Source organism: Kitasatospora sp. NPDC088351 (assembly GCF_040685575.1).
GTDB lineage: Bacteria > Actinomycetota > Actinomycetes > Streptomycetales > Streptomycetaceae > Kitasatospora.
The window spans coordinates 57,672-109,944 of the sequence record NZ_JBFBIL010000021.1; the positions used below are offsets into that span (position 1 = coordinate 57,672).

A 52,273-nucleotide genomic window follows, 5' to 3' on the forward strand; every position below is an offset into this window, starting at 1 on the left:
GAGCGACTGTTCGTCACAGACCGCGTGGTCCAGCGCGAGCGCCAGCAGTTCCTCGTCGTCGTCCGGCCCGGCCGCGAGCAGCAGGCGCAGCGCCGGCCCGTCGGCCGGCCAGTCGAGCAGGGCGCGGCGCAGCGCCTCCCGCGCCGTGTCGCCGGGCCCGACCGTCACCCGGGCCACCTCGACGGACGGTTCGCCGAGCCGCAGCACGGGCGTGCCGCGGACGGTCGCGAAGCCGCCGCGAAGCGCCGGGTGGCGGGACGCCAGCCGGGTGGCGGCACGGCGCAGCCGGGGCAGGTCCACGGCGCCGCGCGGATAGCCGAAGAACAGCGGCACGACGTCCGGGCGGCCCTGCGGGTCGAGCCGGCGGGAGATCAGGAAGCGGCGCTGGGCTCCGGTGAGCGGAAGCAGGCCGGCCGGCCCGCCGGAGGCGGCGACGGACCGGTACCGGGCGAGGTAGGCGGCGGTGATGCTGGGCTGCACGGAAGGGTGCCCGCTTTCGGTTCGAGGCGTGTCGGGGCGTGTAAAGGCGTGTCGGGGCGGCCACCGGGCCGTCCGGCGGCACGCGGCCGGTCGGAGTCGGCGGGCGGGCGGCTCAGCGGATGTGGCCGGTGAACGTGGTCAGTGGGCAGGTCCCGCCCCGTCGGCGCCGGTCGCCGGCCCGGCCACGGTCTCGGCCACCGGCCCGGTCTCGGGCCCGGCCGCCCCGGAATCCGCCGGCCCCGCCCCGTCCGCCCCACCGGTCGGCAGCTCCCGCAGGCCGCGCAGCGGCGACAGCAGCAGCGGCACCGGGACGGCCAGGAACCCGACGGCGCAGACCCAGAGGGCCGTCCGCGGCCCGGCCGCGGCGGCGACGGCGCCCCCGGCCAGGGCGCCCAGCGGCAGGGTGCCCCAGACCAGGAAGCGCATGGTGGCGTTCATCCGGCCGAGCAGCTCGGGCGGGCAGACGCTCTGGCGGAAGCTCACCTGGGCGACGTTGTAGACCACCGCGCCGAACAGCACCACCCCCGAGCCCAGCCCGAACAGCACCGCCCCCGCTCCCCCGCCGGACAGCGGCCAGAGCATCGCGAACGGCGCCGTGGCAACCGCCGAGAGCCAGATCAGCCGGGCCTGGCCGACCCGCCCGGCCAGCCACCCCGCGCACAGCGCGCCGGCCAGGCCGCCGACGGCCGAGACCGAGAGCAGCGCGCCGATGGCGGCGGGCGAGAGCTCCAGCACCCTGACCCAGAAGACGGTCTGAACGGCCATCAGCACGGCGCCGAAGAGGTTGGAGACGGCGGTGGCGGTGGCGATCGCCCGCAGCAGCGGGTGCCGCAGCACGAACCGGACGCCTTCGGCGACCTCCGCGCGCAGCGACCGCCCGGGCACCGGCCGGGGCGCGGGTTCCTCGGTCCGGATACCGGACAGCAGCACCGCCGAGGCCAGGTAGCCGACCGCGTCCGCGGCGATCGCGAGCGGCGCGCCGAGCAGCTGGACCAGCCCGCCGCCCAGTCCTGGGCCGGCCACCTGGGCGGAGGAGCGGACGGTCTCGATCGCCCCGTTGCCGCCGACCAGGTGCTCGCGCGGGAGCAGCGCGGGCAGGAAGGACTGGTGGGCCACGTCGAAGAAGACCGTGGCCACCCCGGTGACCAGGGCCACCAGGTAGAGCTGGGTCATCGTCAGCACGCCGAGCGCGGCGGCCGCCGGGATCGACCCGACGGCGAGGCAGCGCACCACGTCCGCGCGGATCAGTACGGGCCGTTTGCGCGTCCGGTCGAGCCAGGCGCCCGCGGGCAGGCCGACCAGCAGGAAGGCGGCGGTCTCGGCGGCGGTCAGCAGACCGACCTGGAACGGTGTGGCGTCCAGCTCCAGGACCGCCGCCAGCGGGAGCGCGACCAGGGTCACCTGGCTGCCCACCTGGGCGGCGGCGGCGCCGGAGAGCAGGAGGCGGAAGTCGCGGTGGCCCAGCAGGCGGTCCCGTGCCGGACGACGAGGAATGTCGTTCATCAGTACGACTCTCGGTGACGGATCCGATACGGAGCAACCGGCGGGAATGTTTCCGGACGCCTCCCGGAACGGCCGGATCGCGCCACCGTCCCCAGCTGCCCCAGGGGTCGCCTCCGCCCCAGCCGCCCCACCGGGGCCGTCCGCGCCGCCGGGACCAGCAAGGTCATGACTTGGCAAAGGAAACGGCCCGACGCCCAACAGCGGGTCCGATATTCGGACATGTGTGTTCACGCCACCGGACACACTCCCGCAACTTGGCCGGATCCGGTGAATCCCTGACGGAGCATCATCCTCCGCTGGCGCTGCCGTGATACCGGCGCACGCCCGCGCGAGCGCCCCCGGCCGCATCCCGAACGTGCGGCTGTCTGGCCGTCAACTGCCTCCCCGACCTACCATGTTGGTGGTCGGAGGAGGTGGCGCCGGTGGCACGCGGAGACGGGGAGCCCGGATGGCGACTGGAGGCCGCGGTCGCCTGGGCGCTCAGGAACTCGGACGGTGTGATCGCCTTCTGCGGCGCCCTGGTCGTCGGACTCCTCGACATGCTCGGGGGCGCCATCGACGACAACGTCGTCTCCGGGGCCACCCTGCTGGTGCTGGCGGCGGTGGTCTACGGATCGCTGGCCGAGCGCAAGCGGCGGATCACCGACATCCGGGAGGCGACGGCCGGCGCCAGGCAGGCGCTGGACAGCCTGGCCTCGGTGCGCGAGCTGGCCGGCGTGGACCTCGAACGGGCCCTGGAGCTGGCGCGACAGGACACCGACCGCTGGGTGTTCAAGGGCGGCACCGGCACCTACCTGCGGGCCGTCACCCTGCCCGAGTGCGTGCGCGAGGCGCAGCGCAGGCGCCGTTCCCTCACCGTCAAGATCGACATCGTGCACCCCGGAGACGAGCGGGCCTGCGCCTCCTACGCGCGGTTCCGGCAGACCTTCGGCCACCGGCCGGAGGTCCTGCCCGCCGACGGCTGGAGCGTGGAGCGCACCCGCAAGGAGTCGTACGCCACGGTGTTCGCCGCGTGCTGGTACCGGCAGCGGCTCGACACCCTGGAGATCGACGTCCACCTCTCCGCCGTCGTCCCGACGCTGCGCTTCGACCTCTCCGCCTCGTGCCTGATCATCACCCAGGACGATCCGCGCCGGGTCAGCCTGTACGTGGAGCGCGGCCGTCCCCTGTACGACTACTACCTCACCGAGCTGCACCACTACCGGGAGCAGGCCGTCAAGCTCGACCTGCGGGACACCGAGCCGCTCAGCGACGACCCGACCGTCGACGAGGCCCGGCGCCTCTTCGAGCAGCTCCGGCTCCCGCTCCCCGCGGCCTTCGCCGACCGGGACGTCAGCGACATCATCGACCGGGCGCTGCGCGCGGAGAACCCCTACCGCAGGTAGGGCTTGTCTGACAATTCCCGCCGCGCCGCGAACTGTCGGACAAGCCCCAGCCCTCGAAGGCAGGAGACGATGGAGGACCTCTTCACCACGCTCGACCGGGCCACCGGCCGCGACCGGGCGGCCCCCGGACTGGAGGGGCTGGTCCGCGGGATCCTGGCGGACGTCGCCTCGGGGGCGCTGGCCCTGCGCGCGGTGGCCCACCCGCTCGGGTTCTACTGCCTGCCGGTCCTGCGCGAGGGGGCGCACGGGGTGTGCGTGCACGTCTTCGGCCGCGCCCCGCAGGACCCGCGCCGGGCCGCCGACCCCCAGCAGATCCACTGCCACAGCTGGGAGTTGACGAGCAGCGTGCTCTACGGCCGGGTCGGCAACCTGCGGATCGGGGTGTTCGACGAGCCGCGGCGGCCGACGCACCGCGCGTTCGAGGTGCACAGCGCGGCGGGGACGGACGAGATCCGGCCCACCCCCCGGCTGGTGCGCTGGGAGCCCGGCGAGGAGCGGACCAGCGCGCGCGGCGAGACGTACACGCTGCCGGCGGGTGACTTCCACGCGACCCTGTTGCCGGGCGGCGCACCGGCCGCCACCCTGCTCCTGGGGCGGTCCGTGCCCGGGCCGGTGGACATCGTCCTGGGGCCGGTCGACGGCCCCGCCCACCGGGTGGTGCGCCGGCTCTGCAGCGTCGCCCAGACGGTTCGAATCGCCGGCGAGACAGCCAGGAGGATCAGTGAACACGCTCCGGCCGAATGACCCCGCACCCGATCTCTCGTTCGAGTGCCGGATCGCGGTGAAGGCCGCCGAGGAGGCCGGCACGCTGCTGCGGCGCCGCTTCCGGCGGGACTTCGGCGTCCGGCCGAAGGGCGCGGACGGCGATGTGGTCACCGAACTCGACCTGCTGGCCGAGGCCCTGGTCACCCGGCGGCTCGCCGAGTCCTTCCCCGACGACCTGATCGTCGCCGAGGAGGGCGGCCGGACCGACGGACGGAAGGAAGGCCCGCCCTCCGGCCGGACCTGGCTGGTGGACCCGCTCGACGGGAGCAACAACGTGGTGATCGGTCTGCCCGCCTATGTGGTGGGCATCGCGCTCTGCGTCGACGACCTGCCCGTCCTCGGCGTCGTCCACGACCCGGTGGCCGGTCGGACCTGGCGGGCGGTGCGCGGCGGCGGCGCGTTCGGCCCGGGCGGGCCGCTGCGGCCGGCGGCCGGTCCGGTCGCCGCGCCCAGACCGCTGCTCGGCTGGACCCAGGGGCACGGGGTGCCGGCCGGCGATCCGGTGGTCCGGTCGCTGAAGGCGGAGCTGGAGACGGGCTCGCGGCGGCTGCTCCAGCTCTGGGCACCGCTCCTCACCTGGTCGATGCTGGCCCGCGGGGACATCGACGGTTTCGTCGGCTACCGGGCGGAGGAGATCGACCTGCCCGCCGGATACCTGCTCGCGGCGGAGGCCGGCCTGGTGGTCCTGGGGCTGGACGGCACCGGATTCAGCCCCCGGATCGGGCAGCCGGAGACCGCGCGCAGCTTCGTCGCGGGGCGGCCCGAGGTGATCCCGTACCTGCTGGACCTGGTGGCCCGCACGGCCGCCCCGGACCAGAACCGACCGGACCAGGGCTGACCGGAGCAGGGCCGACCGGAGCCGCCGGGCCGCGAGGTCAGTTGGCGACGGCGAGAGCGCCGGTCGCCAGCAGCACCGCGCCGGCCGCCAGCACGGCGCCGGTCCCGGCCACGCTCCGCAGCGGCACCCGCAGGCCGTGCGCGCGGCACCGCTCGTACCAGAGCAGGGTCGCGAGGGAGGCCCACGGCGCCACCAGCGGACCGACGTTGGTCCCGATCAGCAGCGCCAGCAGCTGCTGGTGGTTGCCGGCCGGGACGGCGGCCTCCCCGGCCAGGTACACCGGCAGGTTGTTGAGCAGGTTGGCCAGGCCCGCGCCGACCGCCGAGGCCCGGAACATCCCGACCACCCCGCCGTCCGTCCCGATCGCCCCGGCCAGCACCCGGTGCAGCCCGTGCGCGTCCACCGTCTGCACCACCAGGAACATCCCCGGCACCATCACCAGCAGCCGCCACGGCACCAGGGAGGTCCGCAGCGCCGCCGGCCGCCGCACCGCGAAGGCCAGCACCGCGACGGCCGCGGCCACCCCCGAGGCCGCCCAGAGCGGGAGGTCGGCCAGCAGGGTCGACAGCAGGAAGCCCGCGCAGGCCAGCCCGCAGATCCCGAACAGCACCCGGTCCGCCGGCCGGTGGGCCGGCGGCGGCAGGTAGTCGGCCGCGCCCCGGCGGCCGCGCCGCCAGTAGAACAGCCAGAGACAGACCATGGTGACCAGGACGGAGGCCAGTTGCGGCGCCCACATCACCCGGGCCAGCCCGGACGGCGACAGCGCGACCCGCTCGGCCGCCAGCAGGTTGGTCAGGTTCGACACCGGCAGCAGCAGGCTCGCGGTGTTGGCCAGCCAGACCGTGGTCATCGCCAGGGGCAGCGGCGCGATCCCCACCCGGGAGGCCAGGGCCAGCATCACCGGGGTCAGCAGGACGGCCGTGGTGTCCAGGTTGAGGGTGACGGTGGTGACGGCGGCGAAGGCCACACAGAGCAGGAACAGCAGCGGGTAGCTGCCCCGGCCGGCCCGCGCCACGCCCGCCGCCACGACGTCGAACACCTCGGCGGCACTGGTGAGTTCGGCGAGCACGATGACCGTGCCGAGAAAGGCCAGCAGCGGCGCGATCCGGGAGAGCGCCGACCCGGCCGCCGCGGTCGGGAGCAGGCCGGTGGCGAGGCAGAGCAACCCGCAGGCGAGCAGCCCCGCGGCCACCCAGTCCAGCGGATGAAGGCGTCTGACGGCAACGGGGTAGGCGAACACGGGGGTCAGGGTCGCACACGAGCGGACATTGGTCGAGAGCGCCGAACCTGGTGTAAGGGCGGCCGATTGGTCATAGTCTGTGCCCATGGCGGCTCTTGACGCGATCCCGGGTGAACCCGGACCGATGGACTTCTTCATCAGCTACTCGCCGGCCGACGAACGCTGGGCGGCCTGGATCGCCTGGACGCTGGAGGAGGCCGGCTACCGGGCCTTCCTCCAGGCGTGGGACTTCGTCCCCGGGACCAACTTCGTCGACTTCATGGACCGGGGCGTCACCGAGTCCGCCGCCGTCATCGCCCTGCTCTCGCGCAACTACGAACGCTCGCGCTACGGCCGGATGGAGTGGCAGGCCGCCCTGCGCGCCGACCCCGACGCGCCGGAGCGCAGGCTGCTGACCGTCCGGATCGAGGACATCCCGGTGGACGGTCTGCTCGCCACCCTCACCTACATCGACCTGGTGGGCGTCACCGAACCCGCGCGCGCCCGGCAGCTGCTGCTCACCAGGGTCACCCAGGCGCTGGACGGCCGGGCCCGCCCGGAGCTGCGGCCGGGTTACCCGGGCGGCGGCGCCCCCGGCGGCCCGTCACCCGCCGCGCTGCCGCCGCTCAGACCGGTCGGCGGTACCGGCTGGGCCGGCCGGCGCAGGCCCTCCGTCCAGCCCGAGTACCCGGTCGCGGCCGCCGGCGCGGGCGGGCGCGAGGCGGTCACCTTCCTCCATGTGGCCGGTCCCTCGTTCGGCCGCGGCCACGACCCGGTGGACCTCCAGGCCGCCATCTGGGGCGACCTGGTGGAGCTCGCCGACGCCGGCGCCCCGGCCCCCGAACTGGTCGTCGTCACCGGCGATCTGACCGCCTCCGGCAGCCCCCGCGAGTGCGAGCAGGCGCTCGCCTTCCTGACCGGCCTGCGCGCCCTGCTCGGCCTGGAACCCCACCGGGTGGCGATCGTGCCCGGCGGCCAGGACGTCAGCCAGGCGGCCTCGCGCGCCTACTTCAGCACCTGCGAGGCCGACGAACTGCGGCCCACCCCGCCCTACTGGCCCAAGTGGCGCCACTACGCCCGGCTGTTCCAGGAGTTCTACCAGGGCCTGGACGTCGTCTTCGACAGCGCCCAGCCGTGGACGCTCTTCCCCGTCCCCGAACTCGGCACGGTGATCGCGGGCCTGAACTCCTCGATGGCCTACAGCCACCGGGCCGACGACCGGTACGGCTGGCTCGGCCCCGAGCAGGCGGCCTGGTTCGCGCAGGCGCTGCGCCCGTACGAGGCGGAGGGCTGGCTGCGGATCGGCGCGGTGCGCCACCCGGTCCTCACCCGGCCCGCGGCCGCCCGCCCGGGCCGCGGCGGACAGGACCTCGAACCGCTCAGGGACCTCGACCGCTTCACCCGGCTGACCGCGCCCCGGCTGCATCTGCTGCTGCACGGCCCGGCCGCCGGACGGACGGCGCTCCAGAGCCTGCCCACCTCCGTCGGCGAGGTGCGCGTGGCCGGCGCCGCCGCCCCCGGCACGCACCAGTTGCTCCGGCTCACCCGCGACGGCCTCACCCACTGGGCGGCCCCGGACGCCGGACCCCAGCGGCTGACCGCCGACTGGCACCGGGCCCACCGTGCCTTCCCGCAGCCGCCCGACCCGGCCGGGGCCACCGCCCCGCCGCAGCCGCCGGACGATGCCGGACCACCCACCGAGGCGGAACCCGAGCCCCGGCGGCTGGCCTCCGCGCTCGACGCCCTGCTGGCCCGGGTCGCCGAGGTCTGCCGGACCCGCCACGAGGGCGCCCAGCTGCGCACCGTCCCCGGCTCGCCGCCCCAACTGCTCGTCACCTGGACGGAGTCGGGGTTCGTCCGGCAGCAGCGGGTCGCCGTCTGCGCGCACACCCCCACGGTCGAGGACGTCGACCGCTTCGTCGACGAGGTGCACGCCGCCGGCACCGACCCGGACGCCGAACTCGTCCACGACGGCCCGCCGCCCGCGCGCGAGCTGCGCGACCGGGCCCGGCGCCGCGGCGTCCGGCTGCGCAGCTTCACCGAGTTCCAGGGCCTGCTCGACCTGCGGGGCTACGTGGCCGCCCAGACCGAGCGGCTGCGCGCCGACGGCCAGTACCCGCCCGGCCTCTATCTGCCGCAGCGCTACCGCGAGGCCGAGCGCCCCGGCGGCGAGGAACGCGACGGCCTGGTCGACGAGATGCTGCGGCTGCTCGACTCCGACCACGGCCGGTTCCTGCTCCTGCTGGGCGACTTCGGGCACGGCAAGACCTTCGCCCTGCACGAGCTGGCCCGCCGCATCCCGGCCGAACTCCCCCATCTGACACCACTGTTCATCAACCTCAGCACCCTGGACCGGGCACACTCCTTCGACGGTCTGGTGGCGGCCCACCTGACCGCCCACGGCATCGACACCATCGATCTGCGGGCCTTCCGCTACATGCTCAGGCAGGGCCGGATCGTCCTGCTGTTCGACGGCTTCGACGAGTTGCTGAACCGCGTCAGCTACGAACGGGCCGCCGACCACCTCCAGGTGCTCCTGGACGCCGCCGTGGACAGCGCCAAGATCGTGGTCAGCAGCCGCACCCAGCACTTCAGCTCCCAGGAGCAGGTGCTCACCGCGCTCGGCGAGCGGGTCGGCCTGCTCCCGCAGCGTCGGCTGCTCGCCGTCCAGGACTTCACCACCGGTCAGATCCGCAGCTATCTGGCCAACCGCTACGGCGACGGGACCGCCGCCGACCGCCGGCTTCGGCTGCTCCAGGCCATTCCCGACCTGCTCGCCCTCTGCCGCAACCCCCGGTTGCTGAGCTTCGTCGCCGACCTCGACCACGACCGGCTGCGGGCCGTCGCGGGAGCCGGTCGGGCGCTCAGCGCCGCCGGCCTCTACCAGGAGGTCTTCACCGCCTGGCTGCGGTTCGAGGAGCAGCGCGGCCACGGCGGCCCGGGCGCCGCGCCCGGACTCGACCTCGACCAGCTGTGGGAGGCGGTCACCGCGCTCGCGCTGCGCCTGTGGGAGAGCGGCCGCAACGCCATGCCGTACGACGAACTGCTCGACGTCTCAAGCGTGCTGACCGGCCTGGCGGAGAGCAGGCTGCCCGCCCCGCAGGCCGCGCACGCGGTCGGCTCGGGCTCCCTGCTGGTCCGGACCGACGACGGCGTGTTCCAGTTCATCCACGGCTCGGTGGTGGAGTGGCTGGTGGCCCGCGCGGCGGCGGCCGGCCTCGGGCGGGGCGAACCCGACCTGCTCGCCCGGCGGCCGCTCAGCCGGCTGGCGGTGGAGTTCCTCTGCGACCTCGCCGACCACCGGGTCTGCCAGCAGTGGGCGCAGGACGTCCTGGACGGCACCGCCCCCGCCGACGAGACCGCGCGGCTCAACGCCGTGAAGGTGCTGGCCCGGCTCAGGGTGCCCGCCCACACCGACCTGCGCGGGGCCGGCCTGGCCGGCGAGGACCTCTCCCACCGGGACCTCTCCGGCGTCGACCTCGGCCGGGCCGACCTCACCGACGCCCGGCTGATCGGCGCCAACCTCGCCGGGGCCTCGCTGCGCGGCGCCCGGCTGTCCGGCGCCCGGCTGGACGCGGCCGACCTCACCGGCGCCGACCTGCGCGACGCCGACCTGCGCGGCGCCCGGCTGATCCGCACCGACCTGCGCGGTGCCCGCCTCCAGGGCAGCCACTGGCAGCGGGCCGCCCTGATCTCCGCCGTCACCGACCCGGCGGTGCTGGCCGCCCCCGAGCTGCGCGCGGCGGCGATCGCGCCCGGGCTGCCGGTCGAGGCCGGCTTCCGGCCGTCGGAGGTCGGCGTCCCCTACGGCTTCGACGTCCGCACCACCCGGCTGCCCGAGCCGGTCGCCTTCAGCGCCGACGGCCAGCTGCTCGCCGTGGGCAGCGACGACGGCAGCGTGCTGGTCTGCGACGCCGTCACGGGCGTCGCCCTGCGCACGCTCAAGGACCACATCGGCCGGGTCTACGCGGTGAAGTTCGCCGGGCCGGTGCTCGCCACCGGCAGCGCCGACGGCACCGTACGGCTCTGGGACCCGGTGTCCGGGGAGTGCCGGCACCGCCTCGACGTCCACCCCGGCGGGGTCTGGCCGGTCTCGCTCGGGCCGGCGGGCGCGCTGCTCGCCACCGGCGACGCCGAGGGCACCGTCACCCTCTGGTCCACGGAGACCGGCCGGCCGCTGCACCGGCTGCCCGGCCACGCCGCGCCGGTCTACACGGCGGTGTTCAGCCCGGACGGCTCCCTGCTGGTCACCGGCGACCGGGCCGGCGGCGTCCGGCTCTGGGACACCGGCCGCGGGCAGCGCGTCGCCGAGCTGGCCGGCCATCAGAGCACCGTGTTCCGCGCCCAATTCAGCCCGGACGGCACCCTGCTGGCCACCGGCGACGCGGGCGCCGACGGCGGCCCGGGCGGGACGGTCCGGATCTGGGACGTCGCCGGCCGGCGGCTGCGGCACGCCCTCAGCGGCCACGGCGGCCGGGTCTACACGCTGGCCTTCCACCCCGACGGCACCCTGCTCGCCAGCGGTGACACCACCGGGCGGATCAGCCTCTGGAACCCCCTCGACGGCACCCCGGCCGGCCGGCTGGAGGGCTGCACCGGCGCGGTGTACCAGGTCGCCTTCGCGCCCGACGGCACCCGGCTCGCGGCCGGCGACAGCGACGGCGTGGTCCGGGTCTGGCGGGTCGGCCCCGCGACCGCCGGCGGACACGAGGTGACGGCCCTGCGCCGCCAGCCCCCCGAGCACCGGGGCTCGGTGTGGGCCTGCCGGTTCCGGCCCGCCGGCGATCCGGCCGCCCCGGGCGGCGGCGAGGCCGACGCGCTGCTGGTGACCGGCGGCAACGACGGCGCGGTCCGCCTCTGGGACCCTTCCTCCGGCCGCGGCCGGCACCTGCTGCGCGGCCACGGCCGGCGGATCGGCTCGCTGTCGTTCAGCGGCGACGGCACCATGCTGGCGGCCGGCGGCAACGACGGCGTGGTCCGGATGTGGGAGCCCGCCACCGGCCGCCGGACCAGGGAGCTCTCCGGCCGGAGCAGCCGGCTGGTCTCCGCGCGGTTCAGCCCGGCCGGACCGGTCCTCGCCACCGCCAGCAACGACGGCGACCTGTATCTGTGGAACGCCCTGACCGGCGAGTACCTGCGGGAGATGGACGTCGAGACGGAACACGTCTGGGCGGAGGCGTTCAGCGCCGACGGCGTCTTCGTGGCCACCGCGAACGACGACGACACGGTCCGCATCTGGTACCGCAGCACCGGCGCGCACCTCACCACCCTGCGGGAGCACCGCGGCCGGGTGCGCTCGATCGCGTTCAGCTCGGACGGGCGCCGGCTGGCCACCGGCTGCGACGACAGCGGGGTCCGGATCTGGGACATCGCGGCCGGCCGGGTCGAGTCCCAGCTCACCGCGCACGGCGACCGGGTGTACACGGTGGCGTACGCCCCCGACGACTCCTGGCTGGCCAGCGTCTCCTGGGACGGCCGGGCCGTGGTCTGGGCCGACGGCGCCGCCCGGCACGTGCTGCACGGCCACGCCGGCCGGCTCTGGACCGCCGCCGTCCACCCCCGGCGGCCGCTGCTCGCCACCGCCGGGGACGACCGCGTCGTCCGGCTCTGGGATCCGCTCACCGGGCAGGGCCTCGGCGAGCTGCGCGGCCATACCGGCCGGATCCTGGCGGTGACGTTCAGCCCGGACGGCTCGCTGCTGGCCAGCGGCGGCGAGGACGGCACCGTACGCCTGTGGAACGTGCCGGACGCCGGCCCGCCCACCGCGCGGGCCATCCTGCTCGGGGCCCCGGCCGGCTGGGCGGCCCTTCTGCCGTCCGGCGCCTACAAGTACGAGGGCGACGTCGTCGGCGAGTTCTGGCACGCCGTCGGGATGTGCCGCTTCGAGCCGGGTGAACTCGACACCCACCTCCCGGGCGTCCGCCGGCTGCCGCCGGAGGCGGAGCTGTGACACCGGGCACCGGGCTCCGCGGCTGAGACCTGTCTGGCAAGCCCTGGTAGAGCCAGGACTTCGCGTGCCCGGCGGGGAGCGCCGGGCACGCGCTGCCGTCCGGGGGCCGAGGCGCGGCCTCCCCCGGCCCGTCCGGCCGTCCGCCGGGGTGATCCAACTGCCGGTGTTGTGCCGAGAGTTCTGCCGCTGCTGAGCGGCCCCGCCACCTATCGTTGACGACCAGTGGGGCGTCGGCGGGCCGTGCCGTCCTGATGGCCCGAGGCCGTCGGACCCTGCGTGCGCGGGTGCTCCGGGCGGACTCGTGCGCCCTGTCGCGCTTGGCGAGAAAGGGGTTTCGGTGATGACGGATCCGCTGGACGGCGCACCAGCGCACCAGGGTGGAGAGCTTCCTCCGGGCGAGGCCGACGTCCCGTCCGCGTTCCCCTTCGGCGGTTCGTGCTCCCGGCGGAACTGCGGGACGCTGCGGCGGTCGAGCCGGCTGACCGCCGACCTTGCGGCGGCGCTCGGCGACCGGGCGGACGAGGCCGTCCTCGCGGCGCTGCTGATCCTCGCCCGGAAGTACAGCGACGGCACCGCGTTCCGGATCGGCGTCCGGCGGGCCTCCTGGCCGGCCCAGGAGCCCACCGCGTCGCTGGTCGGCTCGATGCCGTCCGCCCTGACGGCGGCCCGGCACCGCCGGACGGTGGTGGCCGGGCTCGCCGGGCTCACCGCCGCCCCGCGCCCGGCGGACGCCGTACCGCCGAAGCTGCTCTGCGTCCTGGACGGGCCCGCCGACGGCAGGTACGGAGCCGACCTGGTGGTCTCCGGCGAGATCACCGCCGACGGGATCACGCTGCACGCCGACTGCCACGACCACGTCCACGACGCGGCCTTCGCCGACCGGCTGCTCGGTCATCTGGCCCACCTGCTGCGGCAGACCGCCGACCGGCCGGACACGCCCATCGGCGACCTGCGGCTGCTGACCGGGGCCGAACGCGAGCAGCTCGCCGGGTTCAACGACACGCGCCGCCACTATCCGCGGGACGCCCCGGTCTTCCCGCTCTTCGCCGCCCAGGCGGCCGCCCACCCCGACCGGATCGCGGTCAGCCACGCGGACGAATCCCTGACGTACCGTCAACTGGAGGGGCGAGCAGCGGAGCTGTCCGCCCGGCTGCACCGCCGGGGCGTCGGCCGGCACAGCCGGGTCGCGTTCCTGCTGGAGAGGTCCCCCCGGCTGGTGGTGGCGGCGCTGGCCATCCTCCGGCTCGGCGCCGCGTACGTGCCCCTCGACCCGGACGTTCCGGCCGCCCGCCGGGACTTCCTGCTCGCGGACAGCGGCGCCGCCCTGCTGCTGACCGAGGACGCGGCGGTGACGGCGGACATCGCCGTCCTCGACCTCTCACAGCCCCATGACGCACCGCGCGAAACCCCGCCGCCCGCCGTGGCCGCCTCGCCGTCGGACGCCGCCTACGTGATGTACACCTCGGGCACCACGGGCCGGCCGAAGGGCGTGCTCGTCAACCAGCGCGCGGTCGTCCGGCTGGTCCTCGGCACCGACTACGTGGACCTCTCGCCCGAGACCAGGATCCTGCAGACCGGCGCGATCGCCTTCGACGCCACCACGTTCGAGTTCTGGGGCGCGCTGCTCAACGGCGGCACCCTCGTACTGGTGCCGGACGGCACCGTCCTGAGCGCGGCCGGCCTCGGCGCCGCGATCTCACGGTACCGGGTCAACACCATGTTCCTGACCTCCTCACTGTTCAACCAGATCGTCGAGCAGGACCCTTCGGTACTCGCCGGCTGCCAGGTGCTGGTCGGCGGCGAGGCGGTGTCCGCGCGGCACGTCGCCGAGGCAATGGACGCCTGTCCGGACAGCGTCTTCGTCAACGCCTACGGCCCGACGGAGAACACCACCTTCTCCGTCGCCCATCGCATCACCCGCCGCTACACCGGACGGGTTCCGATCGGCCGCCCGATCGCCAACTCCACGGCCTGGGTGCTGAACCGCGACGGCCATCCGCAACCGATCGGCGTACCGGGCGAGTTGTGCGTGGGCGGCGACGGGCTGACCGACGGATACCTCAACCGACCCGATCTGAACGCCGGTTCGTTCTTCCTGAGCGGCTCCGGGCCGACGGCCGAACGGCTCTACCGCACCGGCGACCGCGCCCGCTGGACCGCCGAGGGGCTGCTGGACTGCCTCGGCCGCGCGGACACCCAGGTCAAGATCCGGGGCTTCCGGGTCGAGCTGGCGGAGGTGGAGAGCCGGCTGGCCCGACTGCCCTCGGTACGGGAGTCCGTCGTACTGCTGTGCCGGCGCCCGGGCGGGCTGTCCGTCCTCTGCGCCTACGTCACCGCCGACGCGGCACTGAACGGCGCAGACCTCCGCACGGCGCTGCTGGAGCTGCTTCCGGACTACATGGTCCCGTCCTCGTTCCGGCAGCTCGACACGATGCCGCGCACCCGGAACGGGAAGGTCGACCGGGCCGCGCTGGCGGCACTCGAACCGGTCGGCCCCACGGCGTCCGACCGGCCGCGACGGGCGCCGCGAACGCCGCTGGAGACGACCGTGGCCGCGGTCTTCGCGGAGGTGCTGGGCCTGCCCTCGGTCTCGGTCGACGACGACTTCTTCGACCTGGGCGGGCACTCGCTGCGCGTGATGCGGCTGTGGAACCGGATCCGGGCGGTCACCGGCACGGCCGTCGAACTGAAGCAGATCCTCGACGCCCCGACGGTGGCCGGCGTGGTGGCCGCCCTGGAACGGGGGCCGGCCTCGGCCGTCACCCGCCCGAAGCTGGTCCGCCGGTCGTGACGGCTCACGGGACGGCTCACGGGACAACTCATGGGACGACCCGGGTGGCACCGGTCCCGACCGCGGTCGTGGTGCGTCCGGTTGCCAAGGATGGTGAGGAGTGAACGTGTTCCCGTTGTCGTTCGCCCAACAGGGTCTCTGGTTCCTGGACCGGCTGGAGGGCCCGGGCTCGACGTACAACGTGCCGGTGATCGTACGGCTGGCCGGCCCACTGGACGCTCCGGCCCTGGAGGCGGCGCTGAACGATGTCGTCGGGCGGCACGAGAGCCTGCGGACGGTGTTCGGCGAGCGCGACGGAGAGCCCTACCAGCGGGTGCTGCCCGCGGCGGCCACCGGCCCGCTCCTGACCGTGCTGGACCGCACCCGGAACCACCTCGACGAGGCCCTCGACGAGGTGATCCGGCGGCCGTTCGACCTCGGCGCCGATCTGCCGCTGCGGGCCTGGCTGATCCGCCTGGCCGCCGACGAGCACGTGCTGGTGCTGGTCGCGCACCACGTGGTCTGCGACGGCTGGTCGCTGACCCCGCTGCTGCGCGACCTGAGCGCCGCCTACACCACCCGGCGCAGCGGTCTCGAACCGGCCTGGGAGCCGCTGCCGGTCCAGTACTCCGACTACACCCTGTGGCAGCGCGAGCTGCTGGGCGGCGAGGACGACCCCGGGAGCCTGGTCAGCGAGCAACTGCGGTACTGGCGCGAGGCCCTGGCGGGACTGCCCGAGGAGCTGGCCCTCCCCTACGACCGGGCGCGTCCGGTGGCGGACGGCCAAACCTGCACCGACCGGACCGGCGACGGCCGGGGCGGCACCGTCGATCTCCTCGTCGAACCGCGGCTGCACGCCCGACTGCTCACGGTGGCGCGGCAGCACGGGTGCACGCTGTTCATGCTGCTCCAGGCCGCCGTCGCGACGGTGCTGACCCGGTGCGGGGCCGGTCCGGACATCCCGCTCGGCACCCCGGTGACCGGCCGCGCCGACGAGGCGCTGGACGACCTGGTCGGACTCTTCGTCAACACCCTGGTACTGCGCACCGACACCTCCGGCAACCCCACCTTCGGGGAGCTGCTGCGCCGCGTCCGCCGTACGAACCTGGAGACCTACGCCCACCAGGACGTGCCGTTCGACCGGGTCGTCGAGGCGGTCAATCCCCGGCGGTCGCCGTCCCGGCACCCGCTGTTCCAGGTGATGATCGCGCTGGCCGAGGGACGTCCGGGCGACGGACTGAACCTGCCCGGCCTGCGGGCCTCCCTCCTGCGCCGGACGACGGACACCGCCAAGTTCGACCTCTCCGTCGACTTCGAGGACCGGCGCGACGGCCACGGCGAGCCGGTGGGGCTGCGCACCGCCCTCGAGTACGCCACCGGGCTCTTCGACGAGGCCACCGTCCGGAGCATCGGCGACCGGCTGGTCCGGCTGCTCGGGGCGGTCGCCGGGGATCCGGCGCTGCGCATCCGTGAGCTGCCGGTGCTGTCGGCGGCCGAGCGGCACCAGCAGCTGGTGCGGTGGAACGGTCCCGACCGGGCGGAGGCCGCGGTGGATCTCGGCCGGCAGGTCCGCCGGTGGGCGGCGGAGCGGCCGGACGCCGTCGCCGTCTCCGACGACGGCGTCCGCTACACCTACCGGGATCTCGCCGAGGCCGCCGACCGGGTCGGCCGCGCGCTGTCCGCGGCGGGCGGCGGACCGGACGTGCTCACCGCGGTCCTCTCCGACCGCAGCGCCTGGTTCGTCGCCACCGCGCTCGGTGTGCTCCGGTCCGGGGGCGGATACCTGGCCCTGGACGGCACGCTGCCGGCGGACCGGGCCCGCCGGATGCTGGCCGACAGCTCCACCCGCTTCCTGGTGGCCGCGCCGGAACTGCGCGAGCGGGCGGCGTCGATCACCACCGGCGGGCCCGCCGGCCTGACCCTGCTCCCGCTCGACCCGGCCCCGGGCCAGGCAGGCCACGGGGCGCCCGACCAGGCGCGGGCCTGGGAGCCGCCGGAGCCCGGCGCCCGCCCCGACCGGCTCGCGTACGCCGTCTTCACCTCCGGCTCGACCGGCCGGCCCAAGGGCGTCCTGATTCCGCACCGCGGCCTGTCGAACCACCTGCTCGCGGTGGCCGAGCTGTACGGCCTGGACGAGCGCGACACGATGGCCTTCAACGCGCCCCTGACCTTCGACGTCTCGGTGTGGCAGGCCCTGACCATGTCGCTCGTCGGCGGCCGGGTGCACGTCCTCGGCGAGGACACCACCCGCGATCCGCTGGCGCTCGCCCGGTGCGTCGCCGAACAGGGCATCACCGTCCTGCAGATCGTGCCGCAGGTGCTCCGCGCGGTCCTGGACATGTGGGACCTCGACGACGCCTCGGTGCACCTGCTCAAGGGGCTCCGGTGGATGCTGGTGCACGGCGAGGAGCTCCCGCCCGACCTCGTCGACCGGTGGTTCGCGAGGCACCCCCGAATACCGCTCGCCAACGTGTACGGCCCGGCCGAGTGCTCGGACGACGTGTCGGTCTCGGTCATCACCGCGGGCGACGGGTTCCGGCGCGGCCGGGCCGCGATCGGCCGGCTGCTGCGCAACACGCGGGCGTACGTGCTGGACGAGTTCCTGCAGCTGCTGCCGGCCGGCGCGGTGGGCGAGCTGTACGTCGGGGGCGCCGGCCTGGCGCGCGGATACGCGGGCCGGCCGGACCTGACCGCCCAGCGGTTCGTGGCGAATCCGTTCGGCGCCGCCGGTGAACGGATGTACCGCACGGGCGATCTGGTGCGCTGGAACGCCGGCGGCGAGCTGGAGTTCCTCGGCCGGGTCGACCACCAGGTGAAGATCCGCGGCTTCCGGATCGAGCCGGGCGAGGTCCAGGCGGTCGTCGAGCAGGATCCGCAGGTGCGTCAGGCCTTCGTGGTCGCCCGGGAGGACCATCCGGGCGACAAACGGCTGGTCGCCTATGTGGTGCCGGCGGGGGCCCCGGCGCTGGACGAGGCCGGGGTGCGGCGGCGGGTGGCCCGGGTGCTGCCGGAGTACATGGTCCCGTCGTTCTTCGTGGCGCTGGACGAGCTGCCGGTGACGGCCAACGGCAAGCTGGACCGCCGGGCGCTGCCGGCCCCCGACCTGTCGTCGGCCGTCGCGGGCCTGCCCCCGCGCACCCCGCGTGAGCAGGTCCTGTGCGGGCTGTTCGCCGAGGTGCTGGGCCTGCCCCGGGTCGGTGTCGAGGACGGCTTCTTCGACCTGGGCGGGCACTCGATGCTCGCGATGCGGCTGCTGAGCCGGATCCGGGCGGAGCTGGGCCTGGAGGTCGGCGTCCGCGCGCTGATCGCGGCGCCCACCGTCGCCGGGCTCCTGGACGCCGCCCGGCAGCAGGGCGCGCCCGACGACTACGACGTACTGCTGCCCTTGCGCACCGGCACCAGCACCGGCACCGGCCCGCGCCCGCTGTTCTGCGTGCACCCCGCGACCGGGCTCGCCTGGAGCTATGCCGCGCTGGCGGAGCGACTGCCCGCGGAGGTCGCCGTGTACGGCCTCCAGGCCCCCGGGCTGGCGGCGGGTACGGAGCTCCCGAAGGACCTGGACGAGATGCTCGACCGGATGCTCGCGGAGATCCGCCGGGTCCAGCCCGCCGGACCGTACCGCCTGCTCGGCTGGTCGCTCGGGGGCACCATCGCCCACGCGCTGGCCGGCCGGCTGCAGGCCGACGGGGCCGGGACCGAGCTGCTCTGCCTCGTCGACGCGTACCCGAACGAGGTGTGGCCGTACCCGTCGTTCGCGACGCCCGAGCAGTGGGACGAGTTCAGCCTGCTGGCCACCCTGGCGCCCGGGGCGGTCGGCCGGGAGGAGGTGGAGCGCGACATCCGCGCGGCGCTGACGGAGCTGCGCCGCGCCGCGCGGGAGCGGCTCGGCCTCGACCCCGCCACCATGGCCAGGCTGGTCGCCGTGGGCGTCAACAGCAGCCGCCTGGTCGCGCGGCACCGGCCCCGCCGCGTCCGCGGCCGGACCGTCTTCTTCACCGCGGCGCTGGAACGCGGCGCGGCCCGCCCGTCTCCGCTGACCTGGTCGCCCTACCTCGACGGGTTCGAGAACCACGACCTCCCGTGCCAGCACGAAGAGGCGATGGACGCCGAACACCGAGGACGCATCGCCGAGATCATCACCGCCGAGCTGCTCCGCCGCTGACGGCCGAGCCCCACCGACAGACCGGAAGGCGAAGACCTCCATGACTGACCTGCTGGGCCCGGTGCACCGGGAATCCGCCGAATCCTCCCTCCGCCGGCGGTTCGAGGGCCGGCTCGTCGGACCGGACGACCCGGCGTACGACGAGGTCCGTGCGGTGTGGAACGGCATGCACGAGCGCCGGCCGAGCCTCGTCGCCCGCTGCTCGAACGCCGCGGACGTCGGTGCCGCACTGCGGTACGCCGCCGCGACCGGCCGCGCGGTGACCGTGCGCGGCGGCGGTCACAACGTCGCCGGCACCGCGGTCGCCGACGACGCCGTCATGATCGACCTGTCGCTCATGCGCGGGGTCGACGTCGACCCGGGGGCCCGGATCGCCCGGGCGCAGGGCGGCTGCCTGCTGCGCGACCTCGACGCCGCCACGCTGGCCCACGGCCTGGCCTGTCCGGCGGGCGTGGTCTCGCACACCGGGCTGGGCGGTCTGGCCCTGGGCGGAGGGTACGGCTGGCTGGGCCGCAAGTGGGGCCTGACCTGCGATCATCTGCTGGCCGCCGAGGTGGTGCTCGCCGACGGCACGGTCGTCGAGGCCACCGAGGAGGAGCATCCCGAACTGCTCTGGGGCCTGCGCGGCGGCGGCGGGAACCTCGGCATCGTCACCCGCTTCACCCTTCGCCTGCGGCCGGTCGGCCCGGTGTCCTACCGGACGGGTGTCTTCCCGCTGAGCGAGGCGGCGGCGGCGCTCGCCGACTACCGGGAGTTCGCCGAGGCGCAGGGCCCCGATCTGCATGCCGTCGGGGCCCTCAAGCACGCCGGCCGGCAGGACTGGATCCCGGCCGAACTGCGGGGCGCGCCCGCGCTGTTCCTCACCGCCGCCTGGTTCGGCGCCGAGGAGCTCGGTCCGGCGCGCACCGCGCCGCTGTTCGCGCGGGCCGCGCCCGGCGCCACCGCGTCCCGGGTGATGTCGTACGCGCAGCTGCAGGCGCTGGGCGACCACGGTGAACCGCACGGCAACCGCTACTTCACCAAGTCCTGCTACCTCACCGGCCTGTCCGCCGGTCCGGTCGGCCAACTGATCGAATCCGCGAGGGAGATGCCCTCACCCCGGTCCTCCGTCGACTTCGAGTACCTGCGCGGGGCGATCTGCGACGTGCCGGACGCGGACTCCGCCTTCCCGCGCCGGGACGCGCCCTACATCTGCACGGTGTCGGCCCAGTGGACCGATCCGGCCGAGGACGCGGCGAACGCGGCGTGGAGCCGGCGCGGCGTCGAACGGCTCGCCGACTGGCAGTTCGGCGGCGCCTACGTCAACTACCTGCAGGACGAGAAGCCCGGCAAGGTCGCCGAGGTCTACGGCGCGGCCCGCTACGAGCGGCTGGCGGCCGTCAAGCGCCGTTACGACCCGGACAACGTCCTGGCCGGCAACCAGAACATCCCTCCCGCGGCACACCCGCACGCCTAGAGAGAGGACCACCATGTCGCAGCTCGTCTCCGCCCAGCCGACCGTCACCGCTCCGGCCACCTTCGCACGCAACGAGCCGGGCGCCTTCCTGGCCGCCCTGCGCTCCCCCTGGTACGCGCTCATCGCCGACCTGCAGGACACGGTACTGACGACGACGGTCGCGTACGCGAAGTCACGCGGCCTCAAGGCGCTCTACCTGCCGCTGACCACGCGGACCATCACCTGCCCGTCGGGGCTGGGCAGCGACACCAGTCCGGTCCCCGTGACGGTCAACGGGGTCGACACGTATCTACCCGACTCCCTGCAGTTCCTCTTGGAGTACGGAAGCCAGATCGCCACCGAGGGCGGGTACACCATCATGCCCTCGTTCCGGAACGAGATACCGGACAAGACCCATCTCGGCCAGTTCACGCACAGCGAGGCGGAGTTCCCGGGCGGGCTCGACGATCTGATCGACTACGTCGAGGGCTACGTCAAGGCCCTGGCCGGCGCCGTCCTGGACCAGCACGGCGGCCGGCTCGCCGGGGCGCGCGGCGACATCTCGCACCTGGAACGCATGGTGACGGCCGGTCACTTCGCGCGGCTCACCTTCGACGAGGCCGCCCGGCTGCTGGCCGACGAGCCCGGCTGCGTCGAAGACGAGGGCGAAGGGCGCAGCCTCACCCGCAAGGGCGAGCACCAACTGATGTCCAGGGTCGGCGAGTTCCTGTGGGTGACGCACTTCGACCACCTGACCGTCCCGTTCTACCAGGCCTTCGGGGACAGCGAGGGCAGGACGGCCCGCAACGCCGACCTGCTCTTCGGCATAGGAGAGGTCGTCGGCTCGGGCGAACGGCACACCGGGGGCGAGGAGGTGCGCAAGGCGCTGGCCATGCACAACGTTCCGGAACACGACTACGCCTGGTACGTGGACATGAAGGAGCAGATGCCGCTGCGGACGTCCGGCTTCGGCATGGGCGTCGAGCGGTTCCTCATGTGGGTCCTGAACCACGACGACATCCGCGACATCCCGCTGGTCTCCCGGGTCAACGAGCCCGGCGCGTGGCCCGACGCCGTCATCCGGCCGTAGCCGGCGCCCCTCTCCCCGACCACCGCCCGCTCCGCCCCGTTCCGCCCCGCGCCGCGCCTCCGCGCGGCCACCCCACCGGCGGTGCGGCACGACAACGAAATCAGGTGTGCCATGGCCCCAGAGCCCCTCTCCCTCCTGTGCCTGCCGCATGCCGGTGCGGGCGCCGGCTTCTTCTGGAAGTGGCGGCAGCAGGCGCCGCCCGGTCTGCGGCTGGTGCCGCTGCAACTGCCCGGTCGCGAGGAGCGGACCGACGAGGAGCCGCACCGCGAAGTGGCCGACGCGGTGCGCGCCCTGCTGCCCGAGGCGACCGCCGCCGTCGCGGGCAGCCCTCGGATCGCCCTGTTCGGGCACAGCCTGGGCGCCGTCCTCGCCTACGAGCTGGGGCGGGCGCTGGAGGAGCGGACCGAACTGCCGGTCGCCCACGTCTTCGTGAGCGGATCTCCCGCGCCGGACCGGGGGCGCGCCCGGCAGGCGGCCGCGCTGGACGACGACGAGTTCCTCGCGCGGGTGGAGGAGCTGGCCGGCTACCGCCATCCGGCCTTCGAGTCCGCCGAGTTCCGGGAGCTGCTGCTGCCGACGCTGCGCGCGGACGTGGCGATGCACGAGGCGTACCGGCCGCCGTCCGACGCTCCGATCCAGGCTCCGATCACCTGCCTGCGCGGCGACGGCGACGCGCTGGTCCCGGAGCGGGACGCGCTGCGGTGGGACGCGGCCACCCACGGTCCCTTCAGCTACGCCGAGTTGCCGGGCGGACACATGTACCTCGCCGACTCCGCCGCCCCGGTCGTCGGCCTGATCGCGGAAACCCTCGGCTGCGACCGGCGGCGGCCCGCCGGAGCCGGGCCCGGGACGGGGGCCGGTGACACATGCGGCTAGCGGGCAAGACCGTCGTGATCACCGGTGCCGGGCGCGGACTGGGCCGGATGTGCGCGGTGCGCTTCGCCGGGCAGGGGGCGGACCTCGTGCTGGTGGACACCGGCGGGGACATCCCGGGCGTGCCCTACCCCCTGGCCACCGAGGACCAGTTGGAGCGCACCGCCCAGCTCTGCCGGCAGGCGGGCGTCGGCACGCTGAGCGTGCTCGCCGACGTGCGCGACACCGCCGCCGTCACGGCGGCCGTCGATGCCGCCCTGCGCCGCTTCGGCCGGATCGACGTCCTGGTCAACAACGCCGGCATCGCCGCGCCCTCCGGCAAGCCCGTCCACGCCATCGCGGACGACGAGTGGCAGCTGATGCTGGACGTCGACCTCTCCGGCGCGTGGCGGATGATCCGGGCGGTCGCCCCCGGCATGGTGCGGCAGCGCGGCGGCAGCATCGTCAACATCGCGTCCACCGCCGGTCTGGTGGGGTACCGGCACTTCGCGGCCTATGTCGCCGCGAAGCACGCGCTGGTCGGCCTCACCAAGGCCGCCGCGCTGGACCTGGCCCCGATGCGGGTCCGGGTCAACGCCGTCTGCCCCGGATCGGTGCGGGACGCGACGCACGTCGAGGGCCGGATGCTGTCCGAGATCGCCCGCTGCCTCGACGTCGGTCCCGACGAGTACGAGCAGGCCTTCGTCACGGCGCAGCCCATGAACGCGCTCGTGGAGCCGGAGGACGTGGCGGACGCCGCCCTCTGGCTGGCCGGTGACGAGTCCCGGCAGGTGACGGGCACCACCGTCGCCGTGGACGGCGGATTCTCCGCGCGATGAGCGAGACCTGGACACGGCCGATTCGGATGGAGACATGACTGATCAGCCTGGACCCCGGAGCGGGGTCGACACCGTCCTCGGCGACGACGCCGGACACGGCATCGTGCTGCGGCTCACCGACGCCGGGCGGATCGGCGCGGCGCAGGCCGCCGTCGACCGGGCGAACACGCCGGCCGCGGCGCGGGACGCGGGCAGCTTCTGGGTCCAGTGGGCCGGGGCCGGATCCGCGTCCCCGCTCGCCGCCCGGCTGCGGCAGCGGGAGGCGGACCGTCCGCTGAACCCCGACGACCCCGGGCTCCGGGTGGTGCTGATCCGCTACCCCGACGGCGCCGCCGACCTCGTCGTGGTGGCCCGCCGCGGTGTGCTCGACCACGCGGGCCTGCGGATCCTCGCGTACGCGCTGACGACGGCGGGCTGCGACGCGGTGGCGCTCGCGGGCAGGTTGCGGCGGTCGTCCGCGCCCGGCGCGACCGGCTGGTCGCCCGCGCCCGCACCGCCGTGGGGTCTGGCCGACGACCCGCCCGGAGGGCCGGAGCAGGCCCTGCCGACGGGTGTGTTCGCCCCGGAGGTGGTGGTGGCCGCGACCGCCGTGGCGCTCTCCCGGTACGAGCGCGGCTCCACGGTGCGCCTCGCGGTGGTGTCCACCGAGCCGGCCGGGCTGAAGCCCGGCGCCAGGGTGATCCGGCTGACCCTCGGTGACGACCTGCCGCTGACCGGGCTGCTCGACCAGGTCCGGGCGGCGCTGGACGGCCCGGGCGAGCCGGCGGTGGGCGAGTTCCCGCCGGTCTGCCTCGTCCTGACCGGTTCGGACCCGGACGAGCGGTACGTCCCCCTCCCGCCGGACGCCGCGCCCCTCGTCCAGATCTGGCAGAGCCGTGCGGATCTGCTGTCCCTGTCGGGGCAGACCCACGACGCCCGGATCCATCCGGCCGTCGCGGACGCCTTCGCCCGGCACACGGCACGGCTGGCCGCGCAGGTGACCGCGGCATCGGCCGCCCGGCCGGCCGGCGGTCCGCCCGGGCGGACCGTCGGTGATCTCGCCCTGCTGGACGCTGCCGACACGGCCCTCGCACTGGATCTCGGCCGCGGCCCGCGCCGCACCCCGCCCCCCGGTGCCGCCGTCCACCAGGTGGTCGAACGGCTCGCCCGGGAACAACCCGACGCGGTCGCGGTCGGCGACGGCACCCGGAGCCTCACCTACCGGGAGCTCGACGAACTGGCGACCGCGTGGGCGCGCGTCCTCGTGGACCGCGGCGCGGGCCCCGGGCGGTTCGTCGGCGTGTGCCTGAAGCGCACCGTCGATCTGGTGACGGCGCTGCTCGCCGTCCTCAAGTCCGGTGCGGCCTATGTGCCGTTGGATCCGCAGTCCCCCGACGAACGCCTCCGCCACATCGCCGGGGACGCGGAACTCGCGCTGGTCGTCACCACTCTGTCGGGCTTTCCGGCCGGCGACGGCACCCCGGTGCTCGGGCCCGGGGCGCTCACCGCGGCGGCCCCGGCCTCCTCGGGCACCGAGCTGCCCGAGGTCGGGTCCGGCGACCAGGCCTACGCCGTCTACACCTCGGGGACGACCGGACGGCCGAAGGGGGTGGTGGTCGCCCACGGCAGCGTCCTGGCGCTGCTGGACGCGACCGCCGAGGACCTCTCCCTCGGCCCCGACGACGTGTGGACCTTCTTCCACTCCGCCGCCTTCGACTTCTCCGTGTGGGAGATCTGGGGCTGCCTGCTCACCGGGGGGCGCCTGGTCGTCGTGCCGTACCTGGTGTCCCGGTCCCCGGAGGAGTTCCACGCCCTGCTGCTGCGCGAGGGCGTCACGGTGCTGAGCCAGACGCCGTCGGCGTTCGCCGGGCTGCTCGACGCGGACGCGCGGGCCGCCGGTCCCGCCCCCCGGCTGATCGTGTTCGGCGGGGAGGCGTTCGACCCCCGCCTGGTGCGCGGCTGGTTCGGCCGGCACCCCGACAGCCGGTGCCGCCTGGTCAACATGTACGGGATCACCGAGACGACGGTGCACGTCACCGCCCGGACCGTACGGTCCTGGGACCTGCACACCCGGACCCAGCGCGTCGGCCGGCCGATCGCCGGCTGGTCGGTGTCGGTCCGGGACGACCGGGGGCGGCCGCTGCCTCCGGGCGCCGTCGGCGAGATCTTCGTCGGTGGCGCGGGGCTCGCGCTGCGCTACCTCAACCGGCCGGAGCTGACCGGGGAACGGTTCCCCCTGGACCGTTTCAGCGGCGAGCGGGTCTACCGCAGTGGCGACCTGGGGCGGCTCCGGCTCGACGGCTCGCTGGACTGTGTGGGCCGGCTCGACGAGCAGGTCAAGATCCGCGGCTTCCGGATCGAGCTGGGCGAGGTCCGCTCGGTCCTGCTCGACGACGCCGGGGTGGTGGACGCCGCGGTGCTCGTCGAGGGGCAGGACGACGGGCCGGCGCACCTGCGCCTGGTGGGTCACCTGGTGCTCGCGGCGGGTGCGACGACGGCCGAGGTACGCCGGCGGATCACCACGATCCTCCCGGACTACATGGTGCCGGCCGAGCTGCTCGCTCTTCCGTCACTGCCGCTGACCCTGAACGGCAAGCTGGACCGGTCCGCCCTGCCGCGCGCCCGCGGCCCGCTGCCGGGGTGCTCCGGCGGGCGCCCGCCGGAGCGCCCCGGCCCCGCGGACCCGGCCGCGGCGATGCTGGCCGTCTGGCGCACGGTGATCGGCTCCGACCTCGGCCCGGACGACCACTTCTTCGAGGTCGGCGGCAACTCGCTGCTCGCCGTGCGGCTGCTCACGGCGGTGCGGGACGCGGGCTTCGGCTCGGTGAGCCTGCGGGAGTTGTACGCGCACCCCAGTCCGGCGGCCCTCGCCGCCGGTCTGAGCGCCCCGGCCACCCCGTCGGCCGCGTCCGGCCCCGCCGCCCGCGGGTGAGAACCGGTTCCGGCCCCGCCGCGCGTGCGGCGGGGCCGGACGGTTCCTCGGCAGGTCCCGTCAGCGGTGCCCGGACCGGGGGCCGGGCTCCCAGAGCCTGGCGAGGTAGTCGATACCGGCCTTCACGCTCTCGTTCCGGGTCTCGAAGGCGATGATGCCCTTCCAGTCCCGCGCCCGGATGGTGTCCGTGATCGCCCGCATCGACAGGGTGCCCTCGTCGAGGGCGAGATGCGCGTCCTGGTCCCCGCTGTTGTTGCTCAGCGACAGGGCCGCTATCGACGACGCGAACTGCTCGAACGCCGGCACCGCGAGCGACTGGTTGACGTTCGCATGGCCGACATCCAGGATGAATCTGATCCCGGGAATCGCGGCGAGGGCCGCGGCGAAATCGGACTCCCTGGTGAAGACGTACGAGAACGGACGGTATTTCGGGTAGTAGGAGAGGTTCTCCAGCCAGACCGTGACGCCGCGTTCGCCCGCTTCCCGGACGACCACGGAAAGCAGGGAGAGGAACCGCTCCAGTGCGGCATCGCGCTGTGCCTTCGTCGGCCGGGGCTCGACGAAGGCGCCCCCGTGCACGATCAGCGCGGTGGCCTCCAGGCGCGCCGCCAGGTCGATCTCGCGTCGCAGGTACTGCAGGCTCGCCGCCTGGATCTCCGGGATCTCCGAGGCCAGCGGTGCCCGGAAGTTTCCGTGCAGGAGGGGCGCGAGCCCGTGCTCCGCGGCGGCCGCCACCAGGTTCCGGGCACGGCTCTCGGACCAGTTGTGCGGCATGTCCGACAGCAGACTCGCATCGATGTACCAGTGGCTGCACCCCTCCTCGTGTGCCGCCGTCAGTCCGTCCTCGGCGGCCAGGTAGCGCTGGACGGCGACGCCGGCGACAAAGGGCAGGGACCGCGTTTCATGCGAGCTTTTCACATTGCACCCACCTCGGGAGAATCTGGCTTTTCTTGCGGGGCCACCCATTTCACATGCCCGGCCACCAACAAATGCGGCAGGAATGGGGAAAAACCGTGCCAGCAGTCTAAGCACGCCGATCGCCGGGGAGGCGGCACAACCAGCGGCAGATGAGGGGAAGTTCACCGCACCGCACCGCCCCGCCCCGCCACCGCCGGGCCACCGGGCCGGCCCCAACGGGCCGCCCGCCACCGACCGGTAGCCACCCGGACGATCAACTCCCAAGCCACCAAAGGAAAATACGTCGCTCACTCCCGCCACGACGGGCTACGGTGTAGCCTCCGACCACCAGGTGATCTCCGGTCTTCGCACACGGACGACACACGGCGGGGGGCCGCCGAACCACTCAAACGGGGGAGGGGTATTGGTTCCGCACGACGACGGGTTCATCGAGCACGGCCACAGCCCGGCCGGCCCGACGGCAGACCGCGGCCTGCGCCTGCGCCTGCGCAGAGCGACGGCGGTCCGAAGAACGAGAGCGGCCCGGGCCTGCGCCCCGCGCGCGTGAGCGACCGCCGCGAACCCCCACCGGGCCGGCCCCAACACCCCCTCCCGGCCCCGGGATCCCGCTCGGCGCAGACCTCCCGCTCCCCCGTACCGACACGGCGCGGTGCCTCCCCGACCGGGAGCCCGCGCTCCGCCCGGGGCACACCGGCCCCAGCGGCCTCCCCACCTCCTGCACCCGGCGTTGGCACGTCAGGCGCCACCCGGCCGTCATCCACGACCATGACGGCCGGCCGACCAGAGAAGGACCCCCTGATGGAGCGATCGCGATCCGGCGTCGGTGGTGAGGACTTCGGACAACAGCTCCGGAAGTACCGTCAACGCTCCCGGCTCACCCAGACCGCGCTGTCCAACCTCTCCGCCGTCAGCGTGCGCGCCCTGCGCAATCTGGAGCAGAGTCAGGTGGCACTGCCACGCCCGGACACCGTGCGTCTGCTGGCGGACGCTCTGCGGCTGACCGCCCAGGAGCGCGTCTCGTTCGAGCTGGCGGCCGGCTGCGAAGCGGGCGAAGCGCTGTTCGAGGCGCTCGTCATGCCGGCCATCGCCAACGCGCGGCCGCTCCACGGGCGGGAGTGGGAGGTGAACACGATCGTCCGGCGGGTGCTGAGCGAGCACGAGCGCATCACCGCCGTGACCGGCTTCGGCGGCGTCGGCAAGACGCACCTGGCCGTGGCCGCGGCCCAGGCCCTCCACGCGCAGGCGGCCATGCCCACCGTCTGGGTGCCCCTGCGGCAGACGCCCGGCGGCCTCTCCGCGGGGGCGGCGACCCACCGCCGGGCCGGCAGTCCGCACCGGGCCCGGTCCCTCCGGGTGGAAGGGATGCTGACACGCGACGGCGAGAACCTCGACCAGCTCGTCCGGCTGGTCGAGGACCGGTCCGTCCTGCTGGTCCTCGACGGGAACGACGTGGGCCAGGTCCCGCGCGACACCCTGCGGACGCTGATGTGCGAATGTCCGAGACTGCAGATCCTGGAGACCGCGCGGACCCCGCAGGGATCGCCCGAGGAGTACCAGCTCGCACTGCGCCCGCTCACCCTCGCGGCGGCCACCGCACGCCCGGAGGAGATCACCACCGCGCCGGCCATGGCGCTGCTGCTCGAACTGATCACCGATCTCCAGCCCGGCTTCGACCCCGACACCACCACCCTGCGGATGCTCACCGAGATCTGCCACCGGCTGGACGGCCTGCCGAGAGCCCTGGAGGCGGCCGCCTCCTGGTTCACGATCGTCTCGGCGGACGAACTCCTCGGCATGGCCCGCAACGAGCCGCTGCTGCTCGCCACGCATCCCGGGGACCGCGCCGACGCGGTGGCGATGGTGCGGGACGCCGTGCTGGCGCAGCCGCTGCCCTACCGCAACCTCCTCACCCGCCTCTCGAACCGGCCCTGCCCGTGGACGGTCGAGACGGTGGTCGCGTACCTCGGCATGCCACGGGCACAGGCCGCACGCGCGGTCTACGCTCTGCTGCAGTGCGGGCTCATCACCAGAGTGACGTCACCCGTCGAACAGCGGGTGGGCTTCACCGTGCTCAACGCCGTCCGGGCCTATCTGCGGAGCATGCACGAAACCGCCGGCCAGGCCACGGCGGGGCAGCGCAGATGGCCCCGGTCCAAGGACTGCTCGACGGCGAAAGCCCTGCCGCGGCTCCCGGACCGGCAGTTGAGCGGCAGTTCACCCGCGCCCGTCGAGGACCGACCCAGACAGCTGGCACTGTAGACCGCGAGCCCGGACAGGTGCCACCCGAACAAGGCAGGACGAATCAGTGACCCAGCCGGCAACACCGCAGGCCGTCATGGCAAGGCCGAAGGACTCGCTCTGGCGGAACAAGAACTTCATGCTGCTGTGGTTCGGGCAGGGAGCGGGAACACTCGGTCCACGGATCGCGATCATCGCCCTGCCTCTCCTGGCGCTCGACGTCCTGCATGCCAGCACCTTCCAGGTCTCCCTGCTGACGTCGCTGAGCTGGCTTCCCTTCGCGCTGTTCTCGTTGCCGGCCGGCGTGATCGCGGAGCGGCTGGACCAGCGGAAGATCATGATCTTCTGCGATGTCGCCCGCATGCTGCTGATCCTCTCGGTCCCCCTGGTCGCCCTGGCCGACCGGCTGAGCCTGTTCTACCTGTACGCCGTCACCAGCGTGTCCGGCGTGCTGACCGTCCTGTTCACGGTCGCCTACCGCACCCAGCTGCCGAAACTGGTGAAGAGCACCCAACTGGTCGACGGCAACGGCAAGCTCGGCATGTGCGAGTCCCTCGCGGAGCTGATCGGGCCCGGCCTGGGCGGCACGCTGGTCGGGCTGGTCGGCGCCTCGCGCACGCTGTTCGCCAACGTCCTGACGTACGCCCTCAGCGCCCTGACCCTGGGCATGATCCGCGTCCCGAAGTCCGCGTCCGACGCACCGGGCGGTTCGAACCGCGTGTCCTTCAAGTCGGCCATGGGCGAGGGGCTCACGTTCGTCCGCCGGGAGCCCGTCCTCCGCAGGCTGCTGATCTGCACCAGTGTGACCAACTTCTTCGTGACGGCGACGTACTCGATCGCGGTCACCTTCATGCTGCGCGGCCTGGACGCGTCCCCGGCCGCCGTCGGTCTGGTGTTCACCCTGGGTTCCGTCGGCGGCCTGCTCACCGGCGCCTTCGCCCGGCAGATCTCCGACCGGGTGGGCTCCGCGCGCATCATCTGGGTCGCCATGCTGGTACCCGGCCCGCTGTACCTGCTGATGCCGCTGGCGATGGCGGGCTGGGGCATCGTGCTGTACGCCGTCGGCCTGGCCGCCCTGTCGGCCAACTCCACCCTGTTCAACACCGCGTCGATCTCCTACCGGCAACTGGTCTGCCCGCCCGACCTGCTGAGCCGGGTGAGCGCGGTCTACCTCTGGATCGCCTACGGTGTCATCCCGCTCGGCTCCCTGTTCGGCGGGGCGCTCGGCGCCTCGATCGGGCTCCGGCCGACCCTGCTGGTCTGTGTTCTGGGGATGTGGAGCGCCTCGCTGTTCGTGGTGTTCTCACCCCTTCGCACCATGCGTGACGTGCCGGTTCCCGTCACCGCGCTCAGCTAGCCACCGATCCTTCGGCCACGCTCCCGCCGCCGTTCCCCGTGGCATGACGCAGGCCGACTACCGAAGGGACATGACGGGCATGGCGGAACCGCCGAAGGACCTCGTCCGCACACCGCCGGCCGACTTCCCCGCGGCCGACTCCCCCGCGGCCGGACCGGTCGACCCGGCGGACCCGGCCGACATCCTGCTGGCCGTGTTCAAGGAGCATCTCGCCGTCGAGCAGATCGACCGGGACAGCAGGTTCTACGCGCTCGGCGGGGACTCGCTGATCGCGGTGCGTGTGGTCAACGCCGCGCGCGCCCGGGGAATCCCGGTCTCGCTACGGAATCTGATGGTCCATCAGACCGTTCGGGGCGTGATCGGCTCGCCCGCCGTGGTCGAGGCGCTGGCCGCCGGCGGCGGCGCCGACCGGAGCACCGCGGCGGAGACCGCCTTCTCCCTCCTCGACCCGGCGGACCGCTCCCTGGTCCCGGCGGGCGTGGTGGACGCCCTGCCCGCCTCGGCCCTCCAGGTCGGCATGCTCTATCTCTGCGAGACCAGCCAGGATCCGCTGCTCTACCACATCATGCACGGCTGGGAGGTGTGCGCGCCCTTCGACGAGAGCTGCTTCCGGACCGCCCTCGCGGAGCTCGGCCGCCGCCACCCGGCCCTGCGGACCTCCTTCGACCTCGGCGAACTCTCGGAACCGGCACAGCTGGTGTGGGAGCGGGCCGAACCGGCCCTGAGCGTCGACCGGGCCGCGGACGCCGGGAAGGCCGAGGCCCTGGTCCGCGACTGGCGTGACCGCCGGGCCGACACACCGCTCGACTGGCAGTCCCCGCCGCTGTTCCACTGCCAGGTGGTGGCCCTGCCGGCGTCCTTTCACGTCGCGCTCGCGGCACACCACGCCATTCTGGACGGCTGGAGTTTCAGCCGGCTGGCCGTGGAACTGATGACCCTCTACCACCTCGGGCTCGGCGGTCAGGGCGTCGAACTGCCCGGGCTCGCACCGGACGTGCAGCGCGACTTCATCGCCGCCGAGCGCGCGACGGCGGGCTCGGCGGCGGCGGCCGACCACTGGTTCGGACAGGCGAACGTTCCCGCGCTGCTGTTCGGCGCGGCGGCCTCCGGCCGGGTCCCCGATCCGCGGGAGCGCTGCGAGACCGCCCTCGCCCCGGAGCTCGTGGGCGCCCTGTCCGCCGTGGCCCGGATGCTCGGCGTCCCGGTGAAGTCCGTCGCGCTCGCCGCCCACGCCCGGGCCCTGGGGAGCTGGACCGGACGCGAGCACGACGTCGTCACCGGTGTCGTGTTCAACACCCGCCCGGAGAGCGCCGGTTCGGATCTGGCGGCCGGGCTCTTCCTCAACACCCTGCCGATCCGCTTCACGACGGTGGACGACACCTGGACGGGTCTCATCAGGGCGGCGGCCACCGCCGAGCGGGAGAGCGCCCCGTACCAGGCCTACCCCCAGGCCAGAGTCGTGGAGCGGCTCGGCCGCCCGGCCTTCGACGTCACCTTCAACTTCATGAACTTCCACGCCTACCAGGAGCTCGACCGCCTGGCGTCGCTGCCCACCCGCGGCTGGTGGCGCCGGGGCAAGCCCAGCTTCCCGTTCCACGTCAATGTCGAGATCACCGGCACCGACGGCCAGATACGGATCGGCTTCGACCCGGCCTTCGTGCCGCGGACCGCCGCGGAGGCCTACGCGGACCTCCTGCGGCAGTCACTGTCCGCGCTGGTGGCGAACCCGGTCAGCCCGGCCGCCCCGCCCGGGCCACCCAGGCCATCGGCGCCATCAGCGCCGTCTGCACCGCCCGCACCGAACGATCGGGGGATATGAGCGATGGCCGACGCCTCTCGGACCCGCTTCGCCGTGCTGTACGACGCGGGCGCGGTTCCCGCCGGGGAGATCGGTGCGGGCCTGGCCGACCTGGGCGACATCGTCTTCCTGGTGCCGCCGGAGTCCGCGCACGTGGACCAGCTCCGGCCGGTGATGGACCTGCTGGGCGAGGTCCGCACGCTCACCGGGGACACCGCGGCGGACACGGAGCTCGTACGGGAGATCGCTCCGGACGCGATCCTCACCTTCTGCGAGGAGATGATCCGCCCGGCCGCCGAACTCGCCGCCGCCGTAGGGCTTCCCGGTCAGTCGGTACGGACCGCCCGGCTCTTCACCGACAAGGGCGGGCAACGCCGCGCCCTGAGGGAAGCGGGCGTCGACACCACACGCACCCACGTGGTGGAGGACCTCGCGGACTGGCCCACCGCCCTCGGGGCGGTGGGCCTGCCCGCGATCGTCAAACCGGTGACCGGTTCGCGGAGCCGGGACGCCTACGCCATGTGGTCACCGCAGGACGCCCGCACCGTCCGGTCCCGGCTCGCGGACCTCGCCGCCGGCGGGTCGTGGTCCCCCTTCATCATCGAGGAGTTCCTCCCGGGCCGGCCCAGCGAGCCGTTCGGCGACTACGTGTCGGTCGAGAGCGTCTGCACCTCCTCGGGCATCACCCACCTGGTCCTCACCGGCAAGACCCCGGTCATGCCACCGTTCCGGGGGACGGGGCGGATCTGGCCCAGCCACCTGCCGGGCACCGAGGAACAGGAGATCTTCGACCTCGTCACCCGGGCACTGGAGGCCGTGGGATCCGACTTCGGCTTCGCCCACACCGAGCTGAAGCTCACCCCCGAGGGGCCGCGCATCATCGAGCTCAACGGGCGGATCTCCGGCCATGTGAACATGATGGCCCGCGAGTCCTGCGGGCTGGATCTGGTGCGCGTCGGGGCGCTGCTGGCACTCGGCGAGAAGCCCTGGCTGCCGACCTTCGACTTCGGCGGCAGGGTCCACTTCCAGTACAACAACCTCGCACCGCTGCTCCCCTGCCGGCTGGACGCCGTCCACGGAGCCGAGACCGTCCGGGGGCTGCGGGGGGTGACCGCCTACCGCAACTTCGTCCGTCCGGGCGACCGACTGCCCGGCGGCTCGGCGACGCTGACCCTGGACACCATCTCGGGTGTGGGCGACAGCCATGCGGCGGTGGCGCGCACCATCGACGAAGCCCGCTCGGCGCTCACCTTCGAGTTCCGCTTCGCGGACGGCGTCCGCCGGATCAACGGCCTGGACCTGCCGCGACATTGAGACGGGCCGGGCACCGGGCGCTACTCCACGGTCACGCTCTTCGCCAGGTTGCGCGGCTTGTCGACGTCCCGCTTCAGCGCCACCGCCGCGTGGTACGCGAGCAGTTGGAGCGGGATGTTGAGGAGCAGCGGGTCGAGCTCGGGCTCGCTCCTGGGGACGAGGATGCAGTGGTCGGCGAGCTTCGCCTCGGGCCTGCGGTGGGCGACGGCCAGCACCCGGCCGGAGCGGGCCTTGATCTCACCGAGCGTGGTGAGGTTCTTGTCGAGCAGCTCGTCGTCGGGCACCAGGGCGACGGTCGGCAGCGCGGAGCTGATCAGGGCGAGCGGGCCGTGCTTCAACTCGCTCGCGGGGTACGCCTCGGCGTGGACGTAGGAGATCTCCTTGAGCTTCTGCGCGCCCTCCCGCGCGACGGGGTAGCCGCGGACCCGGCCGATGAACATCATGCCCTCGGACCGCGCGTACTCGGCGGCGAGTTCGGCGATGGCGTCGTTCTGCGTGAGGATCTCCCGGATCTGCCCGGGCAGCGCCTTCAGACCGGCCACGATGCGGCGGCCGTCGGCGGGCGAGAGGTCGTGGATGCGCCCGAAGTGCAGGGCGAGCAGCGCGAAGGCGACCACCGTCGAGGTGAAGGCCTTGGTCGAGGCGACCGAGATCTCCGGGCCCGCGTGCAGGTAGATGCCGCCGTCGCACTCGCGCGCGATGGCGCTGCCGACGGTGTTGACGACGCCCAGCACCCGGCCGCCCTTGCGCTTGATCTCCTGGACGGCGGCCAGCGTGTCGTAGGTCTCGCCGGACTGGCTGACCGCGACGTACAGGGTGTCCGCCTCGATCACCGGGTTGCGGTAGCGGAACTCGGAGGCGGGCTCGCTGTGCGCGGGGATCCGGGCCAGCTCCTCGATCAGCTGGGCGCCCATCTCACCGGCGTAGTAGGCGGAACCGCAGCCGAGGATCTTGACCCGGCGGATCTCGCGCAGCTCGCGGGCGTCCAGGTTGAGGCCGCCGAGGTGGGCGGTGGCGAACCGCTCGTCGAGCCGGCCGCCGAGGGTGCGCTCGACCGAGCCGGGCTGCTCGTGGATCTCCTTGAGCAGGAAGTGCTCGTAGCCGCCGGTGTCGTAGGAGTCGGTCTCCCAGTCCACGGTGGACGGCTGGCGGTGCGTGGTGCGGGCGTCCTCGGTGAAGGTGCGGAAGCCGTCGGCGCGGACGGTGGCCAGCTCGCCGTCCTCCAGGTGGACGACCTGCCGGGTGTAGCGGACCAGCGCCGAGACGTCGGAGGCGGCGAACATCTCCTTCTCGCCGATGCCGAGGACGATCGGGCTGCCGTTGCGGGCGACCACGATGCGGTCGGGCTGGGCGGCGTCGAGCACGGCGATGCCGTAGGTGCCGACCACCCTGCCGAGCGCGGCGCGCACCGCGTCCTCCAGCTCGGCCCCGGCCGCGGCGTGGGCGGCGATCAGGTGGGCGAGCACCTCGGAGTCGGTCTCGGAACGGAAGACGGCGCCGTCGGCGGTGAGCCTGGCGCGCAGCTCGTCGGCGTTCTCGATGATGCCGTTGTGGACGACGGCGATCCGGTCGGCGTTGTCCAGGTGCGGGTGGGCGTTGGCGTCGCTGGGTTCGCCGTGGGTGGCCCAGCGGGTGTGGCCGATCCCGGTGGTGCCCTTGAACCGGGCGGGCACGGCGGCGGCGAGGTCGGCGACCCGGCCCTTGGTCTTGCGGACCTTCAGGCCGCCGGTGCGGCCGGTGACGGCGACGCCGGCCGAGTCGTAGCCGCGGTACTCCAGCCGGGCCAGCCCCTCCAGCAGAAAGGGGGTCGCGTCCTTGGGGCCGATGTAGGCCACGATTCCGCACATCTGGGTGGACTCCTTCACGAGGCGGGAAGAGGCGGGGGAAGCGGGCGGCCGGCGGTCAGCCGTAGACCATCCGGCGCAGCTGGCGGGCCGAGAGCCCGGGCGCGGCGACCCGCCTGGCGGGCAGTTCCTCGGCCAGCCGGGCGAAGATCCGCTCGTTGGTCAGGCCGCGCGCCTGCAGCTCACCGTGGCGGCGCCGGACGTACTCCTCGGTCGTCTCGGAGAAGTACGCCAGGACCTCCGCCACGACCCGCGCCGCCTCCCTGGGCCCGAGCGGGCTGGTCCGGGTGAGGTGGGCGAGCAGGTCTTCGTGAGGGTGCGGTGAGCTGGACACGAGCCAGGAGCCTAGGCCGCGCCCGGCGGCGAAACCAAAGATCTTGCCCGAATCCGGGCAGATCTCGGGGCTTTCGGCTCAATCGGGACCCGGAGTCGGTTCACCCCCTTCTCGCCCCACCCTTGTAGCGACCCCCGGTGGCGACGTAGCGTGATTCTCCGCATACGGATCGCAGACGCGTATCGGGAGACCGGAGGCTTGCAGATGTGCGGGATCACCGGATGGGTCGCCTTCGACCGCGACCTCACCGCCGAACGTCCGGTACTGGACGCGATGACGGCCACCCAGTTCTGCCGCGGCCCGGACGCCGGCGGAGTCCACCTGGAGCGGCACGCCGCACTGGGCCACCGCCGCCTCGCGGTGATCGACATCGAGGGCGGCACCCAGCCGATGACGGTCGAGCACGACGGCCGGGCCCTGGCCGTGCTCACCTACAGCGGCGAGGTCTACAACCACCGCGAGCTGCGCGCGGAGCTGGAGGCGACCGGGCACCGCTTCCACACCCGCAGCGACACCGAGGTCGTGCTGCACGCCTACCTCGAATGGGGCGAGGGCCTGGCCGAGCGGCTGAACGGCATGTTCGCCTTCGCCGTCTGGGACACCCGCAGCGAGGAGCTGCTGCTGGTCCGCGACCGGATGGGCATCAAGCCGCTGCACTACTGCCCCACCCCGGACGGCGTGATCTTCGGTTCCGAGGCCAAGGCCGTGCTCGCCCACCCGGCGGTCCGGCCGGTGGTGGACCTCGACGGCCTGCGCGAACTGCTCGCCGTCACCAGGACCCCGGGGCGGACGATCTACCGGGGCATCGCCGAGGTCCGGCCGGGCCATGTGGTCCGGATCCGCCGCACCGGGATCTCCGTCCGCCGCTACTGGGCCCTGGAGGCCCGCGAGCACACCCACAACCTGGAGACCACCGTCGCGACCGTCCGCGCCCTGCTGGACGACATCGTGCACCGCCAGCTGGAGGCGGACGTACCGCTCTGCTCGCTGCTCTCCGGCGGCCTCGACTCCAGCACCGTCACCGCGCTGGCCGCCAGGGCGCTGCGCGAGGCCGGCGCCGGCCCGGTGCGCTCCTTCGCGGTGGACTTCGTCGGCCAGACCGAGCACTTCCAGGCCGACGAGACCCGCCCGACCCCGGACCGGCCGTACGCCCGGCTGCTGGCCGACCACGTCGGCGCCGACCACAGCGTCATCGAACTGGACAGCGCCGCGCTCACCGACCCGGCGCAGCGGGCCACCGTGCTGCGCGCCCGGGACGCGCCGGGCGGCTTCGGCGACATGGACACCTCCCTGCTGCTGCTCTTCCGCAGCGTGCGCCGGAAGTCGACGGTGGCGCTCTCCGGGGAGTCCGCCGACGAGCTGTTCGGCGGCTACCGCTGGTTCCACGACCCGGGGATCGTCGCCGCCGACGACTTCCCCTGGGCGGCCGCGGCGGTCCAGCTCGGCGGCAGGGGCGCCAGGCCGCGCGAACAGCTGCTGGACGGCGGTCTGCTCGACAGGCTCGATCTGGACGGCTACCGGCGGGCCCGCTACCGCGAGGCGCTGGCCGAGGTCCCGCACCTGCCCGGCGCCGACCCGGTCGAGCGGCGGATGCGGGAGATCTCCTACCTCCACCTCACCCGCTTCGTCTGCATCCTGCTGGACCGCAAGGACCGGATGAGCATGGCCAACGGCCTTGAGGTGCGGGTGCCGTTCTGCGACCACCGGCTGGTGCAGTACGTCTTCAACACCCCCTGGGCGATGAAGACCTTCGACGGCCGGGAGAAGAGCCTGCTGCGTGCCGCCGTCCGGGACGTGCTGCCGCAGGAGGTCGCCGACCGGGTGAAGAGCCCGTACCCGGCCGTGCAGGACCCGCACTACCCGGCGATGCTCCGTGACGAACTGGCCGAGCTCGCCACCGACCCGGCCGCCCCCGTGCTCGCCCTGCTGGACCGGCGGCGGCTCGCCGACGCGCTCGCCCCGGACACCGACCCGCAGACCGTCCGGCTCGGCGTCGATCTGGCGCTGGACCTCAACGCCTGGCTGACGCGGTACCAGGTCTCCCTGGAGCTCTGACCGTTCCCCCGTACGGCGCGGCGGCCCCGCGCCATCCCGCTGCGCCGTACGGGTGGTGACCCCGGGCCATCCCGCGTCGTTGGGCAGGTGGGACGTGCGATAGCGTCGCCGACACCTCCCGAATGGCGGTCGAAAACGCGGAATCCCACCCCCCGTGCCGTCAGGATGGGAAGCGAACCGTCCGCCTCGATCCGCCGGGGGATCTCCGTCATGCAACCGCGAGCATTCGCGATTCTCACCGCTCTTCTGCTGGGGGTCCTGGGCCTGGGATCGGTGGCCGTCACCGACTGGACGCCCGCGCCCGCCGCCGCGGTGGGCGCCCCGGCCGCAGCGGGTGCGGCCGACGCCACCGGCCCGGCGGGCGTCGCGAGCGCCACCCCGACCGGCGACCCGGCGGTGTGGACCCGCTCGACGCTGCGCAACAAACTGATGACCGAGATGCAGGCCACCGACCCCGGGGTCGCGCTGGCCGACCTCGACCGGATCACCAAGCAGCTGCCGTACACCGTCCGGTTCTGCCACCCGATCGCCCACGAGCTCGGGCACGAGGCGGTGAAGCGGTTCAACGCGGACTTCCAGAAGGTCATCTCCTTCCCGCACGAGACCTGCGCGGCCGGCTATCTGCACGGCGCGGTCGAGGAGATGCTGAACGCCTCCCCGCAGCCCGAGGTGGACCTGCTGAAGCTCTGCGCGCCGACCAACATCGGGCCGTGCATCCACGGCGTCGGCCACGGCACCATGTTCGTCGCCAAGCAGGACGTGGCGGCCGCCCGGGCGCTGTGCGACAAGTTCCCCTCCGACCAGAACAAGATCCGGTGCTCGGAGGGGCTGTTCATGCAGCTCTTCGGCCCGGACGAGGAGGACGAGAAGGCGAAGGCCAACCTGCCCGCCGACAAGCTCGCCCAGGACCCGCTGTACCCGTGCAAGGACCAGCCGTCGCTGTTCCAGTCCGCCTGCTTCTTCTACGCGCCGACGTTCTACCTCTCGTCGCACGACTACCCGAACCACCCCGAGGTGTACGCCGACGCGCTGAAGTGGTGTCTGAGCGGCAAGGGCGCCGGCGGGGCCGTGGACTGCAGCCGGGGTGTCGGTTCGCGCACCATGAAGTACAACCTGGACCGCGAGGACTGGGCCGCCCAGCAGTGCGCGACGGCCGCCGACGGCTGGCAGCGCAAGGCCTGCGCCGAGGGCCTGGTCAGCTACTACACGGTCAACTACACCGACGGCGGCGCGGCCGGCCGGCTCTGCGCCAAGCTCACCGACAAGGAGATGCAGGGCTACTGCCGCTCGGCGAGCGGGCTCTCCGCCTCGCTCGACTGACGCCCTCCCCGACCGTTCCCCCCGGGGCCCGCGCCGCACGGCGCGGGCCCCTTCCGTAGGATCGGGCCTGATCACAGGTGCGCCGAGGACGCCGCGCCCCAGGCCCCCACCCGCTGGAGCAGCCCTCATGGACGGACCCGAGGACTTCCGCGCCGCCGCGCACGCCACCGCCGAGCTGGTCTCCGACTACCTCGCCGGGCTGCCCGACCGCCCGGTCTGGCAGCCGATGGACGACACCGCCCGGCAGGCCCTGCTGGACGCGCCGCTGCCCGAGGACGGCCGCCCGCTCGCCGAGCTCCTGGCCGTCATCGGCCAGGACGTCCTGCCGTACCCGATGGGCAACGGCAACCCGCGCTTCTTCGGCTGGGTGAACTCCGCCCCCGCCCCCGCCGGGGTGCTCGCCACCCTGGCCGCCGCCGCGATGAACCCCAGCTCGGCCGGCGGCGACCACGCCGACGTCCATCTGGAGCGCGCCGTGGTGCGCTGGATCGCCGAGCTGGTCGGTTTCCCGCACCCGGCCGGCGGCGGGCTGCTCACCTCCGGCACCTCGATGGCGACCATCGTCTGTCTGGCCGCCGCCCGCGACCGCGCCGCCCGGCAGGCCGGGTGGAACGTCCGGGAGGACGGCCTGGCGGGCCTGCCGCCGCTGGTCGGCTACGTCACCGGGGAGACCCACTCCTGTGTGCGCAAGGCCGCCGAGCTGCTGGGCCTGGGCAGCAGGCAGTTGCGCACCGTCGCCACCGACCCGGACGGGCGGCTCGACCTCGCCGATCTGCGGGCGGCGATCGAGCGGGACCGGGCCGCCGGGCTGCTGCCGTTCCTGGTGGTCGCCTCGGCCGGCACGGTCGGCACCGGCGCCGTGGACGCCTTCGGCCCGATCGCCGACCTCTGCGCCGAACAGCGCCTCTGGCTGCACGTGGACGGCGCGTACGGGGCGTTCGGCGTGCTGGACCCGGTGATCGCCCACCGCTACGCCGGGCTGGAGCGCGCCGACTCGCTCGCCCTCGACCCGCACAAGTGGCTGGGCGTGCCGGTGGACTGCGGTTGCGCGCTGGTCCGCGACACCGAGGAACTGCGTGGCACCTTCAGCCTGGTGCCGTCCTATCTGCGCGACGAGGCGGCCGGCGCGCTCGGCTGGTTCTCCGAGTACGGCACCGAGCAGACCCGCCCGTTCCGCGCGCTCAAGGTGTGGGCCACCATCGCGCACCGGGGCCGGGCAGGGCTCGCCCAGGACATCGCCCGGTGCACCGAACTGGCCCGCCACCTCGGTGAACTCATCGAGGCCGACGAGGAGTTGGAGCTGCTGGCACCGGTGCAGACCTCGATCACGGCGTTCCGCCACCGGGCCGCCGGACTGGACGAGGCCGCCCTGGACGCGCTCAACCGGGAGCTCCCGGTGGCGGTGCAGCGGCGCGGGCGGGTCTTTGTCACCGGCGCCCGGCTGGCCGGCCGGGAGATGCTGCGCGCCTGCCTGCTCAACGCCGCGACCACCGAGGCGGATCTGGAGCTGCTGCTGGCCGAGGTGAAGGCGGCGGCGGCCGAACTCCTCGGGCGAACGGCCCGGTGACCGCGGCCCGCCACCGAGGCCCGGAGACATTTACCGACAGGTCACGGGGGATTCGTGATCGCGAAACACCGAGGCGGCAGATTGATGCCATGGAGCACCCGGAGAAGCTGACGACGACCGAACAGACCGGACAGGCAGGACAGGCCGGGCAGACCGGGCGGACCGGGACCCCGCCGCCGGCCCCCTCCCGTGCCCGGCGGCGCGGCGCCAGAGGCCACCGCTGGCGCCGCGACTCCGTGGAACTCGCCGCGGTCTTCCTCTCGGTGACCACCGCCGACCTGGTCGCCAAGATCGTCGTGGACGGTCCGGACGGCCCGGTGGTGCTCGCCGCCTCGGCCGCCGCCCTGCTCGCCACGGCGCTCTTCCACACCTGGTGGTCACAGCGCCACCAGCTGCACGGGCCACCGGGCCCGGACGATCCGGCGCCCTCCGCCACGCCCGGACCGCAGGGCCCCCTGGACGAGTTCGAGCCGACCGCGCTCTGGCGGGTGCGCACCACCGTGCCGGACTCCCCCGGCAGCCTGGCCCGGGTCTGCACGGCCTTCGCCGAGCGGCAGGTGAACATCGTCTCGATGCAGTCGCACCCGCTGCCCAGCGGCGCCGTGGACGAGTTCTTCGTCCGCGCGCCGCGCTCGCTCACCCGGGCCGGCCTGGCCGCACTGGTGGCGACCGCGGGCGGCCACGACATCTGGACCGACCCGGCCGACGCACACGATCTGGTGGACGTTCCCACGCATGTCCTGGCACTCGCCACCCGCACCGCGCTGGACGCCGCCGAGCTGCCGGTCGCGCTGCGGCAGTTGTTCGGGCAGTGCGCCATCCGGCAGTACCCGGGCGCGGGCGGGCGGTCCGGCGCCGGGGTGGACGGGCATGTGATGCGGCTGCCCGTGCCGTCCGGGGACCTGATCGAGCTCACCCGCCCGCACCTGCCGTTCACCCCGACCGAGTTCGCCCGCGCCCAGGCCCTGGTGGAGCTGGACACCCTGCTCGGCCCCCGGGTGCCGGACGTCCGGGCCCGGCTGACACTGCCGGCCGGGGCGGACCTGACCGTGCGGCGGGCGGACACCGGCGACAAGGAGGCGGCGCTGGCCATGCACCACCGCTGCTCCCCCGACACCCTGCGCAAGCGCTACCACGGCCCGGTCCGGGACGCCGACCGCTACCTGGACCACCTGCTGGACGCCCGGCACGGCCAGACGCTCGCGGTGGAGACCTCCGACGGGCGGATCGTCGCCCTCGGGCACCTGATGTGGGACGACGACGGCGCCGAGGTCGCGGTACTGGTCGAGGACGCCTGGCAGCGGCGCGGGCTCGGGCTCGACCTGATGCGGCGGATGGCGGCGCTGGCCCTGGAGGCCGGGGTGGAGACGGTGTACGCGGTCACCCAGTCCTCCAACACCGGTCTGATCACCACCATGCGCAAGCTCGCCGCGCCGCTGGACTACCAGGTCGAGGAGGGCACCCTGGTGATCACCGCGCACCTGGCGGAGGCCACCGAGGAGCTCCCCGTCCCCTGGCCCACCCGGCCGGGCGGGTAGCACCCGCCCCCGGATCTTCACCACACCCTCACCCGGGCCGGACGGCGACCTCGCCGCCCGGCCCGCGGCACTCCCCCGCCGGGAACCGGCCCGGCTCCGGGAGCGTCCCCACGGACGAACGGCCCGTTTGCCCACCACCCGTCCTGACGTGGCGTCAGGTGGCCCGCCACCCGGCCGTCGCGGCCGTCGCAGCTGGCCGCACGGGGTCCGGAGGGCCGATCCGGGCGGCGGAGTCGGTAGGCTGGCCCCGTCCCCGCCGTCCGACGGCCTGTTATCCGGTCCCGGGCGGTGCCGCAGCAAGGAGGAACCACTGAGCATGGCAGGCACCGAATCGGAGCCCACAGGCGCACGCGACGCCTCGCTGCCGGCCCGCGCCAAGATCGCGGTCACGGCCGGCCGGGTGGCCGCCGTCCTCTCGCAGAAGGCGGGCCGCGGCAGCGGCTCGGTGATCGGCGGCAAGATCGCCCTGAGGCTCGACCCCGATCTGCTCGCCACCCTCGCCGACCACCTGGACGTGGTGCTGGTCAGCGCCACCAACGGGAAGACGACGACGACCCGACTGATCGCCGAGGCGCTGCGCGCCGCCGGCCCGGTGGTCTCCAACGCCCTGGGCGCCAACATGCCGGCCGGCATCACCTCCGCCCTGGCCGGCGGCTCGGACGCCCGCTTCGGCGTCATCGAGGTGGACGAGAAGTACCTGGCCGGGGTCGCCCGCGACACCCGTCCCAAGGCGATCGCCCTGCTCAACCTCTCCCGCGACCAGCTCGACCGCGCCGCCGAGACCCGGATGATGGCCGAGAAGTGGCGCGAGGGCCTCCAGGACACCGAGGCCGTGGTGATCGCCAACGCGGACGACCCGCTGGTGACCTGGGCCGCCTCCTCCTGCAAGAAGGTCGTCTGGGTGGCCGCCGGGCAGGCGTGGAAGGAGGACGCCTGGTCCTGCCCCGCCTGCGGCGGTGTGATGCAGCGCCCCGGCGACGACTGGTTCTGCCAGGAGTGCGGCTTCCGGCGTCCCAACCCGCACTGGGCGCTCCAGGGCACCCACGTCATCGACCCCCAGCGCGGCGCCTGGCCGATCCAGCTCCAGCTGCCCGGCCGGGCCAACCTGGCCAACGCCACCAGCTCCGCCGCCGTCGCGGCCGTCTTCGGCGTCTCCCCGCAGGTGGCGCTCGAGCGCATGCGGTCGGTGACGGCCGTGGCCGGCCGCTACGACGTGGTCCAGTACCAGGGCCGCGACATCCGTCTGCTGCTGGCGAAGAACCCGGCCGGCTGGCTGGAGACCTTCTCGCTGATCGACGGCCCGCCGGCGCCGGTCATCCTCTCCGTCAACGCGCTCGACGCCGACGGCACCGACACCTCCTGGCTCTGGGACGTCGACTACGAGCGCCTCGCCGGGCACCCGGTGTTCGTGATGGGCCAGCGCAAGCTGGACCTCGCGGTCCGCCTGGAGGTCGCCGGGCTGCAGTTCCACGTAGTGGACTCGCTGGAGCAGGCCGTCCGGATGGCCCCGCCCGGCCGGATCGAGGCGATCGCCAACTACACCGCCTTCCAGCAGCTGCGGAAGGCCGTGGCCGGCTGATGCCGGCCCAGCAGCCCCATCGAGTGATCGTGACGGAAGGCCTTCGAGGATGAGTGAGAGCAGCCTGCGCGTGGTCTGGGTCTACCCGGACCTGCTCAGCACCTACGGCGACCGGGGCAACGCCCTGGTCGTGGAGCGCCGGGCCCGCCAGCGCCATCTCAATGTGACCAGGATCGACGTCCGCTCCGACCAGGCGGTGCCCACCAGCGGGGACATCTACCTGATCGGCGGCGGCGAGGACCGCCCGCAGCGACTGGCCGCCGAGCGGCTGCGCAACGACAGCGGGCTGGTCCGGGCGGCCGAGAACGGCGCGATCATCTTCGGCGTCTGCGCCGGCTTCCAGATCCTCGGCCACGAGTTCATCAACGACCTCGGCGCGCGCGAGCCGGGTCTCGGCCTGCTCGATGTCTGGACCACCCGCGGCGAGGGCGCCCGCTGCGTCGGCGACGTGCTCGCCGACGTCGACCCGCGCCTCGGTCTGCCGCAGCTGACCGGCTTCGAGAACCACCAGGGCATCACCCACCTCGGCCAGGGCGCCAAGCCGCTGGCCACCGTCACCGTCGGCCAGGGCAACGGCACCGGTGACGGCACCGAGGGCGCCTGGCGGGACACCGTGCTCGGCACCTACCTGCACGGCCCGGTGCTGGCCCGCAACCCCGCCCTGGCGGACCTGCTGCTCAAGCTGGCGCTGGACGTGAACGCCCTGCCGCCGGCCGACACCACCTGGTACGACGCGTTGCGCGCCGAGCGCATCGCGGCCACGTCGCGCCCCGCCTAGTCACTCCGTCCGCCCCGTCCCGGGTGCCCGCGATGCGGTCACCCGGTTCGCGGGCGGGTCCGGACGTACGACAATGGGGCTGCCAGCTGCACACCCTCCTCGGCAGCAGGCTGCACTTCCCCGCGGGGGCGCCGACGGCGCCGCTCCCGCGTCGGCTCCTGCCCGGCCGGACGCAGGGGCCGTATGCTCGACTTCACGGCCGTTTTCGGACGTTCTGTCCGGATCGACCGGTCCTTCACCCCTCGGTCATCTCCCCGCCATCTCGGCGTGGGGTCCGACCACTACGGTGACGGTCGTCGTCCCAGCCTGGTAGTCCGGCCGTTCCTCGGTTCTGCTCGGGAGTTGCAAAGCAATGCGTATTGGAGTGCTGACCAGCGGCGGTGACTGCCCCGGCCTGAACGCGGTGATCCGCTCCGTGGTTCACCGGGGGGTGGTCGACCACGGCGACGAGATCATCGGGTTCGAGGACGGCTGGCGCGGTTTCCTGGAGGGCGTCCACCGACCCCTGACCCTGGACTCGGTAAGCGGCATCCTGGCCCAGGGCGGCACCATCCTCGGCTCCTCCCGGGTGCAGCCGAGCCACCTGCGCGACGGCGTCGAACGGGCCAAGCGGTACTGCGCGGACCTCGGCCTCGACGCGGTGATCCCGATCGGCGGCGAGGGGACGCTCAAGGCCGCCAAGCTGATGAGCGACGCCGGCCTGCCGATCGTCGGCGTGCCGAAGACCATCGACAACGACATCGCCTGCACCGATGTCACCTTCGGCTTCGACACCGCCGTCTCGGTCGCCACCGAGGCCCTGGACCGGCTGAAGACCACCGCCGAGTCGCACCAGCGTGTGATGGTCGTCGAGGTCATGGGCCGGCACACCGGCTGGATCGCGCTCAACGCGGGCATGGCGGCCGGCGCCCACGCGATCGTCGTCCCGGAGCGCCCGTTCCACATCGACAAGCTCACCGCCGTCGTCCGCGAGCGCTTCGACCGGCAGAAGAAGTTCGCGATCGTGGTCTGCGCCGAGGGCGCCAAGCCCGAGCCCGGCACCATGCACTGGGAGGAGGGCACCAAGGACATCTACGGCCACGAGCGGTTCACCGGCATCGCCACCCAGCTCTCCCGCGAGCTGGAGCACCGGCTCGGCAAGGAGGCCCGCCCGGTGATCCTCGGCCACACCCAGCGCGGCGGCACCCCGACCGCGTACGACCGGGTGCTGGCCACCCGCTTCGGCTGGCACGCCATCGAGGCCGTCCACAAGGGCGCCTTCGGCCACATCACCGCTCTGCAGGGCACCAACATCAACCTGGTGCCGCTGGGCGAGGCCGTCGCCGAGCTGAAGACCGTCCCGCAGGAGCGTTACCTGGAGGCGGAGACGGTCATCTGACCGGCCCCCGACCTTCTTGCACCCGGCCCCCTGGCACCGCGCACCGTGCACCGCGCCAGGGGGCCGACGCGTACCGCCCGGGGCAGCGCGCCGCGCTGCCGGCCGACCTGCACGCCCGGTCAGCGTGACCGGGGTGCCCGCCGGCACCCCACTCACGACCGGAAGGGACCAACCGATGGAGATCCTCGCCTACGGTGTACAGGCCGACGAGCGGCCGCTGCTGGAGAAGGCCTTCGCCGGCCGCCACGGCCTCCGCTGCCTGGACGTCTTCCTCAACCGCGACACCGCCCCACTGGCCGCCGGCTACCCGGCCGTCAGCAGCAGCGTCAACGCCGTCCTGGACGCCGAGACGCTCACCGTCCTCGCCGCCGGCGGCACCCGGCTGATCGCCCAGCGCTCCACCGGCTTCAACAACATCGACCTGGACGCCGCCGCCGAACTGGGCCTCACCGTCGCCCGGGTCTCCTACTACAGCCCGTACGCGGTCGCCGAACACGCTTGGGCCCTCGCCCTGGCCGTCAACCGCCGACTCACCCGCGCCGCCAACCGCACCCGCGAGTTCGACTTCCGCCTCGACGGCCTGCTCGGCCGGGACATCCACGGCATGACCGTCGGTGTGATCGGCACCGGCAAGATCGGCGAATGCTTCACCCGGATCGCCGCCGGCTTCGGCACCGAACTCCTCGGCTGGGACATCGCCCCCAACCCCGCCTGCCTGGAACTCGGCATGACCTACACCGAACTGGACGACCTGCTCACCCGCGCCGACCTGATCAGCCTGCACGTCCCCCTGCTGCCCGCCACCCGCCACCTGATCGACGCCGCCGCCCTCACCCGGATGAAGGACGACGCCATCCTCGTCAACTCCAGCCGCGGCGGCCTCGTCGACAGCGCCGCCCTGGTCGAAACCCTCCGGGCCGGCCGCCTCTCCGGCGTCGGCCTCGACGTCTACGAGGAGGAGACCGGCGTCTTCTTCACCGACCGCTCCATCCACGGCATCACCGACGACGTCCTCGCCCGCCTCGTCACCTTCCCCCAAGTCCTCGTCACCAGCCACCAGGCCTACTTCACCCACACCGCCGTCGGCCAGATCATCGACGCCACCGCCCGCAACATCGACGACTACGAAGCCGGCCGCCGCAACGAGAACACCCTCGTCCCCACCGCGAACGCCTGACCCGCCAACAGTCAGACGCCGAGAACCCGGCACAGACAGCGCGCGTCGCCCCCGGAGTCCCGGCCCTGCCCACGACAAGATCATCAGGCTTCACCCCGCCGGACCGGAAGGTCCAGCGTGAACTGCGCGACCAGAAAGGTGCCGCCGATGCGCGTGGAGATACTGCTCGTCCCGGACTGCCCGAACGGGCCGGTGCTCAAGGAACGGCTGGCGCTCGCCCTGGCCGGCCGCAGCGACGTGGAGGTTGCCGAGCACGTCGTCGAGGACCAGGCGGAGGCCGAACGCCGGGGCATGCACGGCTCGCCGACGCTGCTGGTCGACGGCCGCGACCCGTTCGCCGCTCCCGGCACCGCGGCCAGTGTGTCCTGCCGGCTCTACCGCGGCGCGGACGGCCGGATCGGCGGAGCGCCGTCCGTCGAGCAACTGCGGCAGGTCCTCGGCACCACCGCCACCGCGGGCGCGGACCGGCCGTCAGGCCGGACCGGTGGGGATCCGAGACTTGTCGATTATCGATATGCCCCCTAGCCTGGGCATATCGATAATCGATGGGGAGGCATGCGGTGAACACGCGACTCACGAGGACCCTGGCCTCGGTGACTTTTGTGCTGGCGGTGTTCTGCGGACTCGCCTTCATCGGCAAGGGGGTCACGCACACGCTCGACAACGGGGCGGTCTGCGTACAGACGGACTTCTGGCGCAATGCCTCACTGGCGCCGGACAGCCTGCCGACCGGCAAGGGCCTGGAGGCGTCCAGCAGTGCCACGCGCCTCTGCCAGGACAGTCCCTCCGTGGGTCAGCGCGCCGCCGACCTCGGGGGCGAACTGCCCTGGCTGCTGTTCGGCTCCCTCGCGCTGCTGCTCTTCTCCCGGCTGTTGAAGGCCGTCCTGCTGCAGGGACCGTTCACCGACGCGGTGTCGCAACGGCTCTCCGTTCTCGGCTGGTTCGTCGCCGTTGGTACGCCGCTGGCCGGCCTCGTCGTCGGCTGGTCGCAGTCCTGGCTCGTCGGGAGCATGGCGCCGGTCGTGGGTTCCGGGCCGACGGTCTCCGGGCCGCAGGTGCTCGTCGTCGCCGGCCTCGCCGCAGTGATCATGGGGAAGATCATGCGCGACGGCGTGCGCATGCGAGAGGACCTCGAAGGGACCATCTGATGCCCGAAGAGGAACTCCACACGATCCGGATCCACCTCGACCGGCTCCTCGCCGAGCGCGGCATGACGCTCACCGAACTGTCCGCGCAGGTGGGCATCACCGTCGTCAACCTGTCCGTGCTCAAGAACGGGCGGGCCAAGGCCATCCGTTTCTCGACCCTGTCGAGGATCTGCGACGTCCTCCGGTGTCAGCCAGGAGACCTGATCACCCATGATCCCGCCGAGTCGGCCTAGCCGGTCATCCCCGGCAGGGTCCACCGGGGAGTGGCCAGGCCGTTCCTCCGCGGCAACTCGTCGTCCGTCGTCCTCGTCGTCCTCGTCGGCCGAGGGAGTTGAAGCACACCCGCTCGAACTCCTCCGCATCGGCGAAACCCGCTGCCGCCGGCTGGAAGCCTGAAACCCCACCGGCGAGGTCACCGGTCAGAAGTCGACCGGATCGCGGCTGATCGGGCAGGTCATGCAGTGACCGCCGCCGCGGCCCCGGCCCAGTTCGGCGCCGACGATGGTGATGACCTCGACTCCCGCTTTGCGCAGGAGGGTGTTGGTCTGAGTGTTGCGGTCGTAGGTGACGACCACGCCCGGTTCCAGTGCGACGGCGTTGTTTCCGCTGTCCCACTGCTGACGCTCGGATGCGTAGACGTCGCCGCCGGTCTCGATCACCCGCAGCCCGGACAGCCCGAGTGCCCCGGCGACGACGTCGACGAAGGGGCGGGAGCCCTCGTCGGTGATCTCGACACCGGGGGCGGTGTCGCTGGGCCGCAGGGAGAACGTGTGGACGCCGTCCATGATGTTCGGGTAGAGCGTGACGATGTCGCGGTCGGCGAAGGTGAACACCGTGTCGAGGTGCATGGCGGCGCGGAGCTTGGGCATGCCGGCCACTACCACCTGCTCGGCCGCACCGTTGTTGAACAGTGCGGCCGCGACCTGGGTGATCGCCTGCCGCGAGGTGCGCTCGCTCATGCCCATCAGGACGACGCCGTTGCCGACCGGCATGATGTCGCCGCCTTCGAACGTCGCCTGCCGCCAGTCCTGTTCGGGGTCTCCCCACCACACCGTGGAGCCGGCGTAGTGCGGGTGGAACGTGTAGATGGCCTTCATCAGAAGGGTCTCGTCGTGTCTGGCCGGCCAGTACAGCGGGTTGAGGGTGACACCGCCGTAGATCCAGCAGGTTGTGTCGCGGGTGTAGAGGGTGTTCGGCAGGGGCGGCATGAGGTACTCGCGGATGCCCGTCGACTCACGGGCCAAGGCGATGTAGCCGGGGCGGAAATCGCCGGGGAGGTCGGATACGGCCAGGCCGCCGATCAGGTACCGCGCGAGTTGGCGCGGTTCCAGGGACTCCAGGAAGGCCCGCGTGCCGTCGATGAGTCCGATGCCGACCTCGTTCGCGATGATCTTGCGGTCGAGCAGCCACGACTTCGCTTCGGGGATCGCCATCGTCTGGGCGAGCAGGTCGTGCAGTTCGACGACGTCGATGCCGCGCTCGCGGAGCTTGTTGACGAAGTCGGCGTGGTCGCGCTGGGCGTTCTCCACCCACAGCACGTCGTCGAAGAGCAGTTCGTCGGCGTTGCTCGGAGTGAGCCTGCGGTGCGCGAGTCCGGGCGCGCAGACCAGGACCTTGCGCAGCTTGCCGACCTCGGAGTGGACGCCGTGCGCCGACGTGGCCGTGCTGGTCGGGTGTTCCATGGAGGGGCCTTTCCGTCTGGGGTGTGTCTTGGCGTTCACAGGCTGATCCAGCCGACTGCCAGGGCGATCACGCCGATGACCGCGCCGGCGATCGAGACCGCGAGGATGACGAGTTCCGCGGGCGAGAACAGGCTTCTGCCCTGCTCGCGCCGGGCCATCACGAACAGGATCGTGGCGGGTGCGTAGATGATGAAGGACACCAGGAGGAACTTCGGACCGGCCGCGTAGAGCAGGAACGCCGTGTAAATGGTGGCGAGCGCGCTGACCACCAGGTCGCGGGAGAACCCTTCGCGGCGTTCCGTGCGGGAGTCCGGCTTCAGCACGATCTTGAGCGCGTAGGCCGCCGCGAGGAGGAACGGGATCAGGGACAGCGCGCTGGTCAGATCGAGAGCGAGGTTGAACGCGTCGTCGGAGAACAGGGTGACGATCAGGAAGACCTGGGACAGGGCCGTCGTCATCACCAGCGCCGGAACCGGAACGTCGCCGGCGCTGGAGCCGCGCAGGAACCGTGGCATGTCGTCGTCCTTCGCGGCGACGAACAGGACCTCGGCGGCCATCAGTGTCCAGGCGAGGTAGGCCCCGAGCACGGAGACGATCAGGCCGACGCTGATGAACACCATGCCCCAGGTACCGACCGCCAGCTCCAGTACGCCCGCCATCGAGGGCTGGCGAAGCTGAGCAATCTCGCCCATCGGCGCGATGCCGTAGGACACGATGGTCACCGAGGCGAAGACGGCGAAGACGCTCAGAAAGCCCAGGACCGTAGCGCGCCCGACGTCCTCGCGCCGTTCCGCGTGCCGCGAATAGACGCTGGCACCCTCGACGCCCAGGAACACGAACACCGTGGCCAGCATGGTTCCCCGGACTTGGTGGAACAGGGAGCCCGCGTAGTCGGCGCCCGCGAAGTTCTCGGCGAACACGTGCGGTTTGAGATAGAACAGCGCCAGGACGATGAAGACCACGATCGGGACGACTTTGGCGACGGTCACGATCTTGTTGACCGCCGCCGCCTCCTTGACCCCGCGGCAGATGAGCAGGAAAAAAGCCCACAGGCCGACCGAGGACAGGGCCACGGCAAGCAGTGTGTCTCCGTCGCCGAGCGCCGGCGCGATCGCCCCGATGGTGGACATGATCAAAACCCAGTACGTCACGTTGCCGACGCACGCGCTGGCCCAGTACCCGAATGCTGCGAAGAAGCCGAGGTACTCGCCGAACCCGGCTTTGGCGTAGGCATAGACACCCGCGTCGAGATCGGGTTTGCGAACAGCGAGGGTCTGGAAGACGAAGGCGAGCATCAGCATGCCGGTACCGGCGACCGCCCAGGCGATCAGAGCACCTCCCACCCCGGTCTCCTGGGCGAAACGGCTCGGGAGCGAGAACACGCCGGCGCCCACCATCGAGCCGACGACCATCGCGGTCATGGTCGGCAACGAGAGTTTGGCAGCCGCCGGCGTCTCGGCAGGGGTGTCGGCGTTGGTCATCTCTTCTCTTCCCTACTCTGTGCGGCGTGGCGCAGGCACGGGCCGCCCTGCCGCTGAAGGTCGATCGGGGGCTCTGCCGGGGCCGGTTCGATCCTTCGCGGTCCTGAAACCGGTGATCGCGTCGGACACGCTCAGCGCCGGGCCGGCGCGGCGGAAGACGCGGCACGGCGGCAATGACAGCACCGGCACGCCCGCAACGGCACCCGCGAAGGCACCGCAGGAGCTCCACAGGACGGGCGGGGAGGTCGCCATGACCACGGGGATAACGGCATCCGCCAGGGCCGGCTCGCGCTCAGGATGCCGCATCTCGGTCCCCGCATCTCCTGCCACGCCACCCGGCCCAGGCCCGTCCCGCGTGTCCCGGTCCCGGTCCCGGTCCCGCACGCTACCGACCGGCTGACCTGAATGCCCGCAATGACTGACGATGAGTCAATTGTGTCGGGTGAAAGACATGGCCCTCCAGGCGTGGCGAAGGGCGGACACGGCTGTTCTCGGACCTCGGGGCGGAGGCGGAGGCGGCGATCGGGGCGGAGGCGGCGCGGCTGGCGGGCTGGCTCGGCGAGGTGCG

At 73.4% G+C, this 52,273-nt stretch carries 34 protein-coding genes (1 of these 34 running past the window's edge); 26 read left to right on the forward strand and 8 right to left on the reverse strand.

Annotated elements, in window-relative coordinates; translation table 11 throughout:
* Both AB0P06_RS17400 and AB0P06_RS17405 read right to left on the reverse strand, forming a co-directional pair.
* Positions 1 to 480 carry the beginning of a non-ribosomal peptide synthetase gene (locus AB0P06_RS17400; protein WP_363608149.1) on the reverse strand. It extends 840 nt beyond the left edge of the window, so the window shows 480 of its 1,320 coding nt (coding positions 1-480); it begins with the start codon at positions 478 to 480; its stop codon lies beyond the left edge, outside the window.
* A 138-nt stretch (positions 481 to 618) separates the two neighbouring features.
* Entirely contained in the window at positions 619 to 1,983 is a 1,365-nt protein-coding gene (locus AB0P06_RS17405; RefSeq protein ID WP_363608150.1) for an MFS transporter, read from the reverse strand.
* 422 nt (positions 1,984 to 2,405) lie between these two features.
* Between AB0P06_RS17405 and AB0P06_RS17410 the strand changes: the two genes are divergently transcribed.
* The 3 genes from AB0P06_RS17410 (at position 2,406) to AB0P06_RS17420 (ending at position 4,971) form a co-directional block, all read left to right on the forward strand.
* Complete coding sequence (locus AB0P06_RS17410; RefSeq protein WP_363608151.1) at positions 2,406 to 3,368, forward strand: hypothetical protein; 963 nt, start codon at positions 2,406 to 2,408, stop codon at positions 3,366 to 3,368.
* A gap of 69 nt (positions 3,369 to 3,437) precedes the next feature.
* Complete coding sequence (locus AB0P06_RS17415; RefSeq protein WP_363608152.1) at positions 3,438 to 4,112, forward strand: hypothetical protein; 675 nt, start codon at positions 3,438 to 3,440, stop codon at positions 4,110 to 4,112.
* Entirely contained in the window at positions 4,090 to 4,971 is an 882-nt protein-coding gene (locus AB0P06_RS17420) for an inositol monophosphatase (RefSeq protein WP_363608153.1), read from the forward strand. The genes AB0P06_RS17415 and AB0P06_RS17420 overlap by 23 nt, the downstream gene beginning before the upstream one ends.
* A gap of 37 nt (positions 4,972 to 5,008) precedes the next feature.
* On the opposite strand, the gene AB0P06_RS17425 is transcribed toward AB0P06_RS17420, so the two are convergent.
* Positions 5,009 to 6,211: an SLC13 family permease gene (locus tag AB0P06_RS17425; RefSeq protein ID WP_363608154.1), complete on the reverse strand. Its 1,203-nt coding sequence runs from the start codon at positions 6,209 to 6,211 to the stop codon at positions 5,009 to 5,011.
* Positions 6,212 to 6,296: 85 nt separating this feature from the next.
* Between AB0P06_RS17425 and AB0P06_RS17430 the strand changes: the two genes are divergently transcribed.
* The 8 genes from AB0P06_RS17430 to AB0P06_RS17465 all read left to right on the forward strand — a co-directional run bounded on the left by AB0P06_RS17430 (position 6,297) and on the right by AB0P06_RS17465 (position 26,199).
* Positions 6,297 to 12,140 (forward strand): TIR domain-containing protein, encoded by a 5,844-nt coding sequence (locus AB0P06_RS17430; protein ID WP_363608155.1) that lies wholly within the window; start codon positions 6,297 to 6,299, stop codon positions 12,138 to 12,140.
* 340 nt (positions 12,141 to 12,480) lie between these two features.
* Positions 12,481 to 14,931 (forward strand): non-ribosomal peptide synthetase, encoded by a 2,451-nt coding sequence (locus AB0P06_RS17435; RefSeq protein ID WP_363608156.1) that lies wholly within the window; start codon positions 12,481 to 12,483, stop codon positions 14,929 to 14,931.
* 100 nt (positions 14,932 to 15,031) lie between these two features.
* Positions 15,032 to 19,072: an amino acid adenylation domain-containing protein gene (locus AB0P06_RS17440; RefSeq protein WP_363608157.1), complete on the forward strand. Its 4,041-nt coding sequence runs from the start codon at positions 15,032 to 15,034 to the stop codon at positions 19,070 to 19,072.
* Between the two features lie 40 nt (positions 19,073 to 19,112).
* Entirely contained in the window at positions 19,113 to 20,528 is a 1,416-nt protein-coding gene (locus AB0P06_RS17445; RefSeq protein ID WP_363608158.1) for an FAD-binding oxidoreductase, read from the forward strand.
* 13 nt (positions 20,529 to 20,541) lie between these two features.
* The gene (locus AB0P06_RS17450) at positions 20,542 to 21,597 is read left to right on the forward strand and encodes an amino acid--tRNA ligase-related protein (RefSeq protein WP_363608159.1); all 1,056 of its coding nucleotides are present in this window, start codon (positions 20,542 to 20,544) and stop codon (positions 21,595 to 21,597) included.
* 111 nt (positions 21,598 to 21,708) lie between these two features.
* Positions 21,709 to 22,473 carry an alpha/beta fold hydrolase gene (locus AB0P06_RS17455; protein WP_363608160.1) on the forward strand — a complete coding sequence of 255 codons (765 nt, stop codon included), beginning with the start codon at positions 21,709 to 21,711 and terminating at the stop codon, positions 22,471 to 22,473.
* Positions 22,464 to 23,288, forward strand: a complete 825-nt coding sequence (locus AB0P06_RS17460; protein ID WP_363608161.1) for an SDR family oxidoreductase — start codon at positions 22,464 to 22,466, stop codon at positions 23,286 to 23,288. Before AB0P06_RS17455 ends, AB0P06_RS17460 begins: the two co-directional genes overlap by 10 nt.
* Positions 23,289 to 23,322: 34 nt before the next feature.
* Positions 23,323 to 26,199, forward strand: a complete 2,877-nt coding sequence (locus AB0P06_RS17465; protein WP_363608162.1) for an amino acid adenylation domain-containing protein — start codon at positions 23,323 to 23,325, stop codon at positions 26,197 to 26,199.
* A gap of 60 nt (positions 26,200 to 26,259) precedes the next feature.
* On the opposite strand, the gene AB0P06_RS17470 is transcribed toward AB0P06_RS17465, so the two are convergent.
* Positions 26,260 to 27,117: a sugar phosphate isomerase/epimerase family protein gene (locus AB0P06_RS17470; RefSeq protein ID WP_363608163.1), complete on the reverse strand. Its 858-nt coding sequence runs from the start codon at positions 27,115 to 27,117 to the stop codon at positions 26,260 to 26,262.
* A 798-nt stretch (positions 27,118 to 27,915) separates the two neighbouring features.
* Between AB0P06_RS17470 and AB0P06_RS17475 the strand changes: the two genes are divergently transcribed.
* The 4 genes from AB0P06_RS17475 (at position 27,916) to AB0P06_RS17490 (ending at position 33,824) form a co-directional block, all read left to right on the forward strand.
* On the forward strand, positions 27,916 to 29,376 hold the full coding sequence (locus AB0P06_RS17475) for a helix-turn-helix domain-containing protein (RefSeq protein WP_363608164.1): 1,461 nt from the start codon (positions 27,916 to 27,918) through the stop codon (positions 29,374 to 29,376).
* 76 nt (positions 29,377 to 29,452) lie between these two features.
* Positions 29,453 to 30,712, forward strand: a complete 1,260-nt coding sequence (locus AB0P06_RS17480) for an MFS transporter (RefSeq protein WP_363608165.1) — start codon at positions 29,453 to 29,455, stop codon at positions 30,710 to 30,712.
* A 70-nt stretch (positions 30,713 to 30,782) separates the two neighbouring features.
* Entirely contained in the window at positions 30,783 to 32,531 is a 1,749-nt protein-coding gene (locus AB0P06_RS17485) for a condensation domain-containing protein (RefSeq protein WP_363608166.1), read from the forward strand.
* A gap of 3 nt (positions 32,532 to 32,534) precedes the next feature.
* On the forward strand, positions 32,535 to 33,824 hold the full coding sequence (locus AB0P06_RS17490; RefSeq protein WP_363608167.1) for a hypothetical protein: 1,290 nt from the start codon (positions 32,535 to 32,537) through the stop codon (positions 33,822 to 33,824).
* Between the two features lie 20 nt (positions 33,825 to 33,844).
* Here AB0P06_RS17490 and glmS read toward each other — a convergent pair whose 3' ends face one another.
* Entirely contained in the window at positions 33,845 to 35,671 is a 1,827-nt protein-coding gene (glmS, locus tag AB0P06_RS17495) for a glutamine--fructose-6-phosphate transaminase (isomerizing) (protein WP_363608168.1), read from the reverse strand.
* A gap of 55 nt (positions 35,672 to 35,726) precedes the next feature.
* Positions 35,727 to 36,002: a hypothetical protein gene (locus AB0P06_RS17500; RefSeq protein WP_363608169.1), complete on the reverse strand. Its 276-nt coding sequence runs from the start codon at positions 36,000 to 36,002 to the stop codon at positions 35,727 to 35,729.
* A gap of 204 nt (positions 36,003 to 36,206) precedes the next feature.
* Here AB0P06_RS17500 and asnB point away from each other — a divergent pair, with 204 nt between their 5' ends.
* The 11 genes from asnB (at position 36,207) to AB0P06_RS17555 (ending at position 48,775) form a co-directional block, all read left to right on the forward strand.
* On the forward strand, positions 36,207 to 38,057 hold the full coding sequence (asnB, locus tag AB0P06_RS17505) for an asparagine synthase (glutamine-hydrolyzing) (protein WP_363608170.1): 1,851 nt from the start codon (positions 36,207 to 36,209) through the stop codon (positions 38,055 to 38,057).
* A gap of 210 nt (positions 38,058 to 38,267) precedes the next feature.
* The gene (locus AB0P06_RS17510; protein ID WP_363608171.1) at positions 38,268 to 39,377 is read left to right on the forward strand and encodes a hypothetical protein; all 1,110 of its coding nucleotides are present in this window, start codon (positions 38,268 to 38,270) and stop codon (positions 39,375 to 39,377) included.
* 127 nt (positions 39,378 to 39,504) lie between these two features.
* Positions 39,505 to 40,944, forward strand: coding sequence for a pyridoxal-dependent decarboxylase (locus AB0P06_RS17515; protein WP_363608172.1), 1,440 nt, complete (start codon positions 39,505 to 39,507; stop codon positions 40,942 to 40,944).
* An 89-nt stretch (positions 40,945 to 41,033) separates the two neighbouring features.
* A complete protein-coding gene (locus AB0P06_RS17520; RefSeq protein WP_363608173.1) occupies positions 41,034 to 42,482 on the forward strand; it encodes a GNAT family N-acetyltransferase in 1,449 nt (482 codons plus the stop codon).
* Between the two features lie 316 nt (positions 42,483 to 42,798).
* Positions 42,799 to 44,061, forward strand: coding sequence for a MurT ligase domain-containing protein (locus AB0P06_RS17525; RefSeq protein WP_363608174.1), 1,263 nt, complete (start codon positions 42,799 to 42,801; stop codon positions 44,059 to 44,061).
* A 49-nt stretch (positions 44,062 to 44,110) separates the two neighbouring features.
* The gene (locus AB0P06_RS17530) at positions 44,111 to 44,839 is read left to right on the forward strand and encodes a glutamine amidotransferase (RefSeq protein WP_363608175.1); all 729 of its coding nucleotides are present in this window, start codon (positions 44,111 to 44,113) and stop codon (positions 44,837 to 44,839) included.
* Between the two features lie 352 nt (positions 44,840 to 45,191).
* Positions 45,192 to 46,217 (forward strand): 6-phosphofructokinase, encoded by a 1,026-nt coding sequence (locus AB0P06_RS17535; protein WP_363608176.1) that lies wholly within the window; start codon positions 45,192 to 45,194, stop codon positions 46,215 to 46,217.
* A 175-nt stretch (positions 46,218 to 46,392) separates the two neighbouring features.
* On the forward strand, positions 46,393 to 47,394 hold the full coding sequence (locus AB0P06_RS17540; protein WP_363608177.1) for a 2-hydroxyacid dehydrogenase: 1,002 nt from the start codon (positions 46,393 to 46,395) through the stop codon (positions 47,392 to 47,394).
* 147 nt (positions 47,395 to 47,541) lie between these two features.
* Positions 47,542 to 47,919 (forward strand): hypothetical protein, encoded by a 378-nt coding sequence (locus AB0P06_RS17545; RefSeq protein WP_363608178.1) that lies wholly within the window; start codon positions 47,542 to 47,544, stop codon positions 47,917 to 47,919.
* 35 nt (positions 47,920 to 47,954) lie between these two features.
* Positions 47,955 to 48,542: a DUF2975 domain-containing protein gene (locus AB0P06_RS17550; RefSeq protein WP_363608179.1), complete on the forward strand. Its 588-nt coding sequence runs from the start codon at positions 47,955 to 47,957 to the stop codon at positions 48,540 to 48,542.
* Complete coding sequence (locus AB0P06_RS17555) at positions 48,542 to 48,775, forward strand: helix-turn-helix transcriptional regulator (RefSeq protein WP_363608180.1); 234 nt, start codon at positions 48,542 to 48,544, stop codon at positions 48,773 to 48,775. Before AB0P06_RS17550 ends, AB0P06_RS17555 begins: the two co-directional genes overlap by 1 nt.
* A 186-nt stretch (positions 48,776 to 48,961) precedes the next feature.
* Here the strand turns inward: AB0P06_RS17555 and arcA are convergent, their stop codons facing one another.
* Positions 48,962 to 50,224: an arginine deiminase gene (arcA, locus tag AB0P06_RS17560; protein WP_363608181.1), complete on the reverse strand. Its 1,263-nt coding sequence runs from the start codon at positions 50,222 to 50,224 to the stop codon at positions 48,962 to 48,964.
* Between the two features lie 35 nt (positions 50,225 to 50,259).
* Positions 50,260 to 51,705 (reverse strand): basic amino acid/polyamine antiporter, encoded by a 1,446-nt coding sequence (locus tag AB0P06_RS17565; RefSeq protein ID WP_363608182.1) that lies wholly within the window; start codon positions 51,703 to 51,705, stop codon positions 50,260 to 50,262.
* Between the last annotated feature and the right edge of the window lie 568 nt (positions 51,706 to 52,273).

Bases quoted from the DNA above. Each gene is read 5' to 3' on its own strand.
- AB0P06_RS17405 (WP_363608150.1), bottom strand. From the start codon at position 1,983: ATGAACGACATTCCTCGTCGTCCGGCACGGGACCGCCTGCTGGGCCAC.
- AB0P06_RS17415 (WP_363608152.1), top strand. From the start codon at position 3,438: ATGGAGGACCTCTTCACCACGCTCGACCGGGCCACCGGCCGCGACCGG.
- AB0P06_RS17430 (WP_363608155.1), top strand. From the start codon at position 6,297: ATGGCGGCTCTTGACGCGATCCCGGGTGAACCCGGACCGATGGACTTC.
- AB0P06_RS17435 (WP_363608156.1), top strand. From the start codon at position 12,481: ATGACGGATCCGCTGGACGGCGCACCAGCGCACCAGGGTGGAGAGCTT.
- AB0P06_RS17445 (WP_363608158.1), top strand. From the start codon at position 19,113: ATGACTGACCTGCTGGGCCCGGTGCACCGGGAATCCGCCGAATCCTCC.
- AB0P06_RS17450 (WP_363608159.1), top strand. From the start codon at position 20,542: ATGTCGCAGCTCGTCTCCGCCCAGCCGACCGTCACCGCTCCGGCCACC.
- AB0P06_RS17455 (WP_363608160.1), top strand. From the start codon at position 21,709: ATGGCCCCAGAGCCCCTCTCCCTCCTGTGCCTGCCGCATGCCGGTGCG.
- AB0P06_RS17460 (WP_363608161.1), top strand. From the start codon at position 22,464: ATGCGGCTAGCGGGCAAGACCGTCGTGATCACCGGTGCCGGGCGCGGA.
- AB0P06_RS17465 (WP_363608162.1), top strand. From the start codon at position 23,323: ATGACTGATCAGCCTGGACCCCGGAGCGGGGTCGACACCGTCCTCGGC.
- AB0P06_RS17475 (WP_363608164.1), top strand. From the start codon at position 27,916: ATGGAGCGATCGCGATCCGGCGTCGGTGGTGAGGACTTCGGACAACAG.
- AB0P06_RS17480 (WP_363608165.1), top strand. From the start codon at position 29,453: ATGGCAAGGCCGAAGGACTCGCTCTGGCGGAACAAGAACTTCATGCTG.
- AB0P06_RS17485 (WP_363608166.1), top strand. From the start codon at position 30,783: ATGACGGGCATGGCGGAACCGCCGAAGGACCTCGTCCGCACACCGCCG.
- AB0P06_RS17490 (WP_363608167.1), top strand. From the start codon at position 32,535: ATGGCCGACGCCTCTCGGACCCGCTTCGCCGTGCTGTACGACGCGGGC.
- glmS (WP_363608168.1), bottom strand. From the start codon at position 35,671: ATGTGCGGAATCGTGGCCTACATCGGCCCCAAGGACGCGACCCCCTTT.
- asnB (WP_363608170.1), top strand. From the start codon at position 36,207: ATGTGCGGGATCACCGGATGGGTCGCCTTCGACCGCGACCTCACCGCC.
- AB0P06_RS17510 (WP_363608171.1), top strand. From the start codon at position 38,268: ATGCAACCGCGAGCATTCGCGATTCTCACCGCTCTTCTGCTGGGGGTC.
- AB0P06_RS17515 (WP_363608172.1), top strand. From the start codon at position 39,505: ATGGACGGACCCGAGGACTTCCGCGCCGCCGCGCACGCCACCGCCGAG.
- AB0P06_RS17520 (WP_363608173.1), top strand. From the start codon at position 41,034: ATGGAGCACCCGGAGAAGCTGACGACGACCGAACAGACCGGACAGGCA.
- AB0P06_RS17525 (WP_363608174.1), top strand. From the start codon at position 42,799: ATGGCAGGCACCGAATCGGAGCCCACAGGCGCACGCGACGCCTCGCTG.
- AB0P06_RS17530 (WP_363608175.1), top strand. From the start codon at position 44,111: ATGAGTGAGAGCAGCCTGCGCGTGGTCTGGGTCTACCCGGACCTGCTC.
- AB0P06_RS17535 (WP_363608176.1), top strand. From the start codon at position 45,192: ATGCGTATTGGAGTGCTGACCAGCGGCGGTGACTGCCCCGGCCTGAAC.
- AB0P06_RS17540 (WP_363608177.1), top strand. From the start codon at position 46,393: ATGGAGATCCTCGCCTACGGTGTACAGGCCGACGAGCGGCCGCTGCTG.
- AB0P06_RS17545 (WP_363608178.1), top strand. From the start codon at position 47,542: ATGCGCGTGGAGATACTGCTCGTCCCGGACTGCCCGAACGGGCCGGTG.
- AB0P06_RS17555 (WP_363608180.1), top strand. From the start codon at position 48,542: ATGCCCGAAGAGGAACTCCACACGATCCGGATCCACCTCGACCGGCTC.
- arcA (WP_363608181.1), bottom strand. From the start codon at position 50,224: ATGGAACACCCGACCAGCACGGCCACGTCGGCGCACGGCGTCCACTCC.
- AB0P06_RS17565 (WP_363608182.1), bottom strand. From the start codon at position 51,705: ATGACCAACGCCGACACCCCTGCCGAGACGCCGGCGGCTGCCAAACTC.